The sequence below is a fragment of the Streptomyces sp. NPDC050161 genome (genome assembly GCF_044460025.1).
Lineage (GTDB): Bacteria > Actinomycetota > Actinomycetes > Streptomycetales > Streptomycetaceae > Streptomyces.
Genome location: NZ_JBITJM010000021.1, coordinates 1 through 55,161 on the forward strand (window position 1 = coordinate 1; position 55,161 = coordinate 55,161).

Below are 55,161 nucleotides of genomic sequence, written 5' to 3' on the forward strand. Positions count from 1 at the left end.
AGCTACCTCGCCGGCCTACACCTGCGCGCCTCGATGATCTGGATCAAAGACCTCACCCGGACCACCCATTGATCACGACCCAATACGCGCCCTAGCAGGACGTAGGACACGAACGCCATCCAGAACGGGGATCATCTGCGGGGCATCGCCCCACTTCGCCCCACTGCCCGGGTGTCAGGGGAATGGCCGCCGGGCGGCACCCGCCGTCACCGGCCAGGTGAATCCTCGTCGTGAGCCCGCCGCGTGAACCGGCGGGCAGGGACCTCAAAAACGAGTTCGAGGCCGTCCTCCTCATCCCATTGCTCTCCAACCTCAACGAAGCCGAAGCCCGAGACCGTGGCCAGGGATGCCACGTTCCCGGGGCTGATCGCCGCCCGCACGGTTGTGACTGCGGGTTCGGCTGCTGCCCGGCGCAGCAACTCGACCAGCGTGGATCGGGCGTATCCCTGGCGGCGGAAGTCAGGAGCGACGGAGTAGCCGATCTCGACCATGCCGGCCTCGTCGGGCGGTCCGTGGAACCCCGTATGTCCGACGACGAGACCCTTGTCGCCGACGACCGCTTGCCGCACCATCCACCGCGCATGACCGGGATCGGCGGCCATCTGGTCGAGCCGGAACTGCCACAGCCACCGTGCTCTGTCGGTCACGAAGTACTCGGTCAGTTCAACCCCGGCCATCCTGCTGGCTCCGGACAGGTCTCCATCGAGCAATGCGGACATCGTCCCGCCGGACAGCTCGACGAAACGGACGTGTCTCGGGCTCCGCGTGAGCGGACTCTGGCGATCGGTTTCATCAGTCACCCGCGGATGCTCGCCGACTAACCCGCAAGCGTCCAACGATTTCGAAGCGATACGGCAAAGCGGCCCGCGGGATTATCTGCCACCGCAAGTCCCACTCCGGTGACCGTCGTTGCGCGCCGGGGACCGTCTGGCGTCCGACTTCTCGGCGCCGGCCTTCTTGGGCATCGCACTTCTCCTCGTCTACGCGCGCCGGCGGGCGAGCGCTCGGGTGCGGGCGGCAGCCTGGAGTCGTGCGGGCAGCGTGCGTCCCGAACGCGGTCGCACGCGCAGCTCATCATCGAGGCGGGGTCCGCCGGGTGGTGACCGCTTGGCTCCAGGCTGCCGTCCAGCCCACGGCGCCCCGCCCGCTGAGGCGTCTTCGCCTGTCAGCGCAGCTTCTTCACCATCAGCTGTTCTCTGGCCCCGTCGGGCAGGAGATCCCCGAGCTCTCCGGAGAAGTCGAAACCGTGGCGTTGATACAGCGTCACGGCAGGCTCGTTGCCGGGGATCACCGCCAGCCTCAACTTGGTGGCGCCCGAACGCCGGGCCCACGCCTCGATCACCGCGACCAGGAGATCACCGACGCCGCAGCCCCGGGCCTCGGGGCTGACCCATACCGATCTCAGCTCGCACGTGCCGCTGTTCACGGGAAGCCCACTGGCCATTCCCACCGCCTGCTCGTGCAGAAGCGCGACGACGTTGTGAGCCCCGGGCATGGCCAAACGCGCACGCCACCGCTCTTCCCCACCGCAGCGCCAGTCCTTGAGCCGGGACTTGAAGGAGTGCGGAGCTTCAGCCAGCGCAGCGAGACGAGCGTCCCGCCACAACGGCCAGTCGTCAGTCGTGAGAACCCGCAGGCGCACCATGCGAGCGAGTTTGCCGCGACATCTGTGGAATGGTCCACAACGCCAACGCTGACCCCGCTCACGCGGTGAGCCGTTCGGAGAACGCCGAGGTCAGCTCGCCCTCTCATGCCGAGGATCCCGAGACCCTACAGAGCCGTCGCAAGTGGCCGAACTGTGGTCGCACCGCTTGCCTGTCCGTGGGCGGGAGTCAAGCGCGCTCAGGCAGCACGGACTGGGTCCACGCCGGTGTCCAGATGCCACTGCTGGGGCGTCCGGGATAGGCGGAGGTGAGATGGCTGCGCAGGATGGCCAGGGCGGGGTGGGGGTTGTCGGTGCGGCAGATCAGGAAGTGGGGGTAGACCGGGGTCGGGTCTTTGATGGGGATGCGGCGCAGGCCGTGGCCGGCGGGCCAGACCAAGGGGGTCTGTTCGCTGACGAAAGTGGCCAGCGTCGTGGAGTTGGCGATGGTGTCGAGCAGGGGCTCGATCCCGAAGTCCGGGCCGACTGAGTCGATGACGACCCCGAAGGTGGCCGCGAGTTCGTCGTAGTAGGCGGCCCACTCGGTGCCTGGCATGTTGCCGGGCATCCAGATCCGCCGGCCGGCGAGCTGGGCAGGGGTGATCGCGAGGGCGTTCGCGAACGCGTGCCCCGCCCCGGTGAACAGGTGCAGCGGTTCGTCGAAGACGGCAGTGGCTTCCACGCCGCGCGGGAGCTGCCGGCCCGGCATCGTCACGGCACGAAACGTCGCGTCGATCGTCCCGGCCTGGACGGCGGCGATGGCTGCGTCGGAGTCGAACAGCGTCACGACATCCAGCGCGGTCTCGGGGTGGGCCAGGTGGAAGCCGCGCAGCAGACCCGCCAGGGAGAGCTGGCGGCCGATAACGTCGACGCGCAACGCCCGGCTGCCTGGCCGCACCGAGGCGACGGCCCGTTCAGCGGCCTGGAGGAAGGCACGGGCGTGAGGCAGGAACGCCTGCCCGTCGATAGTGATCCGCGCTCCGCGCGCGTCCCGGGTGAAGAGCTGGACACCAAGCTCCGTCTCCAGCGCGGCAATGCGCTTGGACACCGCCTGCGGGGTGATCGACAGGGCGATGGCGGCCTCTTGGAACTGTCCCGCGTCCACGACGGTGACGAAGGTGCGCATGGCAGTGACGTCCATGCCTCTCATCCTAGGCAGACAACCAACCGTTGTTCCTGGCCGCCATGATCGTTGTTTGATTCCAGCCTGCCCTGATCGCTTTGATGACTGGTGGTCAACCTGTGGTTGATCACCAGTCGTCCGCGACGCCACTCAACGGCTCCGGCCCGAGCGCCCCCTCGTGAGGAACCCTCATGCCTGATCAAGACCGCCTCTACGTCCGCACAGCCGAGTTCGCACGCATAGCAGAGCGAATCGAGTACGTGAACACGCTCACCTCACGGCTCAATGCCCTGCCCTATGAGGACAAGGCCACACGCCGCGCCCTGCTGTCCGAGATCACCGGCAAGCCGGTCCCCAGCTCCGTCACCGTCTACCCGCCCTTCTACAGCCACCACGGGCTCGGCATCGACTTCGGGGAGCACGTCTTCGTCAACCAGGGCTGCACTTTCATGGACAACATGGGCCAAGGCCGCATCCGTCTGGGAGACGGCGTCCTGATCGGCCCGAAGACCAACCTCATCGCCACCGACCACCCGCTGGGAGCCACCCAGCGGAGCGAATACGTCACGATGGCGCCCATCACGATCGAAGCCAACGCATGGCTCGGCGCGGCGGTCACGGTCCTCCCCGGCGTCACGATCGGACGCGGTGCCGTGGTCGGCGCCGGAACCGTCGTCACCAAAGACGTGCCCCCCAACACCCTGGTCACCGGACCGGCCGCGTTCGAACGCAAGCGGTGGGACGACTGAACCATGTGGCCGGCAGCGGCCCCGCGGCCGGTGCCCACGCCGGCTGCTGCCGTCCGTTATCCGCTATCCACGTCGCACCAGGCAGCCACCACGGCACCGTGCGGCTCTACCGATTGCAGGAGCTCGTGAACTGGCTCTGAACTGCGACAACTTGTCGACTACATGTCCGTGACGGCGAGATGGAGACCATTTCTGTAGCTCGTCCGGGCGGTCTCATGGGACGGCTCGTCCACCGGGATGGTGGCGGATTTCAGCGGGTTGGCGGGACGAACTCGGGCTGGTCGAGCAGGCGCAACCAGCTTCCGTCAGGCTGGCGCCGGACAACCTGCGCACGGGCGCCGGCCCCGTCCTTCGGTGGGGTCGAGGTGAGGGCGATGTCGCCGCTGACCAGCGTCGGCAGTGGTTGCTCCGGCTCGAAACGGGGACGGTTGGCCAGCACCTTTTCCCATAGCGCACGGATCGCCTCCCGGCCCACCGTCCGGTCCCCGGGCGGGTAGGCAATCACTGCGTCCTCTTCGTAGAGTGCGGCGACCCCGGCCGCGTCACCGGCGTTGGACCGTTCAACGAACAAGCGGGTGATGTCTTCGGGGCGCATGGCCTTCTCGTATTCCGGCATGGGTTCCTCCTGACGTCGGGCTTCGGTGCTTCCCAGCGTGGTTGCCCGATGATCAGAAGTCCAACAGATGATTCTTCTGGAAGCTAGAATTCTCAGTCATGGAACTGAGGCAGCTGGAATACTTCGTCGCGGTCGCTGAAGAGCAGAACTTCACCCGGGCGGCCGAGCGGGTGCACATCAGCCAGTCCGGCGTCAGCGCTCAGATCCGCCAGCTGGAACGTGAACTCGGTGCCGAGCTGTTTGACCGGTCGGCGCGCACCGCCACCCTCACCGTTGCGGGAAAGGCTGCGCTCGAACACGCCCGCGCGGTGCTCGCCGCGGCCGGGGCGGTCGGCCAGGCGGTGAGTGAGGTGACCGACCTGATCCGGGGTCGGCTCACGGTCGGGATGGTCATCGGCTGCACCCTGACGCCGCTGTTCGACGCACTCTCCGTGTTCCACCGGGCGCATCCCGGGGTGGAGCTCTCACTGTTGGAGGACAATTCCGACCGGCTCGTCGAGGGGGTGCGCGCGGGCACCGTCGACCTGGCTCTCATCGGGACCGCAACCGCCACCCCCGACGGGCTGGAGGCGCTGACGATCATCCGTGAGCGGCTCGTCGCAGCAGTTCCGGCCGGGCACCCTTTGGCGAAACAGCGGCGGGTCGCTCTGCGCGACCTGATCGCCCACCCGATCGTGTGCATGCCACCCGGCACCGGCCTGCGCACAGTATTCGACCGTGCTTGCGCCGCACAGAACCTCCAACCCGCGATCGCGTTGCAAGCCAGCGCCGCGGATGCCATCGCCGACCTCGCCGCCCGCGGACTCGGCGTCGCCGTCCTCAGCGAATCGATGGCCGCGAGCTACCGCGGCCGAATCATCGCCCGCGCCATCGACGACGTCGAAACACCCGCCCTGCTCGCCCTGATCTGGAAGAACACGCACAGCCCCGCGGTGCGTGAACTGCTCGTACACAGCCGACAGGCATTCACCAAGCCCGAGCCTGGGTAACAGCGCCGTCGTCCCCACCGCGACCGCCAAGGCGCCGGCGCACTCCTGCCCGACCAGACCCTCCTGGTCGTCGAGGTCACCTCCGGGTCCAACGGCGACGCCATCGCCAAGGCTCGCGTCATGGCCCAGGTCCTCATCGACCCTGGTCCCGGTCTGCGTCTGTCACCCAGAACCGGTGCGTCGTCGACCCCGTGCGGTGCGTGATCGGGACGATCAGCCCAGCCGCCGTCTTGCGCACCAGGTCGTCGAAGAGCACGTCCCGGGGCTTCGGCGTGACGTGCCGCTTGCCGCACCGATTGGGGGTGTCCGGGCACCGATAGAGCGCGTGGATACCACAGCGCCAGAAGTCGAGTACGCGGAATCCCGAGACGACGCGAAGGTCGCCCGTTTTCGCGATCACCTCAGCGGGCAGATGGTCGCTCCTCGTCCAGTGTGTATCGGTCCGGCGGGCGTAGTCCGACCGGTCCGTGTGCCACGCCGGGATGATCCCGTGCTTCGCCGCCTTGCTTGCGCGCGCTTTCACGCTCCGCGGCCCCTCCGCGCCGGCCGACGAGAGCTGGATCTCCCACCCGACCCGGATGCCGCCCTCTCCCTGCACGAGCGTGTCGGTCTGGATCCACGACCGCGGCCCCACCGCCGTACGCACCTCGCTGTTGGCGGGATACCCGAGACTGTCCGCCGCCCGCACGATCCGCTCCTGGTACGCCTTGTGCTCATCGGAGAGCGGCGCGCGGTGACGCTGCTCGTCCTCCGCCCGCTCGTGCACGGCCTCCCGCCGCCCGCCGCGCTCCCGCAGATACATCCACGCGACCACCCCCGCCCTGCGGCAGACACCACCGCACTGGAGACCGCGCTTGGCGACCGGAACGCCCCGGAGCGCGTCGATCCGGTCGTTCTGATACAGCAACTCCCATAATTTCGGGATGCTTTCGTGCCCGAGATCGCCCCGGGTCAGGTCCAGTTCGATGCCCCACTTCTCGTGCCAGACGATGTTCGCCACGTATGCCGCCTTCGCCGTCGGAGACCCTGTCCTGAAGGTAGGACCACCCACTGACAACCCGGCAGATACTGAACCAGCCGTACGAATAAGGGCGACATGTTCGTAGCGGTGACTCCCAGCACCGTCCTGTGCCGGGCGCACGGGCAACTGCGGGACGGCGGCCGGAGGGCGATCTCGCCTTGGGCCAACACAACTGCTGGCACGATGTGCCGCGTGCCCGGCTTGGGCCGAGTGTCGGTGGGGAAGACCAGAAGCCCTCCTGCGCGCACCGCGTCGGCCGCGTGGGAGAGGCCGGCTCGTCTGGTGGGGCCGGTCTGGCAGTCGTAGAGGTCCAGGGTGTCTCGCTCTTGTGCGGTGGTTCGGGACGGCGGGCGGGACGCCGGCCGGTATCCCGCCGGGGTCACGGGCGCGGTGTCCGTGAACAAGTCCGCAGCCGGGGCGTGTTGTGCACGCGTCTGTGTCCTCACTGCGCGCTGCCTGCACGGTGCGCTGCTGGGGATCCTGGTGCGATCACTGGTCGTGCCGGTGCTGGTCCGACGTTGCGCGGGTGGCGGCTTCGAAGTCCGATACGTCGAGGACGTCGGCGTGCAGCGGGATGACGGAGTGCATCAGCAGCTCGTGACGGCCGGGGTCGCCGTCGGCGCACACGTCGCCGAGGACGAGCAGGCGGTAGTCGCGGTCGGCGGCGTCTCGGACGGTGGACAGGACGGCGCCGCTGGTGGCGATGCCGGCGAGGACCAGGGTGTCGATGCCCTGTTCCCGCAGCAGCGGACCGAGGCCGGTGGTGCTGAAGGCGCTGACGCGGGTCTTGGTGACCGTGTGCGCGCGCCTGTCGGCGCGCAGCAGAGGGTGGACGTCCGCCTCCGGTGTGCCTTCGGTCAAATGGCCGGCCCGGGCCAGTGGCGCGAAGGCTTTGTTGTGGGCGGGGATGGCAGCGTGGTCCTCGGGGGCGAAGGCGACGCGTACGTGTATCTCCCGGATGCCGGCTGCCAGTGCGGCCCGTTGGGCGCGCTGAGCGCGTTCCAGGAGCTGCTCCGGCTCCGGGATGCCCTCCAGCACAGCGGGCTGGAGGTCCATGAGCAGCAGTGCGGTGCGGTGTGGCACCAGGGCGGGGGTCTTGCTCGGCAAAGGGGTTCCTTCTGTGTGTGGGACGTGGGTTCCTCGTGCGCTGCGGCACAGCCAGAGCATTTATTACAGCGCTGGATAATCCTGTACTGTAATAATGGTGATGAGCAATGATCAAACCCACTGGCTCACCCCCGACGAGCTGCGGGTCTTCCGTGCCGTCAACCGCACCTGGGAGGCCCTGACGGCCCAGCTCGACCACGACCTGGAGGAAGAGGCAGAGCTGCCGCGCAGCTACTTCGACATCCTCTGGCGGCTGCGGCGCGCCCCGGGCCAGGCGCTGCGGATGAGCCGCCTGGCGGAGATCACCCACTCCAAGGCCAGCCGGATCACGCACGCCGTCGGCCGCCTGGAGAAGGCCGGTCTGGTGCGCCGCGAGGTCCCCGAAGGCGACCGGCGCGGCTGGCTGGCCGTACTGACCCCGCAGGGACAGGAAAGGGCGGAGCAGGCCGCACCGGTCTACGCCCGCAGCGTGCGCGAACACGTCCTCGCCCCGCTCACCGATGCCGAGCGCGAACAGCTCACCGCCATCGGCGAGAAGCTGCTCGCCCGCCTGGACCCCGAGGCGCTCCCCGGCGCCGACGACAAGGAAGGGAGCTCCGCATGACGACTCCACCGACCACCCGCACCCCCACCCCGGCCGCGCCCCCCGAAAAGAGCGCCGACGGTCCCGGGCGCCTGTGGCAGGTGCAGGTCATCGCCGGGCTCGGCGGGTTCCTCGCCGGCGTGAACACCTCCACCATGGACGTCGCTCTGCCCACGGTCAGCCGCCACTTCGGCGCCTCGGCCTCCGCGGCCTCCTGGACGCTGCTCTCCTACATGCTCGTCACCACGGTGCTGGTGTTCGTCTTCGGGCGGGTCGCCGACATGATCGGCCGACGCCGCATGTACCTGGGCGGCATCGCCCTGCTCACCGCCGGCAGCCTGCTGTGCGGGCTGGCCCCCGGCATCGCCTGGCTGATCGCCTTCCGCTGCATACAGGCCATTGGCGCCGCCGCACTGCTGTGCAACATCACCGCGCTGATCACGGACGCGTTCCCCGCCCGCCGACTGCCGACCGCACTGGGCGTCAACGCCACCATCGCCGCCCTGGCCCAGGTCCTCGGCCCAGCCGTGGGCGGCGCCCTGGCCTCCGGGTTGGGCTGGCGCGCGGTGTTCTGGTTCAACGTGCCCGTCGGACTGATCGGCCTGCTCTGGGCCCGGCTGAGCCTGCGCCCCGGCGCAACGCCCACCGAACGGGAACCCTTCGACTACCTCGGCGCGCTGCTGTCCACCCTGGCCCTGGGCGGCCTCATCCTGGCCCTGTCCGAGGGAGGGGCACTGGGCTGGACCAGCACCCCGGTCCTGGCCGGCCTCGCCCTCTTCACCGTCTTCGGCCCCTTCTTCCTCGCCGTGCAGGCCCGGCGCCGGCACCCGCTGCTGGACCTCACCCTGTTCGCCGACCGAGCCCGGTCACTGGCCTACCTCGCCCTCTTCCTTATGGCGATGGCCTACTTCGCCGTCGTCCTGCTGATGTCGCTCTACCTCCAGGCCGCCGCCGGAATGGCGCCCTACCAGGCGGGCCTGCACGTCCTCTACGTCGCACTGGCCATGGCAGCCGCCGCACCGGTCGCCGGCCGACTGCGAGACCGGTTCTCCGCCAGGGGCCTGGCCAGCACCGGCCTGGCCCTGGCCGCCGCCGGCCTGTTCGCCCTGGCCGCAGTGGTGGCCCCGAGGATGAACAACGCCCTGCTCGCCGTGTGCCTGCTGGCCGTGGGCGCCGGCGTGGGACTGTTCATGACCCCGAACACCAGCGCCATCATGGGCTCGGTCCGCGCCGAGCGACGCGGCATCGCCAACGGAGTGCGCCAGACCGTCCAGAACGCCGGCTACGCGGTCAGCACCGCACTGGCGCTGACGATCGCGACCGGCGGTCTGCCCACGCCGGTCAAAGAGGCCGCCTACTCCGGCACCGTCTCCGCTCTCCCCCCTCACACACTGCAGGCCCTTACCAGCGGCTACCGCTGGGCCCTGCTGACCCTGGCCGCGACCTGCGTGCTCGGCCTGATCGCCTCACTCAGCCGCGGACGAACCACCCCCACCCACTGAGCCCCGACGGCCTCTTCACCCTTGGCCATCGGACTGCCCAGTGAGCGCCGCCCGGAGAGTTGTACAGCGCCACATGCCCGCTCGCCGATGGGCGCTGCTCGACGGTTACGCTGCGCCCTCGATCTCGGCCCGCAGCCGGGCGGCGAGGTCACAGCGCCGGACGTGCTCCCAGCGTTGCCCCACGCTGATCCGGACCGGAACCGACTCCTACCGGTTCCAGGCCACCGAGGACGAACGCGGCACCAAGAACACCCGGTGAGTTTGTCCTCGAACGTCCGGGTCGGTCAGTTCAGCAGGGCAGCCGTGAACGTCTTGCGGTGGTCCACCAGCCAGGTCTGCACGCGGTCCCAGCGTTCCCATCCACCACGCTCGGCCAACGCCTGGAGATAGACGGGGTCTCCGCCGGCCACGCGGCAGACGACGAAGGCCCGGCAGACCTCCGTGGCCTGCTCGATGACGCCAGGCAACTCGGCGCGGTCCCCAACAGAGAGGCCGTAGCCGTCGGCAAGAATCCGCAGCCGTGCGGCCGCATCCAGCCCGGGGGGATAGAGAGAAGCCGCGGATTCAGGATCAAGCATGGGCACCCAATAGCGGGCGGTCATGGCGAGGTCCCAGAGGGCACGGCCCGGGGCCGCCAAGTCGAAATCGATCAGGGCCGCGGCACGACCGTCGCGGAAGACGACGTTCTCCGGGCACACATCGTTGTGGCACAACATCCTTCCCCCCTCCGGGTCGGCGAGGTCCGGGGGCCACTCGGCACACGTGTCGACCGCGACGGCCGCGCTGCTCTCATGCAGACGCCGCAGCAAGCTCCCCACCGATTCGAGAGCAGAACTCGTCATCGCCCAGTCCGGGAACGGCGGCAGAGCCACGTCGCCAGGGATGAAAGTCAGCTGCTCACGGCCATCCGCAGCGAGACCGACAGGGGCCGGCGCCGCATCGAAGCCGTGCTCCTTCAGCGCAAGGAGATGGGCATGCAGGGCGCGCGCGGTGCGCGGTGCCGGTCGCTCCACCAACTCCCCCCGGCGGAAGATCGCCCCCGCGTTCACCATCCCGCCGACCAGCGCCTCGTCTTCAGCCGTCATGAGGATCACGCTATCGCCGGATCGACCCCGCGCGGGCCGGGCTGCACACGACGTGGATCAACGCACGACGCAACGCGCGACTGAGACCCGCGCCGCCCTGCCTAAGGGCCGGATCGCTGCTATGGCTGAAGACCCGGATCTGGTCGGACGGATGGGTGCCTTGGCGCCATCCCAGCAGGGTCTGGCCCGGCGATCGGCTGCGGCCGCACCCAGCCCCACGCCCTGCCCGCCGTGCGTGAGGCACGGGCCGCCGGCGCCCGGCGCACCCTCCCCGCGGCGCGACAAGCCCGCCGTGACGCTTTGGAGGCCAAGGTCCGGGCTGCTGGATTCGCGTCGATGGCCGCCGCGATCGACGCGACACGCCACCTGTCGAGCCGGGCGGCGGCTCGAATCGGTGTGGGGCGCCGTACGACGTGGCGAGGGCTACACCTTGCGCATCACCGCCGTGCCCCCGGTCCACCGTCAACTCCTCAGCCACTGCCAGTCACTCGCCGACGCCGCGGCGGTCCCAGCCCAGCGCACGGCGCGCCGTGAGTACGAGAACCGCGTTAATGGGCTCGGGGCTACCGGCTAATCAAGATCCATCTCACCGGTAACGGCTGTACTGATCCACCTGTCGACTCCGTATCTGCAGATGCAAGCCCTGCCCATGATGGGAGTCGCCGACGAACGGCGCGCCACTCCCATGAATCCCTTGTTTTCAGACCATAGTGGGGCGCCATGAGCACGGAGCCCACATATCCCGTCGCCCCCGACCACAAGCCGCAGGAACAGCCCCCGGACCCGACGATCGTGGCCATCGGAGTGGTGGCGGTCCTGCTGGTGGTGGGGTGGGCGTCCATCGGGAAGGACAACTTCGCCGATGTGTCGGCCACCGCTCTGGACTGGGTGCTGAGCAATTTCGGCTGGCTTTTCGTGGTGGCCGCCGATTTCTTCCTGGTGCTGTGTGTCGTCCTCGCGTTCAGCCGGTTCGGAATGATTCGTCTCGGCCGGGACGACGCGGAGCCGGAATTCACCAATCTCGCGTGGATCGCGATGATGTTCAGTGCCGGTATGGGTATCGGCCTGATGTTCTACGGCGTGGGCGAACCGCTGCAGCACTACGTGTCACCGCCGCCCGGCTCCGGTGCGAAAGGCGAGACTCTGGACGCGGCCCGTACGGCCATGGAGTACTCCTTCTTCCACTGGACGCTCACCCCGTGGGCCATCTACGGCGTCGCCGGCCTCGCCCTGGCGTACGCAGGCTTCCGCAAGGCCCGCGGCAACCGGCTGAGCTCGGCCTTCGTATCGCTGATCGGCGAGCGGCGGGCCAACGGAGGGCCCGGCAAGGCGATTGATCTGCTGGCGGTCTTCGCCACCGTCTTCGGCACGGCGACCAGCCTCGGCCTCGGCACGCTCCAGGTCGCCAAGGGCCTCAATCTGACGGCAGGCGTGTCCGAGTCCCGGACCCTGGAGTTGATCATTATCGCCGCGCTGTCGGCGGCCTTCGTGGCCTCGGCCTTCTCCGGGCTGCACCGGGGTGTGAAGTGGCTGAGCACGGTCAACATCCTGCTGGCGGCGCTGCTGATGGCCTTCGTCTTCGTGGTCGGCCCGACCGTGTACGCACTGGACACGATCCCGGCGAGCCTGGGCGGATACCTCAGCCAGCTGCTGCCGATGGCCTCAAGGACCGGCGCCTTCACCGACCCCGGCTGGACCGGCAAGTGGACGATCTTCTACTGGGCGTGGTGGCTGTCCTGGGCGCCCTTCGTCGGCACGTTCCTCGCCCGCATCTCGCACGGCAGGACCATCCGCGAGTTCCTCATCGGGGTACTGCTGGTCCCCAGCGGCGCGACCATGGTCTGGTTCTCCGTCATGGGCGGCAGCGCGATCCGCCGGGACGCGACCGGGCAGGCGAACCTCGCGGAGACGGTCGGCGAGGGCGCGGAGGCGTCGCTGTTCGGGCTGCTGGACAGCCTGCCGCTGGGCACGCTCTCCTCGTGGGTGGCGATGGTGCTGGTGATGACGTACTTCGTGACAAGCGCCGACTCGGCCTCGCTCGTCATGGGCTCGCTGACCAGCCGGGGCGCGTTGCACCCCCGTACCTGGCTGGTCGTCCTCTGGGGCGTGCTGATGGCCGCGGTCGCGGCCGTGCTGCTGGTCGCGGGCGGGCTCACCGCGCTGCAGTCGGCGACGATCCTGGTGGCGCTGCCGTTCACGCTGGTGATGCTGGCGCTGTGCTGGTCGCTGCTCACCGAGCTGCGCGAGGACCCGGGCGCCGGCCCTCCGCGGCACGCCCTGCACGGGCTGAGGGACGCGGTGACGGCCATGGTCGGCGAAGCAGTCACCGAACACGGCAGGCCCCGGCACCCGCGGCTGCTACGGCTGCGCCGCGCGGCCGGAATGCGGCGCGGCGAGGGCGGCGACCGCGGCAACGAAGATCACGGAAAGTGACCGTCAGGCTCAGCAGCGCCGACAATTTTGGGCCCGGACCGTGCTTTTGTGGCGCACATTCGCGCTGTAGCTCGAATAGCACTTCTTCCCGTCCGAGCCCGCCGGCTGCCATCCATAGCGCCATTTGCCATGAGTGACATTTTGGCAAGCGTTTCCCAGCAGCTGAACAGTCGAATCCTTGATTTCGATCTTTACCACGCCCCACTCGGAGGGGTTACCCAGCTCTGCGGGCGGGTTCACCCCGTCACCGCGCTTGTGGATGACGGGCTGCCCGGCTGTGAGGCCGTCGGTGGATCCAATCCCGGCATTGTCGGTAGCGGTACCACCCTGAGGGCTGTACGCGGCTGCCGGGGTGGCAAAGCTGCAAACCGCGAGCGCGACGCTCACAAAGCCGAAAATTATTAATCTGCCGAACTTTTTCACGATGCCCCCTCTTTGCCCCCTCGCTGGGGGTTTCGGAATGGTGGTGGTCAATCACATTGAACGTCGCAGAAAACCACTTTGGCTGGTTCGTGGATCCGACTCAGTGCGCGCTGCCCACTTTTCACCCGAATTTAGCGAACTGGCCTACCCCTTCCCTCCAATAGGTGCTGTGGCAGATGGCTTGATATTGCGCGCCCACCTAACCTCGATCTCTGCGCGTCGGCTGACGTGCATGGCGGCCTGTTCGGTCAGGGCGACGGTGGGGCGGCGTGGCAGGGTGGGCGCATGTGCGGCCGATACGTCTCCACCCGCCGTCCGCAGGACCTGGCCAGCCTGTTCGACGTCACGCGTTGGGATCCGGGCCTGGTGCTCGGCCCGAGCTGGAACGTGGCCCCGACCGACGACGTGTGGTCGGTCCTGGAGCGTGTCGAGCGCGACACCGGCGAGGTCACCCGGCAGCTGCGGCCACTGCGCTGGGGTCTGGTGCCGTCCTGGGCGAAGAGCCTGAACGTCGGCGCGAAAATGATCAACGCGAGGGTGGAGACCGTCGCGGAGAAGCCGGCCTACCGCCGGGCGTTCGCCAAGCGCCGGTGCCTGCTGCCGGCGGACGGCTTCTACGAGTGGCAGACCGTCGCGGCGACCGGGACGGCCAAGGCCCATAAGCAGCCGTACTTCATCAGCCCCGAAGACCGCCAGGTCATGGCGCTCGCCGGCCTGTACGAGTTCTGGCACGACCCGGCCGCGGCCGAGGATGACCCGGGTGCGTGGTGGACCACCTGCACGATCATCACTACCGAGGCCACCGACGCCGCAGGACGCATCCACCCCCGCATGCCCCTGGCCATCGAACCCGCCGACTGGAGCGCCTGGCTCGCCCCCGCCCACCAGGACCCCGGTGCACTCCGTGCCCTGCTGGCAGCTCCCGCCGCCGGCCACCTGGACACCCGCGCTGTGCCCACCGCCGTCAACAACGTACGCAACAACGGACCCCACCTCCTGGACGAGATCACCGATCACCGGCCCCATGACTGAAGGCGAGGGCAGGCGCCCGCCGCCTGCGCCCTCTCCCCGAGCAGCCATCAAGTCCGGTGCCGCCGGTTCGACCGGCCTTGTCCGCGCGGCGGCCATGTTCATCCAGTCGCCGATCTGACGGCCCGACCTTACGGACCTTCAGCGTCCCGCCGGCTGGACACTGCATGCCGCGCGATCGTCGACAAGGTCAGCGCTCGCTCCTTCTCAATGACAAGCCAGCCCTTGGCGAGGAGGGACTGGAGGAGAGAGCGGACCTCGTCGCCCAGATCGTCCGCCAGGTCGTCATCCGTGGGGGAGCGGCCCGCCCTCAGGAGAGCGGCCACGTGGAAGACGAGCGCCTCCTCCTCCGCGGTGATGTTGAAGTCCATGAGGTGAAGGTAGCGCGCCCACCTCCCGCCGCTCGTAGGGTGTCTGGTGGGTCGGTACGCTGCAGCGCCATGGCCAACTGCGACGGTGGGATGCAGCTCTCTGCCCCGGCTCGTTCGTGTCCGGCATGGCAGGATGTGCGGCATGACGAACGACCATGGGATCCATGCCGCGTAGGCCTCCGCACAATGTCCGGGCCGGGCTCCCCGCCCACCGGCCGGACGGTGATGCCATGGCCGACATCGACGGCCTCTCCGTGCGGACCATGTCCGAGATCCGGCGGATCGAGCGCACCCGCACCTACCTGAAACCGGGGCAGACTGTAGCGGCGGTGCGGCTGTGGAAGGACCATGTGCGGCTCCCCAAGCGCCAGTTGTGGGCAGACTGGGAGTGGGGCGACGAACTGCACTGGGACTGCTGCGGCAATCCCTTCCACGCCAGGGACCTTCTGGAGAACATGGTGAACGCCCTCCCGGCCCGCAGCGCGGCCGAGCTGCGCAAGCTGGTCGAGCGGCTCGACGCGCTGGCCGGACGCCAGGACGTACCGCGCCAGGTGCCGTCGGCGGCACCACCGTGGCATGTGTGGTGACCACGCCCAGACCACCGGGCCGACCGCACCCAGCCAGCACGCGACACTACGGAGCCCCCGCCGCGGCCGTACTTCGGAACCTCAAGTGGACACGCGACACGCGGATCACACCGAAGCAAAACCCCCGCATTTGCCCGATGCATCCCCGCCAGAGCAAGTGATGAAGCGCTACGTTAGGGCATTAGCCCTGCTCAACCAGGCTTCTCGATCGCCCTTCGGGGCGGTCGAGAACCGCAACGCTGCTCGGCTCCGGCCGGGACTACCCGCGCTGCGAGGACCGGCAGGCCGACCGCCGTGCCCAGCGCCGCGTGATCGTAGCCGCCGTCGACGCCGCGATGCCTGGGACCTCCGAGACCGAACGCCGTGCGGCCGCCGACCGGCAGCTGCACGAGACGGTGACGGCCAGGGCATGGGCCCGCGAGCGTGAGTGGGAGCGGATCCGGGCCTGCCGGGCCGCCGCCCCGGCCCGCGCCGAAGCCGCCCGCCGCGCATGCCGACGCCGACGTCCCAGCCGTGCCGGTTGCCCGGGTCGCGCTGCCCGCATCGCGCCCGGCCGTCCTCGTTCCGGCGCCGGCCCCGGAGGCTGATGAGGAGTTGGTCCTCGAGGATCTGACACGCGAGCAGGTCCTGGACTGGCGAAACCGCGCCGCTGCCGACCACCAGGTCGTCCACGACCACATCGAGCGGTATGGCCAGACGTCGGCCCAACGGCTGTTCACCCGAGCGTTCGTCGCGCAGGTGCAGCGCCTGTCCGGCCTCGGGTACCTGGACCTCGGCTACACCGTCTGAGGACAGGCATGAGCGAGGGCTGCTCGGGACGAGTTGGTCCCACCGTGGCCGGCCGTTGGTGAAGTCCTTGTCCTTGGCGCGGCGCCTCTCCTTATCGCCCCTACGAGGGGGTCACAATACCCGACCGTCGTCGCCATCGTCGGCGGCGCCCCCGTGTCCTCATCGACCCTTCGAGGGGTCGCAACGTGAGGCCCTGTGCGCGATTGTGCCGACTTCGCGGCCTGCCCGTGCGTTCGCCTGACGGTCCGGTCAGCAGCATCGCCCGGGCCGCTGATGCGTGGCATGTTTCGCTCGTACTTCGTTCCACCCGACTACCTCGGCCAGGCGCGCGCGGAGTCCTTGCGGGCCGCGACGATGGCCGCAGGCGCGGCCACGAAGGCGAGGCATCCGCACAGAACGGCGAGGATCGGGTAGCTGGCCAAGGCGACGACGATGCCGGAGGCCAGGCCACCAGCGGCGCCCGCGACGGCGATGGCGACGTCGACCAGTCCTTGGACCTTGGCGCGGGTGGCCAGGGGTGTGCTGTTGGTGACGATCGCGGTGCCGGTGACCAGGCCGAAGTTCCAGCCGACGCCGAGCAGGACGAGGGCGAGGGTGATCAGGGTGATGGAGTGGCCGGGCGCGAGGGCGGCGACCACTCCCGCGGCGAGCAGGGTGCCGGCCGTCACCACGCTCATGGCAGTGGCGCCGAACCGGTCGACGAGGCGGCCGGCCAGCGGCGACGGCAGGTACATGGAGCCGGTGTGCAGGGCGATGACCAGGCCGGATGCGGCGGTGCCGAAGCCGTGGGCGTGCATGTGGACAGGTGTCATGGTCATCACGGCGACCATGACGAGCTGGCTGAGGACGAGGACCACGACGCCGACGAACAGGCCGGGGCCGGGCCGGGAGGGGGAATCCGCGGGTGCGCCCTCGTCCGAGGCCGCGGGCAGGGCGCGGGCGAGCACCAGCGGGTCTGGGCGCAGCCATAGGAGGAGGGTGAGTGCGGCCAGGGTGAATGCGACCGTGGAGAGGAGGAACAGGCCGGTCAGTTCGGGCAGGTGGAGCGCGGTCGCGAGGTGCCCGGCGGGGGTGGTGAGCAGAGGTCCGGTGATGCCGCCGGCCGTGGTGGCGACGATGACGGTGGAGGTGGCGCGGGCGCGCTGATGGGGTGCGGCAAGGTCGGCTCCCGCGTACCGGGCCTGGAGGTTGGACGTGGTGCCGGCGCCGTAGAGGAACAGGGAGACGAGCAGCAGCGCGGGGCTGCCGAGCGCGGCTGCGACGACGACGCCGGCCCCGCCGAGGGCGCCGGTGAGGTATCCGGCGGCCAGTCCGGGGCGGCGGCCGAGGCGCTGGGAGACGCGTCCGATGACGACGGCGGCGCCGGCGGAGCCCGCGGTGAGCAGGGCGATGGGCAGCCCGGACAGCGAGGTGTTGTGGAGCATTTGCCCGGCCAGCAGCCCTGCGACGGTGACACCGGCGGCGAGGCCGACGCCGCTGAGGACCTGGGAGACGAGCAGCACGGTCAGGGTGCGCTTCTGCACCGCGGATATGGAGGGGGAGAGCGCGGCAGTGGGCGGGGTGCGTGTGGAGGCGAGGGACGGGTGGCCCATGTGATCCGTACTTTCGGGGGGAGGCCGGGGTGGCGGGTTGCCGGGCGGGGGCGGTCCGGTGGTCGTCAGGCGGTGTTCAGGTGTGTGCGGGACGGAAGAGCACGGGCGAACTGGTCGGTGATGTGGGCCAGTTGCCGCTCGTCGCCGTGGTCGAGGATCATCGCGCCGTCCGGGGAGGTAGTGATGTGCCGGTCCAGGACGAACCGGCCCTGGGTGACCTGGGCGCCGAGCGTGGTGAGGACTGGGCGCAGGGCGTAGTCGAGGGCGAGGACGTGGGCGGGCTGCCGCCGGTGGCCAGGGGAAGCACCGGTTTCCCAGCGAACGCATGCTGGGGCAGCAGGTCGAGGAAGGTCTTGAGCAGGCCGGAGTAGGCGGCCTTGTAGATGAGGGTGGCCACGACGAGGGCGTCGGCCTCGGCGACCAGGCTCATGGCGCGGGCGAGGGACGCGTGGTGGGTGTCCGCGGTGAACAGCGGTGCCGCGGGAAGGCCGGGCAGGGTGAGTACGCGGGTCCGGTGGCCGCGGGTCCGCAGGCCCGCGGCAGTGTGCTCGGCCAGGAGGGCGGTACGGACGTACGGGACGGGCTGCCGGACGGGGCGAGGACGGTGGCCACGGGAACTCCTCGGGAACTCCTGGAGAATCAGGGGGACTTGGCGGTGAAGGGTGGCGGGCGTTGGTGGGTGGAGGTCCGCTCGTCCCGCGTCAGCGCGGGCTGTCGGGCATGCCGTAGGCGTCGGCGATCAGCTCGATGGAGCGCAGCCGGGCCTGGATGGAGTGACCGATGCCGCCGATCATGAGTTCGTCGGCGCCGGAGTCCCGCTGGACCTGGTTCAGGTGGGTGGTGACCTGCTCGGGGGTGCCGTGCGGGACGTGGTTCAGCCAGCTGTCGACGGCCTGGCGTTCCTGGGCGTCGTAGGTGTAGGCGTCCACTTCATCGGGGGACGGCAGCAGGTAGGACTTACGCTGGAACATGCGGAGCATGGCGTGCGCGAGGGTGCCGGCCTGGCGGCGGGCCTCACGCTCGTCGTCGGATACCGCGACGGTGAAGCTGACCAGCGCGTACGGCTCGGCCAGGGCCTCGGACGGAGTGAACCGCTCGCGGTACAGACGCAGGGCGGACACGACATCGCGCGGGTTGAAGTGCGCGGCGAAGGCGAACGGCAGACCGAGCCGGGCGGCGAGCTGCGCCGAGTAGCCGGACGAGCCGAGCAGCCACACCGGCAGGCGGCCGGTGGGCGGGGTGACGCCGTTGAGCCGGTCCTGGGCGGGCCCCGGCACGGCGTACACGCGGTCGGCGTAGGGGTGCTCGGCGGGGAAGTCGTCGCCGAGGAAGTGCAGCAGTTCGAGGACCTGTTGGGGGAAGTCCTCGGCGCCGCTCGCGCCGCGGCGCAGGGCGGCGGCCGTGGCGTGATCGGTGCCCGGGGCGCGGCCCAGGCCCAGGTCGATGCGTCCGGGGGCGAGGGCGTCCAGCATGCCGAACTGTTCGGCGACGACCAGTGGCGGATGGTTGGGCAACATGATCCCGCCTGCGCCGAGCCGCAGCCTGCTGGTCTCCGCGGTGAGCCGGGACAGCAGGACGGGCGGGCTGGAGGTGGAGACGCCGGGCATGGCGTGGTGCTCGTTCATCCAGTAGCGGGTGAAGCCGCGCCGGTCGGCGAGCCGGGCGAGTTCGATGCTGCCGGCCAGCGCCTCCGCGGCGGTCTGGCCGGTGCCGGTCATGGCGGAGTCCAGTACGGACAGAGGGGCGGGGGCGGAGCCGTGGCGGGTGCCGCAGATGGGGTCGGTCATGGTGGTGCGGTCCTTCGGTGGTGCGGGAGGCGAGGGAGGGGCCGGGTGCCGGCCGACAGGTGCGGCGGGTCTCTGTCGGCCGGCACCCGGCCGCGTCCGGTGTACGTGATTGACGTACGTGCCCGACGTGCGTGAGGTCAGCCGCGGACGCCGAAGTCGACGCGGTCGGTGAGACCGGCGGCGGCAAAGGCGGCGACGAGCGCGTCGCGGCCCTCGGTGAAGTGGGCCCAGCTGTCGTAGTGGACGGGGACCACACGGCCGGCGTCGAGGATCTTCGCGGCCTGGGCGGCCTGGGCGCTGTCCAGGACGATCAGCCCGCCGTCGAAGACTTCGGTGAAGCGGGGTGCTCCGGCGAAGAGGAGGGCCGTGTCCACCGGGGCGAAGCGCTCGGCGATGTCCTTGACCGCGTCGAGCGAGGCGTTGTCGCCGCTGACGTAGACGGTGGGCAGGCCATCGCCGGTCAGGACGAACCCGACGACCTCGCCGCAGATCGGCTCGACCTCCTCGCGCGGGCCGGGGCCGTGGATGGCGGGCACGCCGGTCACGGTGACCGTGCCGGGCCCGCCGTCCCGGCGCTCAAGCTCAATCGACTGCCAGTCGGCGAGGCCGGTGGCCGCCTGGCCGAGACGCTCCCCGCCGCCGGGGGTGGTGAGTGTCAGCGGGACGTCGGCGAGCAGGGCCCGGCCGGAGGTGTCGAGGTTGTCGGCGTGCTCGTCGTGCGAGAGCAGGACCACGTCGACGCGGCCGAGATCGGCCGGGCTGCCGTCAGCCGCCGCCGTCTTGGTCAGTACGACGGCCGGTGCCTGGTGGTCGCCGGGGCCGTCGAAGGTCGGGTCGGTGAGAAAGCGCAGGCCGCCGTACTCGAAGAGGGCAGTCGGGCCGCCGAAGACGCGGACGGGGAAGGGGGTGGTCTGCAGGGTCGGGGAAGACACGAAAGAAGTTTCCTCACGGATAGATTACGTGTTAACCGTGAGTCGACTGTAGACGTGTCTCACGGATGAAAGCAACCCGTACCATGAGAAGCATGGAAGAGTTCGTGACGGAAGAAGGCGCCCTGCCATCGGCACCGGGCGAGGATGAGCACCCCGCCCTGGCCCTGACCAATAGCGCCGTCGCACTGCCCGGCGGGCACACAGCCGACCTCCTGGCCACCCCGGCGCAAGCCGAGCAGTGGCTGACGCAGCGCGACCTCGCCCCGGCCGACGCCGGCTTGGCGGAGGTATGTGCGACGCAGCTGCGCTCGTTGCGCGAACAGGTCAGGTCGCTACTGGCCTCCCGCGTCGCCGGACAGCCCGCCTTGCCCGCCGCCGTCACGGCGATCAACGACGCGATGACCCGCGTCCCCACCGCATCCCTCCTGCTGTGGGACGAGAAGACCGGCCCCTACCGCGCCACACCCCACCCCACCACCGCGATCGTCGAGCACGCCATGGCCGTCATCGCCGCCGACGCCGCCGACCTGCTCACCGCCCCCGACGCCGCCCGCCTGACCGCCTGCGCCTCCCCGCCCTGCAACCGCTTCCTGCTCAAGCACGGCCGCCGCCAGTGGTGCTCCACCCGCTGCGGTGACCGCGCCCGCGCCGCCCGCGCCTACGCCCGCCGCACCGCGACGAACTGACGACGTCACGTCACCGCCCCAGCAGGTCACCATGCACACCGGCTACGAACGCCTGACGCCGGACACAGCACCTGCGCCGTCGACACAAGGCGACGCTCAGTCACAACCGACGGCGTAGTGGACGGTTGTCGATTGCTCTGGCTGGGTGCGCCCTGCGTGACCTCCAAGCAGCGGCTTGAGGACGCCGTAGTAGGGCTGGTGGTCAGCTTTGCGGAGCCAGCGCCTGCGGTCGTTGCTGATGGGCTTTCGATGGCGCGTGAGGACCGGGAGCTGGGTGAGTATGCGCTGCCGGTGCTGGTCTACCCCGTGCTGCGCAATCCCGGCAGCACCCGCCGCCCCGGACCGATCGAACGAGCCGAGAGCCGCTACCTGACCGAACTGCTCGGTGGCACCCGGAGCCAGATTCTGCGCCTCGCCGCCGACGGCCCGACCACCACCGAGCTCGGATGCCGCGCCGGAGTCTCCGTGGCGACCGCGAGTCGCCACGCCGCAGCCCTCCGCAACGCGGGCCTCACCACCTGCCGGCGGCACCGCTCCACGGTCACTCACCACCTCACGTCGCTCGGCGCAGCCCTGCTGAACGGAACCCCCGAACCAGAGGGGGAAAGGTGACTAGATACGCCGTCTCGTGAGGTTGATGTCGCCTCAGCGGCGGGCCACGACCCGGCGGCGGACGGTGCGGGGGCGGCCCTGCTGCTCTACATGACCTTCTTCATCGGCGCCTTCGCCCTGTCGAGTTGACCGCCGCACCACGTCCGCTTCGGCACATCAGCGTTCGCGCGCAGCGGGTGTCGAGACGAGCCGCAACCGCGCAGGTGGTACTCCGTCGACCGATCATGAATGAGATGGATGAGCGTCTGCTGGGCCTGATCGATGGAGTGGTCGACGCCGATGAACCGCGGCTTCCCTTGCCGACGCTGCGGGAAGCGCAGGTCGCGGTGGAACTGCTGCGGCAGCTCGCCGAGGGGGACGGTGCGGGCTCGTATGCGGCGCGGCGCCTGGCCGGCAGTCTGGCCCGCTGACTGCCCACCGCCGACTGACCGTCGAGGTCGCGCGCCAGGGGCGACGGGATGACCGCGCCAGGGACGTGCCGGCCAAGTCGTGGGCGAAGGCGCACGAGTGGGGCCAGTACCGGGCCCGGCAGGCCGCTGCGGTTCAGGCCCGCACCGAAGCCGCGGCCGGCCGCGCAGGCCGGCGATGTCTCGGCCGTGCCGGTGGCCCGGGTCGTCCTGCCCGCGCCCCGTCCGACTCCCGTCGCCCCGGCCCCGGAGCCACGGACGTCGACGACCAGGAGCTGGTGCTTGAGGAGCTGACTCGCGAGCAGGTGCTGGACTGGCGTACCTGCACTGCGCACGGCCATCAGAGGGCGTCCACGACCACATCGGCTCTGCAGCTTCCCACCGGTACGTCCGCCTTCCCTCCCAGAGCATGGCGAAGGGGTCGGACGGATCGTCCGACCCCTTGGGCGAGCGTCGCCGGGAGCTGCTGGCCCAGCCAACTCCCGGTGCCTATCGGATCAGTGCTGCTGGAACCAGAGCACGAGCCAGCCGACGATCGCCGTCCCCAGGGCTGTCGACGCGCCGCGCACGAGACCGGTGGTTGCCTCGCCCGACAGCCGTAGCAGCGCCTTCCGCCAGGTGGAGACAACGGCGGCGGGGGGCTTCGTTAATCCGTGACTGCTCGTAGGCTCAGAGGTAGACACAACGACTCCTTCTCACATTGGTGATCGTGGTTCTGATGCAGAACGGCTCCCTGTTGCCGCAGGGAGCCGTTCGTCAATTGTCCCGCAGGGACGGGCCGACTGACAGGAACAGTGCCCGGCGGGCGCTCCCTGTGCGCGCACGGCCGCCCCGCCGACCTGCACAAATGACTTCCTGTCAGTTGTCGATCGCGGAAAGTGCTTGCTCATCCGGCCAGGATGGGTGAGCTTCCCCGTGGCAATGTGAGTCATCGTGAGATATCCCTGGATCTTCCGCGTCAACGGAGAGGGGAAGCCATGGGGCGAGTCTTGAGGATGCCGGGGGTGGACCAGTTACCTCCGGGCCCGCGAAGGAGGTTCGTAGACGGTCTGTTCACCTACTATCGGTCAGCTTCCAGGCCGACGCTGCGGAAGATCGCCGAACTGATTCCGCAGCAGTGCCCTGAGGCGACCGGCAGCCCGGAGACCGTCCGCCGCACGCTCCTTGGACTGTCCACCCCAGCCAACTGGAGCACGGTCGACGCGATACTCACGGTCCTGTGCGACCTGGCGCAGATAGATCCTGATGTGGCATCAACATCCACTGACGACCCTTGGGAAGTCGGCAGCCCTTCCACACCTAGGGCGGAAATCAAGGCGCTGTGGCACGCGGTGTTCGACGCCGATCCCCGAGACTCTGGGCAGAAGCCTCTGGACGCTGAGCATCGACGACGTCCGCAGCGGGGCAGTGATCCTTGGGATGAAGCCCTAGAACCTCCACCGTATAGCGACGAACCTCCCTTTTAGGGACAACGCCGCGTATGGATTGAGGCATCGGGCAAGCTGGGGCCCGTGCAGCGCAGGCTCAAGAATAAACGCGCGGCCGCAGTGTCTGGACTCCGGATCGGAGCCCAGACGGCACAAAGCCCGCTACAGAAAAAGCGGGCGCCGCCGATCCCATCAGGGGAGACGATGACGCACGCCGGACCGCACCCCGCCCCCGCGCCCGCGCCGGACCGCACCCCCACGGCCGCGCCGGACCGCACCCCCACGGCCGCGCCGCCGCACCGGGTCGACTCGACCATCGCGTTCCGCTCGCCCGCAGCAGCCGTGGTCTAGGTCGGCTTGATCAGGGCGATCTCGCCCTGGTCCAACGCCGCTGCTGGCACGATGTGTTGGGACGAAAGGCGGTCTCGTGCGGGGCGACAGGCGGCAGATCCAGACAGCGGTCCTGGGCAGCGCGGAGTCGGAAGATCCGCTGATGCTTCCGCTGGAAGCGATCGAACTGGATGTCTTCCGCCGTCGGCACGACGGTGACACCTTCTGGTGCGGGCTCCTGCTCGGGGGCTGCGGTCTCCAGCTGACCACGAAGCTCTACACCGACCGGGTCTGCCATTTCGCCCACCACCGCGGCCCCGAGGGGCACCTCCACGTGTGCGGCCGCCGTGCCCGTGGCGTCTCCAGCGCCGACCATCTGTACGTGAAGTCCGCAGCCGGCGCCTGGCTGCGGGACCGCGGCACGCACGCCGCCTTCGAGTTCACTCAGCCGGACGGGGCGCCGATCGGCTCCGTGGTGGACATCCAGCTCGAGCACAGCAGACTGCGGGTCCACTTGGACCAGGCCGTGGCGCCGGAATGGGACGGCGAGCGCGAGCCGGTGCTGAGCGAGTCCGTTCCGGTTGACCGGGACACCCTGATCCGGCGCTGGTACGTGCACCGCATCCGCTTGGACAGCGAGGGCACGGCCCGCGTGGTCAGGATCGGCACCGAGGCGTTCGCGCGGCCCACCGAATGGTTCGGCCTCGAGGAATGCGATGTGACGGAGCGGGGCCTGACGACGCCGGCGGTGCAGCGAATCGTGGCGTCCCACAGCGCCCCTCCGCCACGCTGGACGCCGGGCAGGGCCAAGAAGGTGCCGACCGTGAATGCCCAGGCACGGGCGTTGCTGAGCCAACTGGACGATGCTCGCAGTCTCGGGTTCGTTGTCGCTGCGAGGCGGCTCTGCGGCGAGATTACGGGCCTGGCCGAGGTGGACCGAGAGACGCAGGAACGGCTGGACGCCGCCTTGGAGACGACGAAGGGCTGGCTGGAGGAACAGGTAGAGGTCCGCCGGTCTCTCTATGCCCAGCTGGACGAAGCGGTGATTGCGCAGGACACCCAGCAGGTGCGCAGGCTTTTCGCCCACGTCAACGCGACGGCTGCTCATGACCGTACGGACGATGAGGACGCCATCGTGAGCAGGGCGGCGGACCACTTCGCTGACCGGGCGCGCGCCACCCAGGAGAGGATCGCGGCGAGGGTCGCTGACGAGAGAGCAGCTGCGGATGCCATCACCCGCGTCTCGAACATCCTCAAAAACCTGAACCAGAGCCGCTACAGGAACATGCGCGACCAGGTCGAGACCCTTGTCCGCTACGCAGAGGTCGCCGGCGACCGGGTCACGGTTCACCAAGCGAGCCAGATCGAGGTATGGAAGCAGCGAGCTGGCCTCAGCCCCGGGGAAGAGCCGAAGGACGACGACGGGACTCAGCAGGCGAAACGCAGGGCGCCGCTCCACCGGCAAGTGGCACGTCGTTACTGGATCAAGCGCAGCTGTCCGCGCTGTCTCGCCGGTCAGGGCAAGGACTGCGTGATCGCCGACGGGACAGGCAACGGCGACTTGCGCTATGTGCCGCACGATGAACGCCTGCAGCCGATCCTGGATCAACGGAAAGCTCGGCTACCGCGTCGGTAGCGCCGGACAGGCGCGGCGGCACCCGGCCGCTCAGCGCTTCCAGCGGACGAAGAGCTGCTCTCCGGGCCCGGGGTCGATGCCGAACGGCAGGCTGAGCGGCTCCAGGTCCAGCTTCTCCTGCGGGGCGAGCGGCGCGAAGCCGCGCTGCTGGTAGAAGCGGTCCAGGCCGGAGTCGACGGGGAACTGGCCGTAGAGCAGGAGCAGCCCGAGCTGCTCGTAGACCTGCACGGTGCGCTTGAGCAGGTGGGTGGCCCATCCGGCGCCGCGGGCCTTCTCCGTGACGCTGAGGCCGCACAGCTTGGCGAGGGCGAGGGGAATGGACATCAGCTGCTCGGGAGGGAATCCCTGCTGCTGGGGCGCCGTTCGTGATGGGCATCGGCGGCATCGAGTACGCGGCGCCGACGATGTCGCCGGCCTTGTCCCCCGCGACCAGGACCAGGGAGAGGCCGGGGATCGCGTCCAGGTACGTCCTCTGCACCAGCAGCGGCGTCATCACCCTGATCCACGCCTCCTGACCGGTCAGCCCGGCGCACAGCGCCACGGCGAGCTCGCCTCCGAACTGGTCGGCCGCCGACTGGTCCAGCCGTGCCCCTGCGGCGGCCATCAGATCCTGCACGGCGGCTTCCTCGCCCGCCTGGGCGAGCCGGATGCGCCCTCCGTCCGGGCCCTGCCAGCCCTCGATGACGCGCTTGCTGGTCACGGGCGGGGGCGGGGTGGAGCCGCCGCGCGTCTTTCCTCGTTTGGCCATGCTCGGCACCGTACTGAGCCGGACGCGGCCGGATCGGCGGTTCGCCGATCCGGGCAAGGACCGTCGGACCGGATCCGGCGCATTCTGCGCCTCGGCCGGACGCGCACTTCACCCACAACAGGCCCAGAAGGCCTTCCGTTTCAACGGCGAGGGGCGTCCGGTGCTGTCGACCGGAGCAGGAGTTCCACACGGATCAGCACCACGCCGAACACCACGGCCCCCACCACAAGGACATCGACCGATTCCCCGCCGACCTGCGCGTCCGCGAATACCCCGCCACCCCCGCCTACGCCTGACCGCGACCGCTCAACTTCCGGTGGGCGTACGGACGCCGACAGGTCCGGGCTGCGGAGGCACGGACCGGCCAGCCGGAACCGCAGCTGGACTCGCCCGCCAGGCAGGTGAAGCAACGGACTCCGCCGGACGGCACCGCTGTGCCTCGAAGCGCACCGAGAGGCCGCGCAGCCGCGCCGGGTCGACTCGACCATCGCGTTCCGCTCGCCCGGAGCAAGCCGTGGTCTAGGTCGGCTTGATCAGGGCGATCTCGCCCTGGGCCAATGCCGGTGCTGGCACGATGTGTTGGGACGAAAGGCGGTCTCGTGCGGGGCGACAGGCGGCAGATCCAGACAGCGGTCCTGGGCAGCGCGGAGTCGGAAGATCCGCTGATGCTGCCGCTGGAAGCGATCGAACTGGACGCCTTCCGCCACAGACACCAGAGCGACACGTTCTGGTGCGGAGTGCTGCTCGGCGGCTGCGGCGGCCAGCTGAACACCAAGCTCTACACCGACCGCGTCTGCCACTTCGCACACAACCCCGGCCCGGCCGACCAGCCCCACGTATGCGGCCGCCGCTCCCACGACGTGACCAGCGCCGACCACCTCTACGTGAAGTCCGCGGCCGCCGCCTGGTTGCGCACCCGCGGCACGCAGGCCGACTTCGCGTTCACCCGGCCGGACGGGGTGCCGATCGGATCGGTTGTCGACATCCAGCTCCAGCACAAGAAGCTACGCGTGCACCTGAACCAGGAGGTGGCGCCGGTGTGGGACGCCGAGCACGAGCCGGTCCTCGGAAAGTCCGTCCCGGTGGACCAAGACACCCTGATCCACCGCTGGTACGTCCACCGCATCCGCCTGGACAGCGAAGGCACCACCCGCCGCGTCCGGATCGGCACCCAAGCATTCGCCCGGGACACCGAATGGTTCGCCTTGGACGAATGCAAGATCACCGACCGAGGGCTCTCCACTCCCGCAGTCGAGCGGATCGTCCACGCCCGCAGCGCACCCCCCTCTGGCCGATGGGCTCCAGGCAAGAAGCAGGACGAACCGAAGCAGGACGTGCAAGCGCAGAAATTGCTGCGCCGCTTGCTCTACGCCCGCCGGACCGGGTCCACAAATCTGGCGGAGACGGTTTGCCACGAGATCACCGAGCTAGCCGGTGTGAGCTCGCAGCTCCAGGAACGGCTGGACGCCGCCCGGCGCAGCGCCTTCCTCTGGGTGGAGAAGGAAGTCGAGTCACGCCGGACGCTGATCTCCCGCCTGAACCGTGCTGTGGCAGATCAAAAGATCACGAAGGTCAAAGCCCTTCATCGGACAGTCAAAACAGCCACCAAGGTCGACCGGACCGTGGAAGAGGAAGAGGCGATCCGCATTGCCGCCGGCTTCGTGGCCGCCGCTGTGCTGGCTGCAACCGAGCGCTTGGACGCCCTTCTCGAAGACATCGGCCGTACCCCCGCGAACACAGGCCGACAGCTCCTGGAGATGAAGGTGCAGCGGCTTTTCCAGGCAACCGCCGGGATCGGTGATATCGGTGATATCGGGGAGCATCGGCGGGCTCAACTCGAGCTGTGGAGTGAACGTCTCAGGTACGTGCCCTTCCCACCACGAGCGCCCTCGTCGCTCAGCCGAGGAGAAGGCACGTTGCTGTCCCATCAGAAAGTCGGGCGGAAATACTGGACCAAGGCCCCATGTCCGCTTTGCAAGGCGGACCGTGGCCAGCAATGCGTCATCTACGAAGGGAACCGTGCGGGTCGGGTAAGGGGAGCGCCGCACGCTAAGCGGCTGGTGCCCATCGTCGAAGAGCTTCAAGAACAGCAGAAAGAGCACCGGGGGGAGACCCGGACCGTTTGGCAGGTGTATGACGTCACCTGCCCTGTCTGCGGACAGGAATCCGGAGCATGGTGTCTCACGTCTGGCAACCCGCACCACCAACGCTCGAAACGAGCTGCAGAATTCACCCAGCGGCAGGAGCCTCGCTAAGGCGGTCGACCGCGGTGAACACCTGCCGCACTCCCTGCGGGTCATCCTTGGCCAGCCGCTCCGCCTGGGCGAGGGCCTCGGGCTCCCAGATGACCTCGTACCTCACCCCTCATCCCCGCCGAACACACGGCGGAGGGCCTCGTCGTGCGGTACGCCGGCGCTTTCGCCCCGGGCCTGACGCGCGCGGTAGGCGGCAAGGGCCCGCATCTCCTGGAGTTCGAGGGCGTCGGCAGGGCTGACCAGTATCGCGATGGTCTGGCCGTGGTCGGTGATGGCAGCCGGCTCACGGGTGGCGCTGACCTCACGGGCGATGGCACCGAGCCGGGCGCGGGCTTCCACGATCGAATAGGTGATCTCCGTCATGCACACCACCTTACGGAAGCGTGCACTTCCAGGCATTCCCTCCGCTGCCACTGCCCCGCGCGCATCCGCGCCCGCCGGAGGCAGAGGCCAGCTGCGCACCGCCCGGGTGCGTGCCGGCCACCTGAACTCCCGGAGCGACGGCAACCCTGGGTGCGGGAGACTTCCAGGGTGACGACCCTTCCCGCTCCGCCGCCCCGCGACCGCGCCCTGGGGCGCGGCGTGTCCACCCTCATCCCGCAGTCCCCACCGCTGTCGCCGGCGGACCGGGCCACTGCCGCGCTCGCGGCGATCGAGACCGTCCCGGTCCACGTCGGCGTCCTCCAGGCCGCCGCCGCACTCCTGGAAGAAACCGCGCGCACCAGCGACGACGAGGCGGCCAAGGCCGCGGCTGCCACCACGATCCGGCTGCTGCACGCCGCGATGAGCCAGGCCAGCGAACCGCGCGGCCGGTGACCGTGTGCCCAGACGGCGGGTGGACTCGGCCGGCGCACCCGTGCTTCCCCGAGCCGTCCCGGCAGACTAGGGCGCCTACCGGTCGCGGGATCCCCAAGCATGGTCGCCGGGCAGCGCCGGGTCGTCGCCTTCCAGGCCTGGGCGGCGGAGGGTCTTCGAGGCGTCGCGACGACGCCGAGGTCCTGGCCGCGGCCGGCGACGTGCGCGGCGCCGCGGCCTCCCCGGTGGGCGCAAGACGGTGCGCGGTGACGGTCCCGCCTGGGGCGCCGGCGGAGAGGACGAGCATGTCGGCACCGCATGAGGTTCCCCTGGTAGTGGGCGGCGGTTCCCTCCACGCCGGTCGACCTCACTCCTGATTCAACCCAGCAGCGCGTGAATGCGGTCGGTGAAGCGGGGCGGGAGCGCACCAGTACCGCTTCCCGCTCGGCCAGTTGGTGCCGGCTGCCACGGTCGGCGGGACGCCGCGGGCCTGGTCGGTGGCCAAGACATGGGGGCATGTTGAGCATCCTTGGGGCTGCCAGACCTCGTCCTCGGCGTGCATCAGACCGAGTTCCAGTGGAACTTTCGTCAACTCACCCTTGCCTGTCGTCGGGTACGACTACGCTGCCTCCTGAGCAGCGTGCGTGATCAGGAACGGGCGGGGCACACCGCAACAGGTTGGTGTGCCGGCAGCAGATCTGCAGGGGGTCCTGAGACAGCCGGTTGGAATCCGGCCCCGTCTCTTAATGACCTCGTCGTCCCCGGAATGGCACGTGCAGTCTCCAACGTCCCGCGCGCACGGCGGCGGGGCACCTGACGAGCGAGGTCTCATCAGTGAGTCCCACATCTGTACAACTGACGGACGAGAACGGCGATCTCGTCCAGATTGACCGTGTCCCCGGTCCACTTCCGATTGCGGAGGCCAAGGAACTCGGCCAGCTCCGCCGGGCCATGCGCAACAACTCTCGGATCAACCTGTCGGACGAGGCCATCGAGGTGGCGGTCGGCGGCTTCCTCGACATCCCGCGTCTGACCGTTTTGGCCACCCACAAGAACAATGTCGACGGCCTGAACTCCTTCTACGCAGGAGTTGCCCAACTTCTCGTACTTGAAGGGCTGTTCGATGCCGAGTGCTTCTCCACGGCCCTTGGTAACCCGCGGCTGTCCGGGCAGGTCAAGGCCCCCCTGGCGCCAGCTCCCACCGGTGTCCGCAACAATGCCGGTGAGCTGCTGGCGCAGCTGAAGGTCGAGTTCGAGAGCCCCGCCCATGCGCGTCAAGTTGTCGAGGATGTAGCACGCGAGACGCTGCGCCAGGAGGGTGCCGACTACAGCGACTCCATCCTCAGCAACGGGGTCATGACCCCGGTCGAGGCAGTGCTCACCGAAGCCCACTACGCCGACGGCAGCCCGGCGACGCTGACCGCCGCTCTTATCGACGGCACCTCGCGCGACGTCAGCGCGGCCGCAGCCCGCCACTACAAGCCGGACGCGACTCCCGCAGAGCAAGCCCGCACTGTCGCCAGTACCTTCGGCGACAACTTCTGCGCATCCCGAACTATGCGCCGCCGCGCGTACAACCGCGATGCCGAGCGCCACAACGCTGCTTTGGCACGCGACGGCCTGACTATGGCCACCCTGCGCCAGCTCCAGACCCGCGCCGTACCGGTGCGACTGATCGTGGGTGCCGTCCTCGGCGAGGACAAGACCGATGACGTGCTTGCAGCTGCCGTCGCCACGGCACAGAGCTCCCGGCACATCAGCGTTAACCGCTGGAGCGACGCAGCCCAGGACGCCATGACTGCCCGCCGAATGGTCAACCATCTCCTGCATCGGCAGTTGGTCCCCCCGGCGTTCGCTGCGCTGGTCGCCGACGAGGAACTGACGGCCGAGCAGATTTCCTCCCTCGTGCCCGGTCGGGAGAGCGACGCGATGTACGGTCACAACGGCCGCATCCACCCTCTGTGGCGCGCGGTGCTGATCGTCCACACGCTGACGCGGTACAAAATCTTCGACGAGGCCAAGCGGTTCATCCGCAGTGATCGCGGCTTCGGGCAGGTCCGAGATGACCGCTACGCCGGGTTCCTCGGTGTACTCATCGACATGCCCTGGCGGGCTGCCAAGCCAGCCACCACCGATGTGGCCCGCCGAGCCTGGCGTAACGGAGGCGTCCTGTACCCGGGCGTCTTCGGCGAGTGGGAACCGGTACCGGCCAGCGCCGAGCGGCTGCGCAAGTTCGCCGATGACGGCGACACCAACGCGCGGCACACCCTCACGGTGCTCTCTGGCACTGCCCTGATGGCAGACGCCGTGCTAACGCGCGACACCGGCAGCAAGGTCGACGATGGCCGTGTGCCGTACCGGGCAACCCCGCCCGTTGTCCTCGCCCCGTGGACCTCAACCGCCCGGGGCCGCTGGCAGGCCAAGACTGTGGTGGAGGCCTTCGACCCCAACAAGGCTGGCGGCACCGGCGAAGGCAAGACCGTTCAAGTCCACTACACCTACGCCCATGTCGATGAGGCCGGCGAGCCAATCCCGGACGGCGCCACACACGAGATCCTCGTCGAGAAGCACCTGTTCACCCAGGCCAACCCCGAACGTGCCGCCGACGAGCAGAAGAAGCGCCGCCAGGAACAGGTGAAGCGGGAGGCAGAGCAGAAGATCACGCGGGAGGAACGGAACGAGAAGAGCCGCATCAACCTCCTCCACACCATCGGCGAGGCCCGTGCTGTCGTCGACCGTCTCGCAGCAGAAGTCGCCGACTTTCCCTCCCCGCTGACGGAGCATCCGATGGGTGGCCCGGCGGATTGGACGCAAGTCCACAAAAACCTGCGCGACCTTGAGTACGCATTGCTCGACGTGCGTCCCCCGGCCGAGACCGAGCCGACACGGCTTAGCGATGCAGACCGTCGGGAGGCGTGAGATGCCGCCTCACACGCTCACCACAGATCAATTGATCGTCCAACGATGGCATCTCATCCTCGCCGCCACCCCAATTCAGAAGGCCCTCGTGGACTCGAGCGCCACAGCGGACCCGGTCGTGGCCTGGCCGGTCAGTCCTGCGGATCCCACTGCAGGGCTGCCGCTTGGCCCTGTCCTGTACCTTATGCTCGACGCGGCCTACCGGCCCCGATACTGCGGTCGTACGACCCAGTCGCTGACGGCCCGCCTTCGGGGACACCGCCGAACGCGCCCGACCGAAGCTGCCCTTTGGCGATGGGCCCTGGCTGTCGCCGTTCGTCGTGAGCCGCAGCCCGTCGCGCGAGCGGAGGAGTGGATGCGAGCAGCCTTGACCCCACCCGGAAACAAGATCCGCGCTGCGGGATGGGCCCATCCCCGGCAGCAGCATGCTGCAGCTGACCACTGAGGGTGATCCAGACGCGGATACGAAAGCTGCCCGGACCTGATTGAGGTCCGGGCAGCTTTCGTTGGGTGGTCAGACGGCGGGGGCTTGGAGTGCGGTGAGGTGCCGGCGGGCGACGGAGCGGGGGCCCAGGAGCAGGGCGTCGGGGGTGAAGTGCGGTGGGTCCAGGTGGCGTTCGAGGGTGGGGAGGTAGTTCCAGCGGATGCTGGGGTGGGCGGAGTGTGCGTAGTGGTGCAGGTCGCCGTAGGGGAGCCAGGTGGTGGCGGCGAGGTGGGCCAGGGCGCGGTTGCGGGGGTAGAGGCGCAGGCAGCGGCCGGCTTCGACCCAGGCGGGGGTTCCAGCGCGGGTGTCGGGGTCGTACCAGGTGTGTTCGGCGAGCAGGCTCATCCAGGCGAGCTGCGGGTGGAGCAGCAGGCGCGGGAGGAGGACGCCGCAGATCAGGCCGGTCCAGCCGCTGGTCAGGTAGGCGGCGGCGGGCACGGCCGCGGCGGCGGCCAGGCGGCCCGCGGCGGGGGAGTGGCGCAGGCCTGCGGCGAGGCCGGTGGTGGTGGCGTGGATGCCGCGTGCGGTGAGCGGGTGCACGAGGGCGACGGCGAACTGCCGGGCGGTGGCGCCGGGGCGCAGGCCGGCCTGGTGGAGTTCGGCGAGGTTCGGGTCGGCGGTGGGTTGGGTGGCGGGACCATCCCCGCGCGTGCGGGGAGCAGGCCGACCTCGGTGTCTGGGTGCGCGGTGCGGTGGGACCATCCCCGCGCGTGCGGGGAGCAGCCAGGGTGATCCCGTCCTCGTCGTGCAGCACGGGGACCATCCCCGCGCGTGCGGGGAGCAGCCGTGTGAGGTTCATGAGGCGGACACTCCGGCGGGACCATCCCCGCGCGTGCGGGGAGCAGTTCCGGCTTCAGGACGTGAACAAGGCAAGCGCGGGACCATCCCCGCGGGCGCGGGGAGCAGCCGTTGGTCTTGATTCGGCTGGGGCGGCGGTCGGGACCATCCCCGCGCGTGCGGGGAGCAGCGAGCCGACGTGGGATCCGATGCCCACGATCTGGGACCATCCCCGCGCGTGCGGGGAGCAGTGCACCAGCGTCAGCCTGAACACCAGTTGGCGGGGACCATCCCCGCGCGTGCGGGGAGCAGGGACCGCGGCCGAACGCGCCGAGCCGCGGGGAGGGACCATCCCCGCGCGTGCGGGGAGCAGTCAGGCCCTGCCGTCTCGGCGGGGCCTGTTGTGGGACCATCCCCGCGCGTGCGGGGAGCAGTCCAGCGCCGCTATCGGTCAGACGCTCGACAAGGGACCATCCCCGCGCGTGCGGGGAGCAGGCTGTTCGCTCATGGTGCGTCTCCCTGTCGGTGGGACCATCCCCGCGCGTGCGGGGAGCAGCTTTGGCGTATACGTTAAATGCACCGGGCGGAGGGACCATCCCCGCGCGTGCGGGGAGCAGACTCTCTGGCCTGCGACTCTATCCCGGCGATGCGCCGTTCCCGAGTAGTTTCACTGACTCCGGCATAAGGGTTATAAGGGTCATGGCGTGGTCTCCGGTGAACGCGAGGAGCAGCGGTGCGACCGCTGGCCCCATCGACAGGGGCCAGTTCCTGGAGAGGACGGGATTCGAGTCATCCCCGCGAGCGCGGGGAGCAGCGACCACATGTCGGCCTCGAGGCATCCCTCGTCGGGACCATCCCCGCGGGCGCGGGGAGCAGGGCGCGATGAGGTGCTGGCCCACGCCCGTCCAGGGATCATCCCCGCGGGCGCGGGGAGCAGAGGGGTGCATCGGGGGCTCTGGGGGTGAGAGGGGGATCATCCCCGCGGGCGCGGGGAGCAGTGCTGGATGTCCTCCGCGTCCCATTCGTGCATGGGACCATCCCCGCGGGCGCGGGGAGCAGAGAACACCCCTGTGCAGGATTCGACTCCCGAGGGGACCAGCCCCGCGGGCGCGGGGAGCAGACTCTCTGACCTGCGACTCTATCCCGACGATGCGCCGTTCCCGAGTAGTTTCACTGACTCCGGCATAAGGGTTATAAGGGTCATGGCGTGGCCTCCGGTGAACGCGAGAAGCAGCGGTGCGACCGCTGGCCCCATCGAGGGGACGGGATACGAGTCACCCCCGCGGGCACGGGGAGCAGGACGAGACGCTCTGGCACATCCCGGACGGCGAGGGACCATCCCCGCGGGCGCGGGGAGCAGGCCGTGACGGCCATGAGGGCGGTCCAGAACCGGGGACCATCCCCGCGGGCGCGGGGAGCAGACCGGCTCCGTCGAGCCGTGGGTGTAGACCTGGGGACCATCCCCGCGGGCGCGGGGAGCAGGCTACCTGTCCCGGCCGCCGTGACCGCGTCGCGGGACCATCCCCGCAGGCGCGGGGAGCAGCCGCGGTGGCCGGACAGCACGTACCCGCAGCAGGGGCCATCCCCGCGGGCGCGGGGAGCAGTGCCCGCAGTGCCACACCCCCGGCGCCGAGGAGGGACCATCCCCGCGGGCGCGGGGAGCAGACAGGAGAAGCCATGAGCAACGCCACGCCCGCGGGACCATCCCCGCGGGCGCGGGGAGCAGGAGGATCCGGGACCAATTGGTCCAGCGAGCGCGGGACCATCCCCGCGGGCGCGGGGAGCAGGCATGGCCCGGGTATCCCCTCCGGGGGGGGGCGGGGGGACCATCCCCGCGGGCGCGGGGAGCAGACGGCGACGTACAGGTTGGTGGGCTCCCGCCAGGGACCATCCCCGCGGGCGCGGGGAGCAGGTCGCGAAGCGGCTCAGATGCTCGGCGGGCCTGGGACCATCCCCGCGGGCGCGGGGAGCAGCTTATCCCGGCTGAGAAAGTGGGTAGGGTGACGGGACCATCCCCGCGGGCGCGGGGAGCAGACACTCTTTCCCGATTCCCCCTCCCGCCCCTTGGGACCATCCCCGCGGGCGCGGGGAGCAGACACTCTTTCCCGATTCCCCCTCCCGCCCCTTGGGACCATCCCCGCGGGCGCGGGGAGCAGACTCTCTGGCCTGCGACTCTATCCCGGCGATGCGCCGTTCCCGAGTAGTTTCACTGACTCCGGCATAAGGGTTATAAGGGTCATGGCGTGGTCTCCGGTGAACGCGAGGAGCAGCGGTGCGACCGCTGGCCCCATCGACAGGGTCCAGCTCCTGGAGAGGACGGGATTGCGGCGCAGGATGTAGTGGGGCACCCGCTGAATCTGGCGAAGCAGGAGTTCGCGACGCTGTTGCGGCTGCTGGAGGCCGTGATGGCGCCGGGCTGGACGCGCCGGGACGGGCGGGTCACCCCGGCCGGGCTGCTCGGTACGCGTACCGATCGGGGCGCGGCGACGGACCGGCTGGCGCTGCTGTTGCTGGTGCTGGAGGCGCGGGAGTCCGGGCGGGTGCGGCAGTGCGGCGGAGCGGTGGGCACCAAGCGCGGCCGGGCGGCGGCGGTGGCCCGGCTGCTGGGCTGCACGGCGTCGGCGGGTGGCCACCGAGCAGCAGCTGCACCAGGTGGTGAGAGCCATGGCGTGCGCGAAGGCGCGCGAGTGGGATCTGTACCGGGGAGGAAGCCCGCCGCAGCTCGGGCCCATGTCGACGCCGCGGCCGCGCAGCCCGAGGACGACGTCCCGGCCGCGCCGATGGCCCGATACCGCCGCCCGCTGGGGCGGCTACGGTCCGGTGGGTCGCCTGGGGTCAGTCTTCGTCGACGCCTCGTCGAGCCCGGGAGCGTCCGGGTCTCGCAGCGGCGCGGGCCGCTACCGGCGGGGGTGGAGCCGGGCAGCTGACGACGAGATGACTGCCTCCCGCACGGAAGAATGCGGGTACGGGTACGTACCCGTACTCTTGAGTCATGGGAAGGAGCACGTTGATGTCTGATGCCAATGTCCGTATCCCCGAGGAGGCCAAGGACCGCCTCGCCGCGATCGCCGCCGCCGAAGGCCTGTCGCTGCGCGCGTATCTGGCCCGTCTGGCCGAGACGATGAAGACGCCGGCCGAGCGTGCCGAGCAGGCCGAGCAGGCCCGTGCCGCGCTGAAGAAGTGGAACGGCTACGCGCCGACAACGGCCGAGCAGCAGGATCTCGACGGTGAGCTGGACCGGCGCCTGGCCCAGGCGGTCGCCCGGTGAGCGAGATGCACATCGTGTTGGACGAGATGGCCATGGCCGCAGCAGGCCAGGGCAATGTCCTGGCCTCCCGTCTTATCCACCGGGCCCACGCCGAGGCCGGCTGGTTCCTCTACGCGCCCTCGTGTGCGCTCGTCGAAGCCGACCGGGCGCGGCCCGGGACGGCCGAGCACCTGGCGGCACTGCCGGGCGTCACCGTCCTCGACCTGGACCTGCCTGCCGCACTGGCCGTGGCCCGGCAGGAGTCGTGGGCCGCGGCCCACAGCCAGTACGCAGCGCAGCCCACCCCCGAGCGTCCGGGCGGGGCAATCGTCGCCACCACCGCCCCGCACCGATGGGAGGGCGAGCCGGTCCGCGTTCTGGACCTGAGTTCCTGACCCGCCTGGGCCGCGGAACCGGCGCGGGGGCGGGGTTCCGGAGCGCGGTGAAGTGCCGACGGGCGACGGAGCAGGGCGTCGGGGGTGAAGTGCGGCGGGTCCAGGTGGCGTCCGAGGGCGGACAGATAGGGACCATCCCCGCGTGTGCGGGGAGCAGAGCTCGAGGTCGAGGATCCTGCCCTCGGTCAGGGGACCATCCCTGCCCGCGGGGATGGTCCCTCGTCATCGCTCATCCCCTCATCCACGGTCTGGCGATCGCCCTCCGGGGCGGTCGGGAATCGCAATGCTGCTCGGCTCCGGCCGGGACTGCCCGCGCTGCGAGGATCGGCAGGCCGACCGCTGTGCCCAGCGTCGCGTGATCGTGGCCGCCGTCGACGCCGCGATGCCTGGGACCTCCGAGGCCGAGCGCCGTGCGGCCGCCGACCGGCAGCTGCACGAGATGGTGACGGCCAGGGCATCGGCCCGCGAGCGTGAGTGGGAGCGGATCCGGGCCTGCCGGGCCGCTGCCCCGGCCCGCGCCGAAGCCGCGCAGGCTGACGCTGACGTCCCAGCCGTGCCGGTCGCCCGGGTCGTGTTGCCCGCACCGAGCCCGGCCGTCCTCGTTCCGGCGCCGGGGGCTGATGAGGAGTTGGTCCTCGAGGATCTGGCACGCGAGCAGGTCCTGGACTGGCGCAACCGCGTCGCTGCCGACCACCAGGTCGTCCACGACCACATCGAGCGGTACGGCCAGACGTCGGCCCAACGGCTGTTCACCCGAGCGTTCGTCGCGCAGGTGCAGCGCCTGTCCCGGCTCGGGCACCTGGACCTCGGCTACACCACCTGGGGGCAGGCATGAGCGCCGCCGAGGTGTCCGGCGGCGACCTGGCCCGGGTCACCGCGGCCGCCAACACCTCGGCTGCGCGGCCATACCCACTGCCTTCCAGCGCACTGCCTGAACCTTGACGGGCGGAAGCGAAGTGCAGGTCAGGTCAGGTCGGAGGCGGTCAGGGATCTGGCCGTGCTGCGTGACCAGCGCGAGGTGTTCGGCCCGGTCGGCCGCCGTCGGCCTCATTGACGCCGACCGGCTCCAGCGCACCGGCGACAGCCAGAAAGCCATCCAGCCCGCCATCGATACCGCAGCCCCGGATGTCCGCGGACATGCAGGAGTTGCTGATGTCCCCGGACGCCGCCCAGAAATTGCTCGCGTTCTTCCAACCCGGCTGAGCCCTCCCCACCTCCCGGGCCGCGCCCCTTTAGGGAAGACCCCCCTTTAGGGAAGACCCCCCTTTAGGGAAGACCCCCCTTTAGGGAAGACCCCACCCTGGTCGGTTGCCCAGGGACGGAACGTCTCGAGGGCCGGAAGCCGATGAACCCTTCGGTGCGATCACTGCTGTGGCCCCGCGCGGGAGCCGGATCGTGATGCGGCCGGGGGCGGTCTCCCGCCAGGACAGCGGGCGGCCCCGGTCGTCGCGTACCGACAGCTCGCCGCGCAGACCGTGCTCCAGCGTCAGCGGCGCCCCGGCCTCGCTGTGCACGCGGATCCAGCGCGTCACACCGCCCGCGCGGTCTGCGTCCACGAGGAACGCGCCCTGGGCGCGCAGGGATGCGAACGACGCGTCCGGCCAGCGCTTCGACACGGACGGGAAGACCTTGAGCACTCCGTCGTGGCTCTGCACCGCCATGTCCAGCATCGACCGGGCCGCTGCCAGCGGGCTCTCCAGAGCGAAGTTCTTGCCCTCGCGGTACATGGTGTTCGCGGTCATCGCGCAGTCCGCGACGACCTTCAGGTCCGTGAAGAAGGTCAGGAAGTCCAGAGCCTTCTCCGGCTCGTTCATGACCGCGTACATGGACGAGGCCGTGGCGTAGCTGTAGCCGTGCCACAGCTGCTGCATCGAGACCCAGTGCGCCATGCTGCGCGCCATGACGTCGCGGTCGGCGGCGCGGTCCCAGACGCGTTCGCGCAGCGGGTACAGCCACAGCAGATGCGAGTGGTGACGGTGCGAGTCGGCAAGCGGGACGTCCTTGCCGATCATGACGCCGGCCTTGGGGTCCTCGGCGTACGGGGTCAGCCGGGCCGCGATGTCCCGCCAGAGCGGCTCCTTGGGGTGGTTCGTGCGCAGGATGCGGGCCGTCTGTAGGAGCGTGCGGGTGCCCCAGCGGATCAGGGACAGGTCGTAGGTGCAGTCGGCGGCGTTCGCGTACTCGGGGGAGCGGGTCTGCGGCAGGTGGAGCTTTCCGTCCGGGCCCTCGTGGAGGAAATGGGCGTAGAAGTTGATCGCGTTCGTGAGGATCGGGAAGAGCGTGTCGCGGAGTATGGACGTGTCGAGGCTGTGGGTGTACGCCTGCCAGACGTTGTGCATGGCCCAGGTCAGATTGCCGAAGTTGTCGGAGACATGGTTGCTGCCGGGGGCGCCCACGTCGTACGTGTCACCCGCTCTGAGCTGCCAGTCAGAGGGGTGGCCGAGGGCGTAGCTCTCGCCGTCGCGGTACGCCGCCGGGACCGATGTGGGCAGGTTCTTCTCGTACTTGGCGAATGTGCTGGTCACCGAGTCGAGTTCGGGATGGTTCGAGCCGTGGATCGGGGCCGTGCCGATCTGGACGTTCAGGTTCCACCACACGGCGGTCCAGTTGTTGCCGGTCTCAGGGAACCACGGGCCCCATTCGGAGACCGTCGGGCCGCCCGCACGCGTGGCCGCGGCGAGTTTGTAGAGCTGGTTGACGTAGAAGGTCTGCAGACGCTTGTCGGGGACCGAGAAGAAGCTGCGGTGGTGGAAGCCGTGCCACCAACGGCGGTGGCCGGCGACCTGGTCGTCCGGGTCGGTGGTCAGGGCGCGGTCGACCTGGGCGCGTGCGGCGTCCGTGGTCTTCGCCACGTCGCCGGACGCGGCGTAGGCGACGTGCGCGGCCAGCAACCTGCTGGTGCCCGCGCGCCGTTCGCGCCAGGCGGTCGTCCAGCCGCCGCCCGCGAGGAGAGGCTGCTGGACCTGGCCGGTGGTGACCTTCGGGTCAGGGTTCGGGGTGTACTCGGGCGGCTTGCCGGAGGTGCGGGTGGTGGCGGCCGGCAGCCACTGGAACGTCCAGGCCGCGGCCTCCTCGGCCTGGCTGGGCCGGGTCGAGACGAGGAGGGTGCTCGTGTCGTTGTGGACGAGGGCGCTGAGGTGCAGGCTGCCCCGGGTGGTGGTGACCGTGCCGCGGAGTTCGGCGTCGTACGGGTCGAGGGTCCAGTCGACGGCCGTGATGTCACCGGCGAGCGTGAGGGTGAAGTAGCCGATGGGCAGGCGGGAGTAGCCGATGCCGCTGCGCCACTGGCCGCGATGGTCCTGGACCTCGGTGTGGCTGAGCATCAGTTTGAGGGTGTTGGCGGTGCCGCCCTTGTAGAGCTGGGCGCCGAGTCGGCCGTTGGCGAGGAACGGTGCGTCCTGCCAACCGGTGGGCAGGCGACGCCAGTTCATCGCCGCGGCGCGGGCCGTCGACTCGTACGGGTCCGGGGTGCGCGACCGGGCCGCTGGAGCGGCCCATGCCGCGGGGGAGGCAACCGTCCACGTGGCTGTTGTCGCCACTGTCGCGGCGATGAAGTGACGGCGGTCGAGGCGGGGCATGCGGGCCCTTTCGTCACGGTCGAGGACTGACATGGCAGGCGGCGGTTACCGGACACTGCACCGCTGCTCAGCGGGTCCACGCCACCTTGAACACCCACACGTGCTCGCCCGCCTTGCGTGCCGCCTTGGGGACGTCGATCACCAGCGCGTCCCCGGAGGTGCGCCAGGTCAGCGGGCGCCGGTACCCCAGCATCGTCACCTTGTCCCCGGCCCGTATCGGTACCGGTGCCTCGACGGTGAGCTGGGCGCCGGGCTCGGCCAGGGAGTGGATGTAGAAGGCGTCGTTCGGCCGGACGGTGAAGCGCAGGTCTTCGCCGAGCTGTGCCATGCGGGACCAGTAGGTCGTCTCGTGGATCGCCTCGCCGTTGACCTTGAGCCACCGGCCGGTCTCGCGCAGCCGGGTCTGCATGATCTCGGGAATGGTGCCGTCCGCCCGCGGTCCGATGTCCAGGAGGAAGTTGCCGTTCTTGGAGACGATGTCGACGAGATGGTGCACGACCTCTTCGGTGGTCATGTACTGGTCGTCGGGGGTCTGCGTGTTGTAGCCGTAGCTGTGGGGGTCGAGGCCGCGGCTGGACTCCCACTTGGCGACGACCGTGTTCTCGTATGTCGTGTACTCGGGTGTCGTGAAGTCGTGGAACGGGATGCCCGCGCGGTTGTTGACGGCGACCTCGCGCGGCTTCGGCCGGTTCTTGCCGTGGTTGAAGTACTCGGACAGGACGTTCAGGCTGTCGTTCGGGCCGCCGATGTCGCACCACAGCAGCTCGGGGTCGTAGCCGCCCTGGATCAGCTCCAGCATCTGCTTGGCCTGGTAGTCCTTCACGAAGTCCTTGCCGGAGGTGTATCCGGTGTACGGCACGGGCTCCAGGGTGTAGGGATTGCGCGGCGGGTAGAGCTCGCCCTTCCACGGCATGTCCGGGTTGAACCACTCGGGCATCGAGAAGTACAGGGCGCGGTGCAGTTCGGGCGTGTAGCGGCGCGACGCGTCGAACAGCTCCTTGACCAGGTCCCGCTTCGGGCCCGTCTTCACGGAGTTGCGGTCGGAGACCTTGGTGTCCCAGAGGGCGAAGCCCTCGTGGTGTTTGGACGTCAGGACGTGGTAGCGGGCACCCGCGTCGCGGAACAGTTCCACCCATGCGCGCGGGTCGAACCTCTTCGCCGTGAACATCGGGATGAAGTCGTCGTACGCGAAGTCCTCGCCGTAGGTGTCGCGGTGGTGGGCGTGGGTGGGGTTGTCCCTGTCCTGCATGTGGCGCCAGTACCACTCGGCGTACTGCTTGCCGACGGGCGCCCAGGCGGGCACCGAGTAGACGCCCCAGTGGATGAAGATGCCGAACTTTGCGCCGTGGAACCAGTGGGGCGCCTGATGCGTCGCCAGCGAGTCCGCGGTCGGCCGGTAGTCGGGCACCCCGAGCGTCAGGCTTCGGCAGGTGTCGGCCACCGTCCGGCCACCCCCCTTGGCGACGATCCGGCCCTTCTGCTGCGTGCCGGGCGGAACCCCGACGCGATTGCGGATGCCGATCCGGACCCTGGCCTGCTCGCCGGGGTCGAGGCGGGTGACGGGGGTGGCGCTCACGGTACGGGCGCCGGGGACGTCGACGGCGATGGATACCGCGTCGGCTGACAGCAGGGTGACCGTGCCCGCGTTGACCACCGTCGCCTCGACGCTCTGGGCGCCGTTCGACTCCAGGAGCGAGACGGTGGAGCGGGCGTCGCGCAGCGTCAACGCCCGGCCCTGTGCCACGGGTTGGAGGGTGAGCGCGAAGAGGTGCAGCGAGGTCTTGTCCGGCTCGGGCCTGCTGGTGGTCGGCAGGGTGATCGCCACGGCCTCGCGGCGCCGGTCGAGCCACAGCTCGGCCACGCCGATGCCTACGGGGTGCTGGTCCTTCGTGCCGTCCGGCTGGTAGCGGTAGGCGGCCGTGAGGCCGGTGGCGCCCGCGCACCAGTCGGGCCCGCCGAGGTCCGCGGTCGTGGTGGATCCGTCGGCGTAGTGCACGGTGGCCTTGCCCACGGCGGAGCCGTAGCTGCCCGCGGCGAGGAAGAACGCCGAGAGATAGCGGCCCTTGGGCAGGTCCACGCGCTGGCCGAGGGCGACGACGTTGTTCTTGGCGCCGTCCGCGGAGGACGGGAAGTCATAGGGGACGCCGTCGACCGTGAGGCGTCCGGCGGGAAGCTCCTCACCGGGGAAGGTGTGCCCGGCCCCGTCGAAGTTCCCGCCACCCGCGGCGGCGGTGTCGATGCCGTCGTTGTCGAACCACCGCTCCAGGGAGACGGGGACGGGCGCGGGTGCGGTGCCCCAGTGGCCGGCTTCTCCTTCGGGCTCGCTCCGTTCCGGAAGGGCGGACGCGGACGCGGGGGCGGCGTGAGCCGCGGACCCCGGGATGAGAGTGGCTCCTACGGCCGCCCCTGCCGTTGCTCCGATGAATCCGAGTGCCTGACGTCTGGGGAGCCCGGCCGCAGAGGCGATAGAGGTCCCAGAGGTCCCAAAAGTCCCGCAACGCTGAGAAAGTTCAGGATGCTCGGTCATGCCATCCGATGATTGAAGCGTGTTGAGGACCTGTCAATACTCTGCAACCGCGTCTATTTCCGGCACATCAAGGACCGTGGCCTCTCATACCTCCGAGCTTTCATGGGCGGTGCGTGCGAGCAGCGTGGCGGTGGGCATGCGAGCCCCAGTCATCGGATCTATCGCCCCTGCTCATGACGCCCATTCGGACTCAACGGCCATACGAGCAGCAGAGGTTGGCAGGTGCACCCCTCTTGCTGGAAGCGTGAGCCATGCATTACACCGATATCTAGCCACCGGTCATCGGATGACTCAAGGGAGTCCCCATGGACGACGACGGGCACCTGCACGCCGACCGACGGATGATCTTACGCAGCGGGGCAGCTGCCCTGACCGGACTCGCGATCGCCCGACCTGCCGCCGCGACCACCTCCGTGAGCGCCTCCGCGGCCGGCGGGCGCCGACTGCCGTTCCTGCTCGACATGGCGCAGAGCAACCCGGGCGAGCCACCTGTCAAGAGCCGCTTCGACGACCCCCGCCTGCTGGCCGGCTACGGCTACGACGGGCAGGTCGTCAACGAGTTCCGTCCGCCGCACACCGCCGTCACCTTCGACTCCGTCGACCCGCGGATCTTCCCACCCGGTTCCGACGGCCGCGCCTGGGTCGAGGCCACCGCCCGCCATATCGACGCACGCATCTCCCGCGCCCACGCCGCCGGCCTCGCCGCGTACTACTTCACCGACATCATCATGCTGCCCAAGCACCTCGTGGAGCTGTACGGCGACCGGATCCTCGACGGCTCGGGCCGCATTGACCTCGCCAGACCGTTCACCCAGCAGGTCCACCGCCTGATGCTCAAGGAGGTCTTCGCCCGTTTCCCCGGGCTGGACGGACTCGTCGTCCGCACGGGCGAGACCTACCTGCAGAACGTCCCGCACCACACCGGCAACAATCCCGTACTGCACGGTGCCGACAGCCACTTGACGCTGCTGGGCATCCTGCGCGACGAGGTCTGCGAACGCGCCGGCAAGCGCGTGTTCTACCGCACCTGGTCCACCGGCGACGACAGACTCACCGCCGACCCCGACTACTACCGCAGCGTCACCGACCAGGTGCCGGTCCACGACAATCTGCTGTTCTCCATCAAACACACCTCACGTGACTTCTGGCGCACGGTCCCCTTCAACCCCACCATCGGCGTCGGCCGCCACCGTCAGATCGTCGAGGTCCAGTGCCAGCGCGAGTACGAGGGCAAGGGCGCGTGCCCTGACTATGTGCTCGACGGTGTCATCAACGGCTTCGAGGAGTTCCGCGCCGCCCCGGGCCCCACCGGCCTCGCCCACGTCGCCGCCAACCCGATCGTCTCGGGAGTCTGGACCTGGTCCCGCGGGGGCGGCTGGCGCGGCCCCTACCTCGACAACGAGCTGTGGTGCGACCTCAACACCTGGGTCGCGGCCCGCTGGACCCGCGACACCGGCCGCACGGAGGCCGACGTCTTCGCCGAGTACGCCGCCCGCGTCGGCCTGCACGGCGCCGCCGTCGACCGTTTCCGTCGCCTCGCCCTGCTCTCCGCCGCGGCCACCCTGCGCGGCCACTACAGCAGCGTGTTCCCCCTCTCCCGTCTCACCTGGACCCGTGATCAGTTCCTCGGCGGCTCCGACAAGGACCTCACGGCCGATTTCGTACGGATCCATGCCGCCGGGCTCGTCGAGCCGGTCCTGGAGGAGAAGGCGCGCGCCGCCCACGCCTGGGCCCAGATCACCCACCTCGCCGACACGATTCCCCTGAGCGACCCGGACGACCGCGCCTACCTCCGCGTCTCCACCCGCTACGGCCGGTGCCTGTACGACGTCATCCACCACGGATGGCAGGTCATGCTCCGCGGCTTCGTGGGCGACACCACCGGCGCCTACGACACCCGCGCCATGGCCCGCCACCTGCACGCCTACGACGCCGCCTGGGCACGCTGGCACGACCTCGCCCGCGACCCCGTCTGCGCCACCCTCTACCAGCCGCTGGGCTTCGGAGCCAAGAACGCCGACGGGCTCTACGACGCCGACCCGAACCACGGTATGAAGCCGTCCGTGGACCGCTACCGGGCCTTGCTCGGGGTGTAGGGCTTGCCGGCAGCAGCACCGGCTACTACCGCCGCTGCCTGCCACCGCTGTCCGCCCGCCGCCGTCCTGCCGCGGGGCGAGGACACCCCGGCCGGACCGGGCCCGGCCCGTCCCCGACCTCCATGGGAGTACCCGTGATCCGTCGCCTGCCCGCCCTCCGCGCCCACACCTGGGCCGCCCTCCTGAGCGCAGCCCCTCTCACCGTGCTCGCCGTCGGCGGCGGCCCCGCCACCGGAGTGCCGGCGCCGCCGCCGAGGCAGCACTGGGTCGGCGGTTGGGCGGCGGCCGTCGGGCCGCCCGGCACCACCGGCCCCTCCGCCACCGGCTTCGCCGACCGCACCCTCCGCCTCGTCGTCCACGTGGGTGCGGGCGGCACCGCGCTGCGCATCCGGCTCTCCAACGAGTACGGCACCACCCCGCTCGACATCGACGCCGCCACCGTCGCCAATCGCCGCGCCGGCGCGGCCGCCGTCCCGGGAACCCGGCACACCGTCACCTTCGGCGGCCGCCCCGCCACCACCGTCCCGGCCGGCGCCCGCACCGTCAGCGACCCCGTCGGCCTGCCCACCGAGCCCGACACCGACGTGCTCGTCAGTCTGCACCTGCCCGGCCCGAACGGCCCCACCACGTACCACGGTTGGGCCAAGCAGACCAGCTACGTCTCCACCGCGGGCGACCACACCGCCGACGACACGGCCGGCGCCTACCCGACGACCACCACCTCCTGGTTCTACCTCCAGGGCGTCGACCTCGCCACGCGCGACGCCGACGGCACCGTCGTCGCCTTCGGAGACTCCCTCACCGAGGGCGGGCTCACCGCCAACGACTCCAACCGCCGCTGGACGGACGACCTCGCCCGCCGCCTGGTGAAGCTGCCGCCCGGCCACCGCCCCACCGTCGTCAACGCCGGCATCGGCGGCAACCGCATCCTCACACCGGGCGGCTACAACGCATCCGGCAGCATCAACCTCGGCGACAGCGCCGAGGCACGCTTCGGCCGCGACGCACTGGAACAGCCCGGCGCCCGCGCCGTCATCTTCCTCGAGGGCACCAACGACCTCGGCGGCCTGCACGGCCCCCACCCGGGCGAGCAGTTGACCGCCGCGCAACTCACCGCCGGGATCTCCGCCATCGCCGCCCGGGCACACGCCGCCGGCCTGCGCTTCCACTGCGGCACCCTCACACCCAACGGCAAGCTCAGCGACCTCGGCGAGAAGATCCGCGAACAGGTCAACACCTGGCTGCGTAGCACGCCCACATGCGACGGCGTGATCGACTTCGACCACACGTTGCGCGACCCCGCCGACCCGCACCACCTGCTGCCCGCCTACGACGCCGGTGACGGCGTGCACCCCACGGACGCCGGTCTACAGGCCATGGCCGACACCGTTGACCTCCGCCTGCTCGCCGCCCAAGGCTGAGCAGAGCGCAACGGGTTGCCGCGTGAGCTCGTTCGTCGCCGACCGGCCCCTGTCCTGCCTGGTGGAACAGTTCCTCACGCAGGTCGAGAAGGGCAGGTGGCCTCCCAGGCTGCCTCGATCATCCGGACAATCTCGTCCACCGCGGCTTCCGGATCGGCGGCCTCACGGGCCGGCGAATAGGCGTCGATCACGAATCTCGCGAGCGTCCGGCTCGCCGTTGCGGTCCGTGACAGTTCGGCCGCCGGTCATCCGGCGACCGCCTGCTCGCCGTGGGCGGCGGTGAACCGGGCCAGCAGCCACGCCGGATCGTTGAGGGCGTCGAACCGGCCCGGATCGCGGGCCGCCTCGCTCGCGAAGACCAACGCCTTCGTCACCCGGAAGGCCCCGCTCACTGCTGCGGTACCAACGGTGCGGGGCCGGCGGGCGCGACGCGGCTGGGGCGTACGGCGAGACGTACTACAGCAGCCCGCTGAGCGGCAGGACCCGTTCGGCGAGTTGTGGTGAGCGCCCTGGGATCGGAGCACAGCACTCCGGCCAGCAGCCGGGGGCGCGGCTCTTCCGCCTCGGCCGGGTGTACACGAGCAGTCCGTCGCCATGAGCCGGAATCCGGCTGTCGTAGAAGACGACCTTTTCGGCCTTCCGCCGCCGTCGTCAACTCACGTCCACGCTCCTCATACGGCCAAAATCCGAAAAGCTGCGACCCGACTCATACCGGACGGGCACCATGGGACGGGTTGTCACACAAACGTGGGGAGAAGGTTGTGACCGAGTGGATATTGGCATTCGACGCCGACTGCCGATTCTGTGAAGAAGTGGTGGATCGGGTTCGCGTGTCCGTCGACGGCACGTTGACCACCGCGGGCCTCACAGAACCCCGTATTCGCGGCCTGCGCGCGCGTGCCCTGGGGGAAGGGGCCGAGTGGGCCCCGACCCTGTTGGCGGTCGACGGCGACCAGGTGCGGGCCTGGACCGGAACGGCGCTGTCCCTCCGCCTGGCGCGGCTGTTGGGGCCGTCGGACTCGCTGCGGGTGGTGCGTGCGCTCCGCGACCTCAATGTGCTGCGGTCCCCGAGCCGCCGGGGAATCCTCAAGGCCGTGCCGGGGCTGGCCCTGGGAACGTTTCTGGTCACCGGCGGCCTGGCAGCCTCCCCCGCGCAGGCCGTGACCCGCGCCAAGGGCAGTAAGGCGTCGCGATGGGTGAAGGCCAACCTCGACCGACTGCCCTCCGGCTACTCCGAGTTCGCCTCCTACCCCGCGGACTACCGGCGCGCCATTTACCGCGCGCTGTCCGCTTCGGCTCGGAGTGATCTGTGGGTGGCGCACTTCGCGAACTACCGGAAGACACATCCCGGTCTGACGGCCGAGCAGTCCGCCGTCCTGGACGATGCGACGCGGCTGGCACCGCAGATCATCGCGGGGCGCCAGCAGGGAGCAGCCGTCGAAGGGCTGGAGACGGCGGCTGTGGCGGCGTTCGGCGAGAGCGGGGCGCGGGCGATTCTCAGGATGCTGGGCCCTGCCGAGACGCACAGCGCAGCGCCTCGGAGCGATCAGAACGTCCAGGTTCTCGACTGCAATTCCCAGTGCGCGGGGAGCGGAAGCTGCGACACGGTGTGCTACGACTCACCGTATTACTGCAACTGGACCGATCACGGCTGCGGTCCACTGTGGCTGGGACCGTGCAGCGGGTTCTGCATCCCCTGAAGCCACCCCCGCGCGGATGACCACGTGCCGGTCCGGGGGCACTCAACGCCTACCAGGCGATCGCCTTGCGGGCGATGGACAGTTCCCGGTTGACGGTGTCGGCATCCATCTCGTCGGCCCACGCCGCCGCCAGCTCAGCCAGCACCTCCGGCAGCGCCGGATCGTCGATCGCGGCGACGGGGAAGAGGGGCGGCTTCGCGCCCTGGCGGGCGGGCCCGGTCGGCGTCGGTTCACCGGCGAGCATCCCCCCACGTCGTCCGCGAGATCCGGTAGATCCGCGCGGAGGGTTTCGCGATGCCCGCACCGGTGAGGTACCGCTCGACCGCCGCGGTGTACGACGCGGGCGGGGCGGGCAGAGGTACGCCCCGAGCGTGCGGCAGCCGGAGCGCGTCTCCGGCTCCGAGTTCGGTCACTGGTTCGATCGTCACGCCGCCCCGCCCCCTGACACTGCCGCAGTAAATGCGTACACCTCGCCCCGGCGGCCGGATTGCCCCGCCGCGGGTCGCGACGATCACGGCAGGGACTCCGCCGCGGTAAATCCGGTATTTGCTAAGGCAGTTGCGAACACGTCTCCGCCATCGAGCATCCGCCTGAATGTGGTTCTGCTGTGCGGACTTGAGGGGGAGGGGGTTGTCAGTGCATGACGCCGACCAGGCCAGGCGCCAGCGTGTTTGCCTGGGTCACGCCCCCAGATCCTCCGTCACGGGCAGGCACTCGGTGAGCAGGTCGACGACGTCGCGCCAGGCTCGCTGTGCGTGCTGTGGGTGGTAGCCGACGCCGGGACGCACGGTGTGGTCGACCGTCGGGTGGTGGAAGGCGTGCAAGGCGCCGCCGTAGACCGCGAGGCGCCAGTCGACGCCCGCGGCCTGCATCTCTGCGGTGAACGCGTTCCGTTGGGCGGGCGGCATGATCGGGTCTTCCGACCCGACCCCGGCCCATACCGGGCAGCGAATGCGCGCTGCCTCGTCCGGTCGGCCGGTGGTCAGTCCGTTGACTGTCCCGATCGCGCGCAGGCTGACGCCGTCGCGCCCGAGTTCCAGCGCGATGGCGCCCCCGGTGCCGTAGCCGACGGCGGCGATCCGGTCGGGGTCGGTCCGCGGTTCGGTGCGCAACACGTCGAGCGCCGCGTGGCCGATGCCCCGCAGTCGGTCGGGGTCGGCGAGCAGTGGCATGCAGCGGGCCAGCATCTCCTCGGGGTCGGCCAAATAGCGCCCGCCGTGAAGGTCGAAGGCCAGTGCTACATATCCCAGTTCAGCGAGGGCATCGGCCCGGCGGCGCTCGACGTCGCTGAGCCCCGTGCCCTCTGGCCCGAGCAGCACCGCGGGCCGGCGGCCGGCACCGGCCGGGAGCGCGAGGTGCCCGATCATCGTCAAACCGTCGGCCGGGTACTCGACCGTACGCGTCGTAATCGTCGTAATCGTCGTCATGAGACTGGACTGTAGTGATCGTCGAGCCCGGTCCGGCCGGTGTTCTGCCGTTGGCAGAACAGCGCGGGTATCCCTCTCAACCCGACGAGGGGCCCGCGTCGAGCACCAGGTGTGACCGGCCTGGTTCCACTTCCTGCGGATCTAGCATTGCGAGGTGAACGTCAACAACATGCCGGCTGCCGAGGTGTCGGTTTCCCCGGAGCTGGTGCGCCAGTTGCTGGCCGACCAGCACCCCGATCTGGCCGGGCTCAGCATCGAGGTGCTGGCCAACGGTTGGGACAACACGATCTGCCGACTTGGCTGCGACTACCTGGTGCGTCTTCCCCGGCGGGCCGCGTCCGCCGGACTCGTGGCGAACGAACAACGCTGGCTGCCCGGCCTTGTCGGCCACCTTCCGCTGCCCATTCCGGCGCCGGTTCGCACCGGTCAGCCGGGACGCGGGTACCCCTGGGCCTGGAGTGTGTTGCCGTACCTGCCGGGGGAGACCGCGGCCCGTACGCCGCCGGCCGATCCAGGACGAGCCGCGTTGGCCCTCGGCGGGTTCCTGGCGGCTCTGCACCTACCGGCATCGGCCGATGCCCCCGTCAACTCTGTGCGGGGAATCCCGCTCGCCGGGCGAGCCGCCAGGGTGATGGCCCAACTGCCGCACCTGGACGATCCTGTGGAACGGGCCGCCGTGCGGCGGGTGTGGGAGAGAGCCGTTGCCGCGCCTGAGTGGGACGGCCCGCCGGTGTGGCTGCACGGCGATCTGCACCCCGCGAACATCCTGGTCGACCGCGGCCGGGTCAGCGCCGTGATCGACTTCGGCGATATCACCGCCGGAGACCCCGCCACCGACCTGGCGGTGGCCTGGATGATCCTGCCCTCCCCGCAGCGCGAGGAGTTCCGGTACGCGTACGGTCGCGCCGACGACAGCACATGGACACGTGCACGGGGGTGGGCGCTGGCCCTGGCCCTGGTCTTCCTGACCCACTCGGCCGACAACCCACTGATGTCCGCGATCGGCCGCCGCACCTTGAACGCGGTGCTGGAGCAGGATCCCAGATCGCCGTAGACGCGTGAAGAAGCCCTTCTCAGCAGGGCGTCAGCATCGGCGCCGACGCGGTGCAGCTCGTCGTCGAGTTGGTCTCGCCCGGCAACAAGACCATGGACCGCACACTCAGCCGCTGCTCTACGACGACACCCTCAAAGCCGAAGACCGCCTCGCCGGGCTGCTTCTCGTCCTCTACGCACAAGAGCCTTCGGCGATCCACCGGTTGACCACCGAGGACGTCGAGGTCGGCGCTCACGAAGTACGTCTCAACCTCGGCAATGCGCCCGTCCACTTGCCCGAGCCCGTCGCCGATCTGGCCCGAGCGGTCGCCGTGAACCGCAAGGGCCGCGCGATTGTCGGCGCCCTGGCTCCGTCACCATGGCTCTTTCCTCGCAGCCGGCCCGGACGACCGATCAGCCCACCCAGCTGACGCAGCGCTCAACAATCTCGGTATCCGCCCCAACCACCGAGGTCAGCCGCCGCACTTCACCGCACCATCCGGTCCCCGAAGCAGGAGCAACGACATGAGATTCGACAACCACCGCGTGGTCATCACCGCCGCCGGCCGCGATTTCGGCCGCACCCTGGCCATCCGTCTCGCGGACGTCGGCGCCGAAGTCTTCCTCTCCGCGCGCACTCTCGCCGCCGCTGAGCACGTTCGCGACGAGATCCGCGACCGAGGACACCAACAGGTCCACGCCTTCGCCTGCGACCTGACAGAACCCGCCTCGATCCGCGAGTTCGCTGCCGACGTCGCCCGGCACACCGACCGCGTCGACGTGCTGATCAACAATGGCTCCCGCTACCTCGAAGGCCCAGACCTCTCATCCGCCTCCGACGCCGACGTCGTCGACACCATCGCATCCGGCGCCACCGGCACCGTCCTGACCGTGAAGAACTTCCTCCCTCTCCTGCTCAATTCCGACAAGCCAGATGTGGTGACCATGGTCTCCGCCTGCGGAACGGCCGGCCATCACCGCTCGGACGCACACGACGCCTTCTACGCGGCCAAGAGCGCCCAAGCAGGCTTCACCGAGATCCTCTCCAAGCGCCTGCGGCCTCAGGGGGTCCGGGTGATCTCCCTCTATCCGCCCGACTTCGCCAACCCTGACCCGCTCTCCGAGGAATGGGAGACCACACCGCGCGATGCCAAGGACGCCCTCACCGCGCAGTCGCTCATGGAATGCATGCTCTTCGCCCTCGCCCAACCGCGCGACTGCTTCATCAAGGCGTTCCACTTCGAACAGGTCTAATCCCCCCGCACCTCGCCCGGCGCGGCACCTGGCACGGCTCCGGCCTGGGCGTGTACCGCTGGGTCGTGGCAGGAGTTGCTGGCGACGACTGCGCGCACCGCACTTTGTCGAGAGTAAGGGCAGGCGATGCGCCCCAGGGGATGGCCTGTTCGATGCGTCAGCACGCATGCGTAGCAGTCGGGCCCGCGCAGCCTCACATCCGGGATCTCAGCACGTCGACCTCACAGCCCGGCGCGAACGGGTCGAAGCCGTGCTCGGTCAGCCAGCGAACTGCCAGCAGGCTTCGCAACGACCACCACGCGCGGATCACTTCGAGGTCGATGTCGGTGCCATAGCCGGCGAGGACGTCGTCGAGGTGCTCCTCGTGTCCGAGAGTGAAGGTGGCGAGGTCGTACAGGGCATCGCCCTGGCCGGCCTCGGACCAGTCGATGATGCCCGTGACCTCGTCGCCGTCGACGAAGACGTGCGCGATCTGCAGGTCGCCGTGCGTGAACGCCGGAGTCCACGGCCGGAGCGCGGCCTCGGCGACCTGGCGGTTGTGGGTGACCAGGTCAGCGGGCAGGAGGCCGTTCGTCACGAGAGACTCGCACTCGTCGTCGAGTTCCGCCGCCAGCGCGACGATGCTCCGGCCTGCCCGGCCGGGCAGGGGCGGCAGCGGCGCGTCGTGCAGCTTCCGGATGGCGGCGCCCGCCGCGGCCCACGCTCCCGGCGCCCCGGTCGACGTCCCGCCGAGGCGCCCGAGCGTCGTCCCCGGGAGTGCGGCGATCGCGAGCACGGGCGGCTTGTGCCACAGGACCTCCGGGGTCGGGACCGGCGCGAGGGACATCGCCTCGACCTCGACGTCGATGCGCGCCTGATCGGCGTCCACCTTCAAGAACACGTCACCGACGCGCAGAGTCGCGCGCTCGGAATGGGCGACAACGACTTTGACCTCATCCATGGGCGACCAGTATCCCGGGGATGATCGCGGACGTCGCCAGGTTTATCGCGTGCGATTACGCGACTGACCGCGTCCCGCCACCCGGCGGCTTCGTGCACGACACCGACCTCTGACCAGGTCAAGCCCACCACTTTTGTTAGGAGTTCTGATTCGCCTGAGGGCGCCGCCGCGGCCGGCTGATCCTCATTTCGGGGCCGCTCTTCCGCGTCGCGCCGCCTGGGAAGGCGGTAGCCGGCCGGATCGGCGGTCGGCCGTGGCGCCGGTGCTCGTCGGTGCGGGTCGTGAGCGACCCGTGCCGGGGCCACTCTTCACGGGGCGGTGCGGCAAGTCGTGGGCGCGGTCGGTCGTCAAACCGGTGGCCACGTCGTCGGCGGCGGTCTTCACGAGTCGGCCCACCGTGGTGTCCAAGGCGCGGACGGTGTCAGCGGGTGAAGGTGCGCCGGTAGGCGGTGGGAGTGGTGTCGAGTGCGCGCCGGAAGTGCAGACGCAGGTTGTCCGCTGTGCCCAGGCCGCAGTCCCGTGCCACCTGGTCCACCGAGTGGCCCGTGGTCTCCAGCAGTTCACGTGCCTTGCCGAGGCGGGCGCTCAGAAGCCACTGCAAGGGGGTGGTGCCCGTCTCCGCGGCGAACCGGCGCATAAAGGTGCGTGGTGAGACGCCCGCGTGCCGGGCGAGCACGCGGAGCGTGAGCGGTTCGTCGAGGTGGTGCAGGGCCCATCCCCGGGTCTCGGAGAGCGACGCCTCTCCGGCCACGGTGACCGGAGCCGGTACGTACTGGGCCTGCCCGCCGTCGCGGTGCGGTGCGGCCACCACGCTGCGGGCGATCCGGTTGGCCACGATCGCCCCCAGGTCGCGGCGCACGAGGTGCAGGCACAGGTCGATGCCGCAGCACACCCCGGCCGACGTGAGCACGTCCCCCTCGTCGACGTAGAGCACGTCGCGGTCGACCCTGACGGCCGGGAAGTCCCGTTCGAGCGCGTCGATGTGCTGCCAGTGGGTCGTGGCGTGCAGCCCGTCCAGTACGCCCGCCGCGGCCAGTGTGAAGGCGCCCGTGCAGATCGACACCACCCGCCGGCCCCGGTCGCGTGCTTCGGCCAGCACGTCGAGCACGTCCTGCGGCGGCCGTGTCAGCGGTTCGTGTCCCGGCACGATCACGGTGTCGGCGGCGCGTACCTGGTCCAGGCCCCCATCGGTGACCAGAGAGAAGCCCGCGGTGGTCGCAACCGTGGAGTCGAGCCCGCACACGGTCACCTCATAGGGGGTCTCCGGGCGGGCGTTGAAGATCTGTGCCGGGATCGCCAGATCGAGCGGAGTGACGCCGTCCAACGCCAGGACCGCGACTCGATGCATCAGCATGGCAATATTCTAAGGATCCTGGTCATTATTGCCACTCACCTGGTCAGGCCGGTGAATGCCAGCCTGGAGGACATGACCGGAACGACCCACAACCAGGTGGCCCACGAGACGGCTAAGGCCGCCGACCTGATCACGCTGCCCGACACACCGCTCACCGGCGCTGTCGTGCAACTCATCAAGCCGGTGGAAACGCCGTCCGTGTTCAACCACAGCATCCGCACCTACCTGTTCGCCCGGCTCGTGGCCGCACGCCTCGCGCTCGCCGCCGGACAGGACTACGACGACGACCTGCTGTTCGCGGCGTGCACGATGCACGACCTCGGCGTGGCGTCGGACGGCCCGCACACCCAGCGGTTCGAGGTCGAGGGCGCCGACCGGGCCGCCGCGTTCCTCATCGAACACGGACGGTCCGCGGCGGACGCCGACGAGGTCTGGCAGGCCATCGCCCTGCACACCTCCACGGGCATCGCGGAGCGCCGCGGCACGCTGTGCGTACTCGTCCGCGAAGGCGTCGCGCTCGACTTCGGCGGCCCGATGGGAACCACCCACGCAGACGCCCTCAGCGACGAGCAGGCCGAAGCGGTCCACGCCGCCTATCCACGGCTGGAGATGATCCGCTCACTCACCGACGCGATCGTCGCGCAAGCCGCCAAGAACCCGGCGAACGGCCCCCGTTACTCGATACCCGGTGAATTCCTGCGCGAACGCGAGGCATTCGGCCGGACCAGGATGGAGCACGCCTGCAACTCCTCCC

The 55,161-nt window shown here is 69.9% G+C and carries 51 protein-coding genes, 3 pseudogenes and 3 CRISPR repeat arrays (1 of these 57 only partly in view); of the genes and pseudogenes, 28 read left to right on the forward strand and 26 right to left on the reverse strand.

The window, feature by feature from the left end; translation table 11 throughout:
• Positions 1 to 84: 84 nt before the first annotated feature.
• From ACIBK8_RS28025 to ACIBK8_RS28040, 4 genes and pseudogenes are all read right to left on the reverse strand, one after another.
• Positions 85 to 247 (reverse strand): annotated as a pseudogene (locus tag ACIBK8_RS28025) (IS5/IS1182 family transposase); the annotation flags it as partial.
• Positions 207 to 719 carry a GNAT family N-acetyltransferase gene (locus ACIBK8_RS28030; RefSeq protein WP_399044818.1) on the reverse strand — a complete coding sequence of 171 codons (513 nt, stop codon included), beginning with the start codon at positions 717 to 719 and terminating at the stop codon, positions 207 to 209. The gene ACIBK8_RS28030 and the pseudogene ACIBK8_RS28025, both read right to left, overlap by 41 nt.
• 446 nt (positions 720 to 1,165) lie before the next feature.
• Positions 1,166 to 1,645 carry a GNAT family N-acetyltransferase gene (locus tag ACIBK8_RS28035; RefSeq protein ID WP_399044636.1) on the reverse strand — a complete coding sequence of 160 codons (480 nt, stop codon included), beginning with the start codon at positions 1,643 to 1,645 and terminating at the stop codon, positions 1,166 to 1,168.
• A gap of 187 nt (positions 1,646 to 1,832) precedes the next feature.
• Positions 1,833 to 2,783 carry a LysR family transcriptional regulator gene (locus ACIBK8_RS28040; RefSeq protein ID WP_399044637.1) on the reverse strand — a complete coding sequence of 317 codons (951 nt, stop codon included), beginning with the start codon at positions 2,781 to 2,783 and terminating at the stop codon, positions 1,833 to 1,835.
• A gap of 173 nt (positions 2,784 to 2,956) precedes the next feature.
• Between ACIBK8_RS28040 and ACIBK8_RS28045 the strand changes: the two genes are divergently transcribed.
• Positions 2,957 to 3,514: a sugar O-acetyltransferase gene (locus tag ACIBK8_RS28045; protein ID WP_399044638.1), complete on the forward strand. Its 558-nt coding sequence runs from the start codon at positions 2,957 to 2,959 to the stop codon at positions 3,512 to 3,514.
• A gap of 250 nt (positions 3,515 to 3,764) precedes the next feature.
• On the opposite strand, the gene ACIBK8_RS28050 is transcribed toward ACIBK8_RS28045, so the two are convergent.
• A complete protein-coding gene (locus ACIBK8_RS28050) occupies positions 3,765 to 4,130 on the reverse strand; it encodes a YybH family protein (protein WP_399044639.1) in 366 nt (121 codons plus the stop codon).
• Between the two features lie 98 nt (positions 4,131 to 4,228).
• Here ACIBK8_RS28050 and ACIBK8_RS28055 point away from each other — a divergent pair, with 98 nt between their 5' ends.
• The gene (locus ACIBK8_RS28055) at positions 4,229 to 5,119 is read left to right on the forward strand and encodes a LysR family transcriptional regulator (RefSeq protein ID WP_399044640.1); all 891 of its coding nucleotides are present in this window, start codon (positions 4,229 to 4,231) and stop codon (positions 5,117 to 5,119) included.
• Between the two features lie 133 nt (positions 5,120 to 5,252).
• On the opposite strand, the gene ACIBK8_RS28060 is transcribed toward ACIBK8_RS28055, so the two are convergent.
• Positions 5,253 to 6,119, reverse strand: coding sequence for a hypothetical protein (locus ACIBK8_RS28060; RefSeq protein ID WP_399044641.1), 867 nt, complete (start codon positions 6,117 to 6,119; stop codon positions 5,253 to 5,255).
• Between the two features lie 510 nt (positions 6,120 to 6,629).
• Entirely contained in the window at positions 6,630 to 7,247 is a 618-nt protein-coding gene (locus ACIBK8_RS28065; RefSeq protein WP_399044642.1) for a cysteine hydrolase family protein, read from the reverse strand.
• Positions 7,248 to 7,347: 100 nt separating this feature from the next.
• On the opposite strand from ACIBK8_RS28065, the gene ACIBK8_RS28070 reads away from it, so the two are divergent.
• From ACIBK8_RS28070 to ACIBK8_RS28080, 3 genes are all read left to right on the forward strand, one after another.
• Entirely contained in the window at positions 7,348 to 7,851 is a 504-nt protein-coding gene (locus tag ACIBK8_RS28070; protein WP_399044643.1) for a MarR family winged helix-turn-helix transcriptional regulator, read from the forward strand.
• Positions 7,848 to 9,332: a DHA2 family efflux MFS transporter permease subunit gene (locus ACIBK8_RS28075; RefSeq protein ID WP_399044644.1), complete on the forward strand. Its 1,485-nt coding sequence runs from the start codon at positions 7,848 to 7,850 to the stop codon at positions 9,330 to 9,332. Before ACIBK8_RS28070 ends, ACIBK8_RS28075 begins: the two co-directional genes overlap by 4 nt.
• Before the next feature lie 73 nt (positions 9,333 to 9,405).
• Positions 9,406 to 9,591: a hypothetical protein gene (locus ACIBK8_RS28080; protein WP_399044645.1), complete on the forward strand. Its 186-nt coding sequence runs from the start codon at positions 9,406 to 9,408 to the stop codon at positions 9,589 to 9,591.
• A gap of 25 nt (positions 9,592 to 9,616) precedes the next feature.
• Here the strand turns inward: ACIBK8_RS28080 and ACIBK8_RS28085 are convergent, their stop codons facing one another.
• Positions 9,617 to 10,417, reverse strand: a complete 801-nt coding sequence (locus tag ACIBK8_RS28085) for a phosphotransferase (RefSeq protein WP_399044646.1) — start codon at positions 10,415 to 10,417, stop codon at positions 9,617 to 9,619.
• A 720-nt stretch (positions 10,418 to 11,137) separates the two neighbouring features.
• Here ACIBK8_RS28085 and ACIBK8_RS28090 point away from each other — a divergent pair.
• The gene (locus ACIBK8_RS28090; protein ID WP_399044647.1) at positions 11,138 to 12,850 is read left to right on the forward strand and encodes a BCCT family transporter; all 1,713 of its coding nucleotides are present in this window, start codon (positions 11,138 to 11,140) and stop codon (positions 12,848 to 12,850) included.
• Between the two features lie 9 nt (positions 12,851 to 12,859).
• Here the strand turns inward: ACIBK8_RS28090 and ACIBK8_RS28095 are convergent, their stop codons facing one another.
• A complete protein-coding gene (locus ACIBK8_RS28095) occupies positions 12,860 to 13,273 on the reverse strand; it encodes a hypothetical protein (RefSeq protein ID WP_399044648.1) in 414 nt (137 codons plus the stop codon).
• Between the two features lie 285 nt (positions 13,274 to 13,558).
• Here ACIBK8_RS28095 and ACIBK8_RS28100 point away from each other — a divergent pair, with 285 nt between their 5' ends.
• Positions 13,559 to 14,305, forward strand: a complete 747-nt coding sequence (locus tag ACIBK8_RS28100) for an SOS response-associated peptidase (protein ID WP_399044649.1) — start codon at positions 13,559 to 13,561, stop codon at positions 14,303 to 14,305.
• 128 nt (positions 14,306 to 14,433) lie between these two features.
• Here ACIBK8_RS28100 and ACIBK8_RS28105 read toward each other — a convergent pair whose 3' ends face one another.
• A complete protein-coding gene (locus tag ACIBK8_RS28105; RefSeq protein WP_399044650.1) occupies positions 14,434 to 14,673 on the reverse strand; it encodes a hypothetical protein in 240 nt (79 codons plus the stop codon).
• Positions 14,674 to 14,903: 230 nt separating this feature from the next.
• Between ACIBK8_RS28105 and ACIBK8_RS28110 the strand changes: the two genes are divergently transcribed.
• Together ACIBK8_RS28110 and ACIBK8_RS28115 are read left to right on the forward strand one after the other, a co-directional pair.
• Positions 14,904 to 15,260 carry a hypothetical protein gene (locus ACIBK8_RS28110; RefSeq protein ID WP_399044651.1) on the forward strand — a complete coding sequence of 119 codons (357 nt, stop codon included), beginning with the start codon at positions 14,904 to 14,906 and terminating at the stop codon, positions 15,258 to 15,260.
• 594 nt (positions 15,261 to 15,854) lie between these two features.
• The gene (locus tag ACIBK8_RS28115; RefSeq protein ID WP_399044652.1) at positions 15,855 to 16,049 is read left to right on the forward strand and encodes a hypothetical protein; all 195 of its coding nucleotides are present in this window, start codon (positions 15,855 to 15,857) and stop codon (positions 16,047 to 16,049) included.
• A gap of 311 nt (positions 16,050 to 16,360) precedes the next feature.
• Here ACIBK8_RS28115 and ACIBK8_RS28120 read toward each other — a convergent pair whose 3' ends face one another.
• From ACIBK8_RS28120 to ACIBK8_RS28135, 4 genes and pseudogenes are all read right to left on the reverse strand, one after another.
• Entirely contained in the window at positions 16,361 to 17,641 is a 1,281-nt protein-coding gene (locus tag ACIBK8_RS28120) for an MFS transporter (RefSeq protein WP_399044653.1), read from the reverse strand.
• 65 nt (positions 17,642 to 17,706) lie between these two features.
• Positions 17,707 to 18,253: pseudogene (gene ssuE / locus ACIBK8_RS28125) on the reverse strand (NADPH-dependent FMN reductase).
• 89 nt (positions 18,254 to 18,342) lie between these two features.
• Positions 18,343 to 19,428: an LLM class flavin-dependent oxidoreductase gene (locus ACIBK8_RS28130; protein WP_399044654.1), complete on the reverse strand. Its 1,086-nt coding sequence runs from the start codon at positions 19,426 to 19,428 to the stop codon at positions 18,343 to 18,345.
• 137 nt (positions 19,429 to 19,565) lie between these two features.
• The gene (locus tag ACIBK8_RS28135) at positions 19,566 to 20,360 is read right to left on the reverse strand and encodes an MBL fold metallo-hydrolase (RefSeq protein ID WP_399044655.1); all 795 of its coding nucleotides are present in this window, start codon (positions 20,358 to 20,360) and stop codon (positions 19,566 to 19,568) included.
• Between the two features lie 92 nt (positions 20,361 to 20,452).
• Between ACIBK8_RS28135 and ACIBK8_RS28140 the strand changes: the two genes are divergently transcribed.
• The 5 genes from ACIBK8_RS28140 to ACIBK8_RS28160 all read left to right on the forward strand — a co-directional run bounded on the left by ACIBK8_RS28140 (position 20,453) and on the right by ACIBK8_RS28160 (position 25,458).
• Positions 20,453 to 21,046: a CGNR zinc finger domain-containing protein gene (locus tag ACIBK8_RS28140; protein WP_399044656.1), complete on the forward strand. Its 594-nt coding sequence runs from the start codon at positions 20,453 to 20,455 to the stop codon at positions 21,044 to 21,046.
• Between the two features lie 249 nt (positions 21,047 to 21,295).
• The gene (locus ACIBK8_RS28145) at positions 21,296 to 21,658 is read left to right on the forward strand and encodes an ArsR/SmtB family transcription factor (protein WP_399044657.1); all 363 of its coding nucleotides are present in this window, start codon (positions 21,296 to 21,298) and stop codon (positions 21,656 to 21,658) included.
• 233 nt (positions 21,659 to 21,891) lie between these two features.
• Positions 21,892 to 22,068 carry a hypothetical protein gene (locus ACIBK8_RS28150; RefSeq protein WP_399044658.1) on the forward strand — a complete coding sequence of 59 codons (177 nt, stop codon included), beginning with the start codon at positions 21,892 to 21,894 and terminating at the stop codon, positions 22,066 to 22,068.
• 1,628 nt (positions 22,069 to 23,696) lie between these two features.
• Entirely contained in the window at positions 23,697 to 23,843 is a 147-nt protein-coding gene (locus ACIBK8_RS28155; RefSeq protein WP_399044659.1) for a hypothetical protein, read from the forward strand.
• A 76-nt stretch (positions 23,844 to 23,919) separates the two neighbouring features.
• Positions 23,920 to 25,458, forward strand: a complete 1,539-nt coding sequence (locus tag ACIBK8_RS28160; RefSeq protein WP_399044660.1) for a hypothetical protein — start codon at positions 23,920 to 23,922, stop codon at positions 25,456 to 25,458.
• A 30-nt stretch (positions 25,459 to 25,488) separates the two neighbouring features.
• On the opposite strand, the gene ACIBK8_RS28165 is transcribed toward ACIBK8_RS28160, so the two are convergent.
• Positions 25,489 to 25,782 (reverse strand): hypothetical protein, encoded by a 294-nt coding sequence (locus ACIBK8_RS28165; RefSeq protein WP_399044661.1) that lies wholly within the window; start codon positions 25,780 to 25,782, stop codon positions 25,489 to 25,491.
• A 1,023-nt stretch (positions 25,783 to 26,805) separates the two neighbouring features.
• On the opposite strand from ACIBK8_RS28165, the gene ACIBK8_RS28170 reads away from it, so the two are divergent.
• Positions 26,806 to 28,461 (forward strand): hypothetical protein, encoded by a 1,656-nt coding sequence (locus ACIBK8_RS28170; protein WP_399044662.1) that lies wholly within the window; start codon positions 26,806 to 26,808, stop codon positions 28,459 to 28,461.
• Between the two features lie 102 nt (positions 28,462 to 28,563).
• Here ACIBK8_RS28170 and ACIBK8_RS28175 read toward each other — a convergent pair whose 3' ends face one another.
• Positions 28,564 to 28,824 (reverse strand): type II toxin-antitoxin system Phd/YefM family antitoxin, encoded by a 261-nt coding sequence (locus tag ACIBK8_RS28175; protein WP_399044663.1) that lies wholly within the window; start codon positions 28,822 to 28,824, stop codon positions 28,564 to 28,566.
• Between the two features lie 168 nt (positions 28,825 to 28,992).
• On the opposite strand from ACIBK8_RS28175, the gene ACIBK8_RS28180 reads away from it, so the two are divergent.
• Positions 28,993 to 29,277: a hypothetical protein gene (locus tag ACIBK8_RS28180; protein WP_399044664.1), complete on the forward strand. Its 285-nt coding sequence runs from the start codon at positions 28,993 to 28,995 to the stop codon at positions 29,275 to 29,277.
• Between the two features lie 813 nt (positions 29,278 to 30,090).
• Entirely contained in the window at positions 30,091 to 32,175 is a 2,085-nt protein-coding gene (locus ACIBK8_RS28185) for a hypothetical protein (protein ID WP_399044665.1), read from the forward strand.
• Between the two features lie 514 nt (positions 32,176 to 32,689).
• Here ACIBK8_RS28185 and ACIBK8_RS28190 read toward each other — a convergent pair.
• Positions 32,690 to 33,199, reverse strand: coding sequence for a hypothetical protein (locus ACIBK8_RS28190; RefSeq protein ID WP_399044666.1), 510 nt, complete (start codon positions 33,197 to 33,199; stop codon positions 32,690 to 32,692).
• A gap of 93 nt (positions 33,200 to 33,292) precedes the next feature.
• Positions 33,293 to 34,053: direct repeats of the CRISPR family, unit length 29 nt; unit sequence GGGACCATCCCCGCGCGTGCGGGGAGCAG.
• Between the two features lie 90 nt (positions 34,054 to 34,143).
• A CRISPR array of direct repeats spans positions 34,144 to 34,556; the repeat unit is 24 nt; unit sequence CATCCCCGCGGGCGCGGGGAGCAG.
• Positions 34,557 to 34,706: 150 nt separating this feature from the next.
• A CRISPR array of direct repeats spans positions 34,707 to 35,592; the repeat unit is 29 nt; unit sequence GGGACCATCCCCGCGGGCGCGGGGAGCAG.
• 183 nt (positions 35,593 to 35,775) lie between these two features.
• On the opposite strand from ACIBK8_RS28190, the gene ACIBK8_RS28195 reads away from it, so the two are divergent.
• The 4 genes from ACIBK8_RS28195 to ACIBK8_RS28210 all read left to right on the forward strand — a co-directional run bounded on the left by ACIBK8_RS28195 (position 35,776) and on the right by ACIBK8_RS28210 (position 37,913).
• Entirely contained in the window at positions 35,776 to 36,363 is a 588-nt protein-coding gene (locus tag ACIBK8_RS28195; RefSeq protein WP_399044667.1) for a hypothetical protein, read from the forward strand.
• 83 nt (positions 36,364 to 36,446) lie between these two features.
• Entirely contained in the window at positions 36,447 to 36,704 is a 258-nt protein-coding gene (locus tag ACIBK8_RS28200; RefSeq protein WP_399044668.1) for a hypothetical protein, read from the forward strand.
• Between the two features lie 5 nt (positions 36,705 to 36,709).
• Positions 36,710 to 37,078, forward strand: a complete 369-nt coding sequence (locus tag ACIBK8_RS28205; protein WP_399044820.1) for a hypothetical protein — start codon at positions 36,710 to 36,712, stop codon at positions 37,076 to 37,078.
• A gap of 283 nt (positions 37,079 to 37,361) precedes the next feature.
• The gene (locus ACIBK8_RS28210; protein ID WP_399044669.1) at positions 37,362 to 37,913 is read left to right on the forward strand and encodes a hypothetical protein; all 552 of its coding nucleotides are present in this window, start codon (positions 37,362 to 37,364) and stop codon (positions 37,911 to 37,913) included.
• A 448-nt stretch (positions 37,914 to 38,361) separates the two neighbouring features.
• Here ACIBK8_RS28210 and ACIBK8_RS28215 read toward each other — a convergent pair whose 3' ends face one another.
• Both ACIBK8_RS28215 and ACIBK8_RS28220 read right to left on the reverse strand, forming a co-directional pair.
• On the reverse strand, positions 38,362 to 40,656 hold the full coding sequence (locus ACIBK8_RS28215; protein WP_399044670.1) for a glycosyl hydrolase family 95 catalytic domain-containing protein: 2,295 nt from the start codon (positions 40,654 to 40,656) through the stop codon (positions 38,362 to 38,364).
• Positions 40,657 to 40,723: 67 nt separating this feature from the next.
• The gene (locus ACIBK8_RS28220) at positions 40,724 to 43,183 is read right to left on the reverse strand and encodes an alpha-L-fucosidase (protein WP_399044671.1); all 2,460 of its coding nucleotides are present in this window, start codon (positions 43,181 to 43,183) and stop codon (positions 40,724 to 40,726) included.
• A gap of 305 nt (positions 43,184 to 43,488) precedes the next feature.
• Between ACIBK8_RS28220 and ACIBK8_RS28225 the strand changes: the two genes are divergently transcribed.
• Together ACIBK8_RS28225 and ACIBK8_RS28230 are read left to right on the forward strand one after the other, a co-directional pair.
• Positions 43,489 to 45,279 (forward strand): hypothetical protein, encoded by a 1,791-nt coding sequence (locus ACIBK8_RS28225; RefSeq protein WP_399044672.1) that lies wholly within the window; start codon positions 43,489 to 43,491, stop codon positions 45,277 to 45,279.
• Between the two features lie 134 nt (positions 45,280 to 45,413).
• Positions 45,414 to 46,700, forward strand: a complete 1,287-nt coding sequence (locus ACIBK8_RS28230; RefSeq protein ID WP_399044674.1) for a GDSL-type esterase/lipase family protein — start codon at positions 45,414 to 45,416, stop codon at positions 46,698 to 46,700.
• Positions 46,701 to 46,774: 74 nt separating this feature from the next.
• Here the strand turns inward: ACIBK8_RS28230 and ACIBK8_RS28235 are convergent.
• Both ACIBK8_RS28235 and ACIBK8_RS28240 read right to left on the reverse strand, forming a co-directional pair.
• Positions 46,775 to 46,936, reverse strand: a pseudogene (locus ACIBK8_RS28235) (TetR/AcrR family transcriptional regulator); the annotation flags it as partial.
• A gap of 9 nt (positions 46,937 to 46,945) precedes the next feature.
• The gene (locus ACIBK8_RS28240) at positions 46,946 to 47,092 is read right to left on the reverse strand and encodes a hypothetical protein (RefSeq protein ID WP_399044675.1); all 147 of its coding nucleotides are present in this window, start codon (positions 47,090 to 47,092) and stop codon (positions 46,946 to 46,948) included.
• 423 nt (positions 47,093 to 47,515) lie between these two features.
• Between ACIBK8_RS28240 and ACIBK8_RS28245 the strand changes: the two genes are divergently transcribed.
• Entirely contained in the window at positions 47,516 to 48,400 is an 885-nt protein-coding gene (locus tag ACIBK8_RS28245) for a bacteriocin fulvocin C-related protein (RefSeq protein ID WP_399044677.1), read from the forward strand.
• Positions 48,401 to 48,449: 49 nt separating this feature from the next.
• On the opposite strand, the gene ACIBK8_RS28250 is transcribed toward ACIBK8_RS28245, so the two are convergent.
• The 3 genes from ACIBK8_RS28250 to ACIBK8_RS28260 all read right to left on the reverse strand — a co-directional run bounded on the left by ACIBK8_RS28250 (position 48,450) and on the right by ACIBK8_RS28260 (position 49,818).
• Positions 48,450 to 48,644: a hypothetical protein gene (locus tag ACIBK8_RS28250; protein WP_399044678.1), complete on the reverse strand. Its 195-nt coding sequence runs from the start codon at positions 48,642 to 48,644 to the stop codon at positions 48,450 to 48,452.
• Positions 48,631 to 48,828: a hypothetical protein gene (locus ACIBK8_RS28255; protein WP_399044680.1), complete on the reverse strand. Its 198-nt coding sequence runs from the start codon at positions 48,826 to 48,828 to the stop codon at positions 48,631 to 48,633. Before ACIBK8_RS28255 ends, ACIBK8_RS28250 begins: the two co-directional genes overlap by 14 nt.
• A 252-nt stretch (positions 48,829 to 49,080) precedes the next feature.
• Positions 49,081 to 49,818 carry a dienelactone hydrolase family protein gene (locus ACIBK8_RS28260; RefSeq protein ID WP_399044821.1) on the reverse strand — a complete coding sequence of 246 codons (738 nt, stop codon included), beginning with the start codon at positions 49,816 to 49,818 and terminating at the stop codon, positions 49,081 to 49,083.
• Positions 49,819 to 49,981: 163 nt separating this feature from the next.
• Here ACIBK8_RS28260 and ACIBK8_RS28265 point away from each other — a divergent pair, with 163 nt between their 5' ends.
• From ACIBK8_RS28265 to ACIBK8_RS28275, 3 genes are all read left to right on the forward strand, one after another.
• On the forward strand, positions 49,982 to 50,881 hold the full coding sequence (locus ACIBK8_RS28265) for an aminoglycoside phosphotransferase family protein (protein WP_399044681.1): 900 nt from the start codon (positions 49,982 to 49,984) through the stop codon (positions 50,879 to 50,881).
• A gap of 4 nt (positions 50,882 to 50,885) precedes the next feature.
• Entirely contained in the window at positions 50,886 to 51,290 is a 405-nt protein-coding gene (locus ACIBK8_RS28270) for a hypothetical protein (protein WP_399044682.1), read from the forward strand.
• 94 nt (positions 51,291 to 51,384) lie between these two features.
• The gene (locus ACIBK8_RS28275; protein ID WP_399044684.1) at positions 51,385 to 52,113 is read left to right on the forward strand and encodes an SDR family oxidoreductase; all 729 of its coding nucleotides are present in this window, start codon (positions 51,385 to 51,387) and stop codon (positions 52,111 to 52,113) included.
• A 193-nt stretch (positions 52,114 to 52,306) separates the two neighbouring features.
• Here ACIBK8_RS28275 and ACIBK8_RS28280 read toward each other — a convergent pair whose 3' ends face one another.
• Positions 52,307 to 53,053 (reverse strand): phosphotransferase family protein, encoded by a 747-nt coding sequence (locus tag ACIBK8_RS28280; protein WP_399044685.1) that lies wholly within the window; start codon positions 53,051 to 53,053, stop codon positions 52,307 to 52,309.
• 421 nt (positions 53,054 to 53,474) lie between these two features.
• Positions 53,475 to 54,407: a GlxA family transcriptional regulator gene (locus ACIBK8_RS28285; protein WP_399044686.1), complete on the reverse strand. Its 933-nt coding sequence runs from the start codon at positions 54,405 to 54,407 to the stop codon at positions 53,475 to 53,477.
• 72 nt (positions 54,408 to 54,479) lie between these two features.
• On the opposite strand from ACIBK8_RS28285, the gene ACIBK8_RS28290 reads away from it, so the two are divergent.
• On the forward strand, positions 54,480 to 55,161 hold the 5' portion of the coding sequence (locus tag ACIBK8_RS28290) for an HD domain-containing protein (protein ID WP_399044688.1). It continues 14 nt past the right edge of the window; only the first 682 of its 696 coding nucleotides appear in the window; the start codon lies at positions 54,480 to 54,482; the stop codon falls past the right edge of the window.

What these genes read in the sequence shown, in the direction of transcription:
- ACIBK8_RS28030 (WP_399044818.1), bottom strand. Translation starts at nt 719, where the DNA reads ATGTCCGCATTGCTCGATGGAGACCTGTCCGGAGCCAGCAGGATGGCC.
- ACIBK8_RS28035 (WP_399044636.1), bottom strand. Translation starts at nt 1,645, where the DNA reads ATGGTGCGCCTGCGGGTTCTCACGACTGACGACTGGCCGTTGTGGCGG.
- ACIBK8_RS28040 (WP_399044637.1), bottom strand. Translation starts at nt 2,783, where the DNA reads ATGGACGTCACTGCCATGCGCACCTTCGTCACCGTCGTGGACGCGGGA.
- ACIBK8_RS28045 (WP_399044638.1), top strand. Translation starts at nt 2,957, where the DNA reads ATGCCTGATCAAGACCGCCTCTACGTCCGCACAGCCGAGTTCGCACGC.
- ACIBK8_RS28050 (WP_399044639.1), bottom strand. Translation starts at nt 4,130, where the DNA reads ATGCCGGAATACGAGAAGGCCATGCGCCCCGAAGACATCACCCGCTTG.
- ACIBK8_RS28055 (WP_399044640.1), top strand. Translation starts at nt 4,229, where the DNA reads ATGGAACTGAGGCAGCTGGAATACTTCGTCGCGGTCGCTGAAGAGCAG.
- ACIBK8_RS28070 (WP_399044643.1), top strand. Translation starts at nt 7,348, where the DNA reads ATGAGCAATGATCAAACCCACTGGCTCACCCCCGACGAGCTGCGGGTC.
- ACIBK8_RS28075 (WP_399044644.1), top strand. Translation starts at nt 7,848, where the DNA reads ATGACGACTCCACCGACCACCCGCACCCCCACCCCGGCCGCGCCCCCC.
- ACIBK8_RS28080 (WP_399044645.1), top strand. Translation starts at nt 9,406, where the DNA reads ATGCCCGCTCGCCGATGGGCGCTGCTCGACGGTTACGCTGCGCCCTCG.
- ACIBK8_RS28085 (WP_399044646.1), bottom strand. Translation starts at nt 10,417, where the DNA reads ATGACGGCTGAAGACGAGGCGCTGGTCGGCGGGATGGTGAACGCGGGG.
- ACIBK8_RS28090 (WP_399044647.1), top strand. Translation starts at nt 11,138, where the DNA reads ATGAGCACGGAGCCCACATATCCCGTCGCCCCCGACCACAAGCCGCAG.
- ACIBK8_RS28100 (WP_399044649.1), top strand. Translation starts at nt 13,559, where the DNA reads ATGTGCGGCCGATACGTCTCCACCCGCCGTCCGCAGGACCTGGCCAGC.
- ACIBK8_RS28105 (WP_399044650.1), bottom strand. Translation starts at nt 14,673, where the DNA reads ATGGACTTCAACATCACCGCGGAGGAGGAGGCGCTCGTCTTCCACGTG.
- ACIBK8_RS28110 (WP_399044651.1), top strand. Translation starts at nt 14,904, where the DNA reads ATGGCCGACATCGACGGCCTCTCCGTGCGGACCATGTCCGAGATCCGG.
- ACIBK8_RS28120 (WP_399044653.1), bottom strand. Translation starts at nt 17,641, where the DNA reads ATGGGCCACCCGTCCCTCGCCTCCACACGCACCCCGCCCACTGCCGCG.
- ACIBK8_RS28130 (WP_399044654.1), bottom strand. Translation starts at nt 19,428, where the DNA reads ATGACCGACCCCATCTGCGGCACCCGCCACGGCTCCGCCCCCGCCCCT.
- ACIBK8_RS28140 (WP_399044656.1), top strand. Translation starts at nt 20,453, where the DNA reads ATGGAAGAGTTCGTGACGGAAGAAGGCGCCCTGCCATCGGCACCGGGC.
- ACIBK8_RS28145 (WP_399044657.1), top strand. Translation starts at nt 21,296, where the DNA reads ATGGCGCGTGAGGACCGGGAGCTGGGTGAGTATGCGCTGCCGGTGCTG.
- ACIBK8_RS28150 (WP_399044658.1), top strand. Translation starts at nt 21,892, where the DNA reads ATGGATGAGCGTCTGCTGGGCCTGATCGATGGAGTGGTCGACGCCGAT.
- ACIBK8_RS28155 (WP_399044659.1), top strand. Translation starts at nt 23,697, where the DNA reads ATGACGCACGCCGGACCGCACCCCGCCCCCGCGCCCGCGCCGGACCGC.
- ACIBK8_RS28165 (WP_399044661.1), bottom strand. Translation starts at nt 25,782, where the DNA reads ATGTCCATTCCCCTCGCCCTCGCCAAGCTGTGCGGCCTCAGCGTCACG.
- ACIBK8_RS28175 (WP_399044663.1), bottom strand. Translation starts at nt 28,824, where the DNA reads ATGACGGAGATCACCTATTCGATCGTGGAAGCCCGCGCCCGGCTCGGT.
- ACIBK8_RS28200 (WP_399044668.1), top strand. Translation starts at nt 36,447, where the DNA reads ATGTCTGATGCCAATGTCCGTATCCCCGAGGAGGCCAAGGACCGCCTC.
- ACIBK8_RS28205 (WP_399044820.1), top strand. Translation starts at nt 36,710, where the DNA reads ATGCACATCGTGTTGGACGAGATGGCCATGGCCGCAGCAGGCCAGGGC.
- ACIBK8_RS28210 (WP_399044669.1), top strand. Translation starts at nt 37,362, where the DNA reads ATGCTGCTCGGCTCCGGCCGGGACTGCCCGCGCTGCGAGGATCGGCAG.
- ACIBK8_RS28215 (WP_399044670.1), bottom strand. Translation starts at nt 40,656, where the DNA reads ATGCCCCGCCTCGACCGCCGTCACTTCATCGCCGCGACAGTGGCGACA.
- ACIBK8_RS28220 (WP_399044671.1), bottom strand. Translation starts at nt 43,183, where the DNA reads ATGACCGAGCATCCTGAACTTTCTCAGCGTTGCGGGACTTTTGGGACC.
- ACIBK8_RS28225 (WP_399044672.1), top strand. Translation starts at nt 43,489, where the DNA reads ATGGACGACGACGGGCACCTGCACGCCGACCGACGGATGATCTTACGC.
- ACIBK8_RS28250 (WP_399044678.1), bottom strand. Translation starts at nt 48,644, where the DNA reads ATGCTCGCCGGTGAACCGACGCCGACCGGGCCCGCCCGCCAGGGCGCG.
- ACIBK8_RS28275 (WP_399044684.1), top strand. Translation starts at nt 51,385, where the DNA reads ATGAGATTCGACAACCACCGCGTGGTCATCACCGCCGCCGGCCGCGAT.
- ACIBK8_RS28280 (WP_399044685.1), bottom strand. Translation starts at nt 53,053, where the DNA reads ATGGATGAGGTCAAAGTCGTTGTCGCCCATTCCGAGCGCGCGACTCTG.
- ACIBK8_RS28285 (WP_399044686.1), bottom strand. Translation starts at nt 54,407, where the DNA reads ATGCTGATGCATCGAGTCGCGGTCCTGGCGTTGGACGGCGTCACTCCG.